Source organism: Zhouia amylolytica, from assembly GCF_900116365.1.
GTDB lineage: Bacteria > Bacteroidota > Bacteroidia > Flavobacteriales > Flavobacteriaceae > Zhouia > Zhouia amylolytica.
On record NZ_FPAG01000009.1, the window covers coordinates 1 to 57,671 of the forward strand.

The following is a 57,671-nucleotide window of genomic DNA, read 5'->3' on the forward strand; positions in this document are numbered from 1 at the left end:
TAGGTAATTCCCGCCTCGAGTACAGATCAATAAAGGTCAGGACGAAAGTCTTGACCTTTTTTGTTTTAGGCGCTTTCGTTAAGCGTACTTATAAGAAAGTGATGAAACAAAAAATAAAGACGCGTAGCGGATTTGACCTTTATTCTCAAAATGACACATCGGGACTCACTGAAAGTAATTCTCGCCTCGAGCATACAAAAAACCCGTAATCATTTTATTTTCAAGGTCTTGTGGGTTTTCTTTTTGGGTTATAGTCAACTATTAGTCAACGCTTTTTAAATACTATACTCAACACGCCCCCACCACAAGACTTGCAAAGCAAGGAGATCACTTTTCTCTAATTACGGAATTCCTCTTTTCGTGAAAATATCATATTTCGTATTATTGCATTAGATAGAATTTCATCCTAATACAACTCCCACATGAGCCTTAACAGTTCAGAATTCAAGATTAACGTAAAATACGATTCAAAAGATATATACAAACTTGTTGTAGACTATGAATTCACACGAGATGGCTACACAAGATACGTTGCTCAAATAGGTCATCATGGAGTAAAAAAATATCGAACTCTTAAAGATTTAGACCTAAATATTCTAAAGGCAAAAGTAGAGGCGCAGGTCGAAATTTGGGATAATCAATATGAGAAAAAATTAGAGAAGGAAAGCAAAGAAATAAACAGAGAAAACGCAGAAGATGAGGATGCAGAAGTAAAAGCAATTCAAAAAGAACTTCAATCCATCCTGTCAAATACCCTCGAAGTTGATGACACGGTTGACTGGGAATACCTAAAAAACTTTACCAAGTTCAACACACCAAAACCTGCAAAGCCCTCGAAACCAAAATTCAAAACAGAACAATTACAAGCACCCCCTCAAGAACCTCAAAAGGGGCAATATGAATATCATTCTAAATTTTGGGAGAAATTACTCCCTGGCTTACTAAAAAAAAGGATGAAACAGTATTCGGATAATTATGTTAAAGACATTAACTCCTGGGAGGAAAAAGTCGAAAGGATAAACAAACGCAACGAAGCCCTAAAAAATGAGTATGAAGTGATATTAAAATCCTATGAAGAAAAGCTTTCTTTATGGAATAAATCCATGGAGCAATACAAAAAAGAGGAGAATGATTTCTTAGAAAAACAAAACGCTCATAATCAAAAAGTTGATAAACTAAAACAGGAATACCAAGATGCAAAGCCCAATGCAATTGAAGAATATTGCGAAATAGTCCTTAATAACTCAGATTACTCTGAATTCGACTTTCCGAAAAACTTTGAATTAGAATACGTAGCCGAGAATTCCACCCTTATAATTGAATATTTACTGCCTGCCATAGAAGACATACCTTCTATCAAAGAAGTCAAGTTTATCGCCGCGAAAAATGAAATAAAAAAAATCCCTTTATCACAATCGGCACTAAATAAATTATACGATTCCGTTGTTTATCAATTGATTTTACGTTCAATTCATGAAATATTCGAGGCAGATGTAATCGATTCAATCAAGGCTGTAGTATTTAATGGATGGGTTAATCATTTAGACAAAAGTACTGGACAGACTTCTAAAACCTGCATAACCTCTGTCCACACGACAAAAGAGGAATTTTTAGCAATTGAATTATCAGCAGTCGATCCTAAACTCTGTTTCAAAGGTCTAAAAGGCGTCGCCAGCACCAAGTTAAATTCAATGACTGCAATAACTCCTATTATTCAAATTGAAAAGAATGATTCGAGATTTACTAATTCCAGAGATATAATTGATTCTTTAGAGGAGGGCAATAATTTAGCTTCAATGGACTGGGAAGACTTTGAGCATTTAATTCGAGAGTTATTTCACAAGGAATTCAGTTATAACGGAGGGGAGGTAAAGGTTACTCAATCAAGCAGAGATGGTGGAGTTGATGCAATTGCATTTGATCCAGATCCGATTCGAGGCGGGAAAATAGTAATTCAAGCAAAAAGATATACCAATGTAGTTGGAGTTAGCGCAGTAAGGGATTTATACGGAACAACTCTTAATGAAGGCGCATCTAAAGGTATTATTGTCACCACATCTGATTATGGCCCTGATGCCTATAATTTTGCAAAAGGAAAGCCCTTAACTTTGTTAAACGGTGGCAACCTCCTTTATCTATTGGAAAAGCACGGATACAAGGCACGAATAAATTTAAAAGAGGCCAAGGAGAATAGGACTAATTAAAATAATAAAATATTAATGATATCCTCACTGTCCTATTTTTTCATACAACCTCAGCAATTCCTCCAATATTTCCTCTTGTGAATCTTCAAGTCCCTCTCCAATTATTTGTTCGCTTTTAATTTTCCCAAAGTCTTTTACGGCAATGAATCCCCAGTTTTTAGGTTTATGGAATAGTATTCCCAGCTTTTTATTTACATAAACATTATCATTTATGGCAACAGCATTTAAAGGGTCAACAGCAAGTCCTGCCAAAGCAAGACTTGATAATTTAAAGAACTGTCTTCTTCCTATTCCCATAGTTTATTCAAATTGCACCCAACAATTATATAAACACCATATGGTACTTATTTTCAACCTATAAATATAAAAGAAAATTTTCTCAACAATTCAGTGGGGAAAATCCCCTTTTTTCAAAGAAAGCCAAAAATAACCCATACTAATTACGGAAATCCTCATTCTAACTTATAACAAAACAAAAGTCCTTAATAGGGCTTATTTATATCTTTTACTTACGCAATTAATAGTTTGTGCAACGACTACTTTTGTTAGCTGTAGCCTTGTATTAATTCTTTCTGGTCATATCGATAACTCTTTCTCCGTCATATTTCCAAAAACCATTTAATCCTCCAAACCATATTTTCCCTTTAGTGTCTCCAATAATAAATACTATTCTTTCATAGGTTTTGTTTTCATTGTCCTTAAAATTTGTAAAAGTATTACCATCAAAGACACAAAGTCCTTGCATTCCTCCAATCCATAATTTCCCTTTCGTGTCTTCATAAATAGCCCTTACATTCCTGGAACACAATCCATCATCAGTGGAATATGTTTGAAACGAAATTCCATTGGTATAAGTAAGCCCACTTTTCCTATTTCCATTAAATCCAAACCAAATGTCGCCTTTACTATCGACTAAACTTGTTCTTACCATATCATCACTAATTCCATCTTTTGGTAAATAATGAGTGAAAGCGTTGCCATCATATTTGCTAATGCCACCATGAGACATAGATACAAACCATAAGTTACCTTGATTATCTTTAGAAATACTCTGAATAATATTATGATATAGGCTATCAGGCATTTTATTCCCTATTTCCGACAAGTGATTCTTAAAAGTTTTTCCATCATAACTATATGCTCCAGCACCATTCGTTCCTAGCCAAAAGATCCCATTTTCATCTTGATTGATAGATTGCACCTCATTTGGATTGACGACAGGAAATGAATTTTTGAGCCAATCTGTCGAAATTTCAGTTTTAGGAATTTTTAAATGTGTAAATTTTGTTCCGTCAAATATTGAAACTCCATTTGCAGTTCCAAACCATAGGTTTCCATTCTCAGCTTGATATATACAAGAGACTTTGTTATGAGAAAGTCCATCTTCTTGTGTGAAATGAATAAAATTTGAACCATCATATTTATAAACTCCGTCATTCGTAGTCCCAAACCAAAGATTATCATCTTTGTCTAAAAATCCACAATAGACATTTCCAATCGGTTTTTCGATTTTTAAATCTGGTTTTGTTTCTGACAAACTATTATTCTGTACTTGCCCGTTGCAGGAAACCAGAGTTATAGATAAAATAATCTGTAAAATCAATTTCATTTTCTTCACATTACTTCATGGTTTGTTTAGGTTACAGCTAACGGTATCGTATAACCGCCAGTCATCAGTTTAAATATACTTTAATTTTCGGTTTAGAACAGGTGCTAGCAAACCTTTAGGTTCAGCGGAGCTAATTCCGAGTGGATTGCATCGCCAGTTCGCTGCGCTCGTGTCGGACGTAGTCGAATTCGACATAATTACTGTTATATAGTCTTATACAAAGTGTTTTTTTATTTTTTTCTTATTCAGAAACCAAATCAAAAGAGCAATAGGTGTAGACCAAAAAAGAGCATTTAAAATTGCACCATAACTAAATACTCCCATTCCATCTTGTTGTCCAATAGATATCGTGATAGCTATCATAAGTCCCCAAATAATTAAAAAAATTAGAGCCGACAATCCACTAACCATTTTATTTGCCCATAACTGATATTTTCTTATAAATATTCCTCCTATTAAATAAGCAATTCCGATTAATAACATTATCAGGCACATTTCTAAGTAGTGAGAAAAAAGAAAAGAAATAGGGTCAGTTTGAATTTCGCTCTTATTTAAGTCATTTCCAATTCCGAGTACTGACCAAGCTAAAGCTCCCATTCCATTGCTAAAAATTATAAATCCTGAAAAGATAGCTACTAAAAGTCCAATTGTTTTAATTGATTTAGGTTTTTGTTCTTGCATTATATTTGGGTTTGAACTTAACTACGCATTATTTTTATATACTGTTACAGCACGTATTTTTTATGATACACCTATCACCTTTATTTCATCAATTACCCACTGCCTATCGACTTTTCGTATAAAAACTATTCCGCTAAAGCCACAAAGTTTACCACAACCAAATCCACTAATTAATGCTCCATAACTTTTAGTTTGGTCAAATTGAATTCTTGAAAATCCAGTTATTCCTGATAGGTAAAAGTCATATTCCCCATCCCAAACATTACTCGAAGCCGGAAATTCAGAACGATATTTTAAATTGAATTTCTTATCATGCTTTAAATCCGATAAGTTAATTTTATAAGGGTTTTTATTGTTAATCGTATCCAATTCTATTGAGTATTCCTTATAGTATTCTATAAACTCTTTTTTTAGGTGTTCATCAATTCTGTATGTACTATCCACAATCGCAATAACCAATTTGGTCGTGTCTTTTTCTAATTCGGCTTTACGTTTTTCATATTCCGCAATCATTTTTGTTTCGTCCCAAACGATTTTGGATGGATCACTTTCATTATAGTTTAGCGGTGGTGGAGGTGGTGGTGGAGACAATCTGATATCGTAATGAACTGAATCAAGCAAAGCAGGAAAAATTTCGTTCGCAACAGATTTTTCAAATTCTAAATCCGTTTGTTTTTTCACACAACTAGCTAAAGTCAAAAACATTGAAATTATTACTAATGTTTGTTTTATTATCATATGTGCTGTAACAATTGTACAAACACCATAAAGTGCTTATTTTAAACCTATAAATATAAAAGAAAATATTCTCAACAATTCAGTGGGAAAATCTCCCTTTATTCAAACAAACATTGTAAAAGGGAAGGCTCTTTACGGAAAACCATAATCATCCGAATATGTTCTATTAAAATACCCCCTTACCACCAACCTCACCCTTGCACCTATTCTCATGTTCAAAATATTCACACTCAATGTTACCACACAATGCACCCGTGAGTATTAGCTTTCCCCCTGTTAATCGGTTAAAGCCTCTTCAATCTGTTTAATCAGGACTTCCCTCTTCATCGGGTAACCTGCTTCAGATAGTTCGAATGTGCCATCTTTTTTGATAATCGCATATGTAGGAAAGCCTTTTCCTTTTATTTCTTCCATAATATTAGCTGTAAGCGCTTTATTAGCTAAAACATGCGTTCCTGTTAAGTTATAATAGGCAATCAATTCTTTCCATTTTTCTTCTTTAGCTGTATCGTAATTAGCTATATACAAATAATCGAGTCCTTTGTCTTTAAAATGACTTTTTATAGCCTCCGAATTTTTTGAAATTTCAGAACGGCAAGGCCCGCACCAGGTTCCCCACATATCTAGCAAAACCGTCTTACCTTTTACCAGTTTCAATATATCATCAAACGTTTGGTAGGAATGGGAATTATCAACGAAAACCATTTTATCGGTAAGGGTACGTGCTCTTTGCTTTTCGATTTTTTGAATGGCAGGTTCAACATATGAAATATACTGACTTTGAGGATACTGCTGTTTAAAACGTGAAAATATTTCCGGTAGATTATCCTCTTTTTCATCTATTGCCCCTTTAAAAAGTGTTCCATATAAAAACTCGGCTGTTTTGCCAGTAAAATGCTTCTCGATGATTTTCTCCCTCAAAAGATTCTCAGGATCCTTACTGACCATTTTAACTGCCTCTTCCTGATTCGCTGTTCCATAATAGTCTTTTAACCGTTCAGGATGTTGCCACAGTCCTTCTTTAAATCTTGTAAGATACGTACCTAGAAAATAACAGTATCGATCAAAAACTAACATTTTGTCATTACTAACCGGGGTACGATTGATAAGCGAATCCTCGATGGCTTGCCAGCTATCCTCATTTCTAGTAAAAGGTTCTCGTATATGATACGGTTGTTGACCTTTAAAAATAATATACTTCTGCATAGGAATATAATCAACATATAGGGCATAGATTTCCTTGAGCTCATCAGAAGGATGGTACTTTGAATTATAGTCCGCCAGGATTTTTTGATTCTTATTACTTATCTCTTTTATAGCACTTAAGACATTGGCTGGCAATGAATCTTTTCTGTAAGCCTTATAGTCTGACCTGTCTTTGAAAAGTTCTTGAATGGCAGGTTGGTTATTTTCACTTCCTATCCCATTCACCAAATAGGTGTCCTCAACATTCTTTGAGTCGAATGAAAAATCAAGATTATCTCCTGGTGACACATAAAAAACATAAGGACGGGTTTCATGATTAATAGCATCAGGAATTAGAGCGGTAACGAAAATCGGTTTGGAAAGTTTAACTGACCAATGCCCCTTCCCATCTGTTAAAGGAACTGATATTCTTCCATTATTTTCGAATAGTCTATTAGCATTAGTGAAATTGTCTTTTAAAATCGAAATGCTAGTGACACTTGAATTTTCTACCTTAAAATTGATGGAGGCTTCCTGTTCTTTTTCTTCTTGAATACATCCGGTTTGCATGAGTCCCAGGAACAAAATCGACAGAATCAAACTTAATTTTCTCATTATTTATATTTTATAAAAAAAGACCCTTACCATAACCGCTAATGGTTATGCGTAAGAATGGTTAGGTGGTTAAGCACCCAATTTAGAAAAATTGCATCTAATAAGCAGAAAATTCTTCAAGTTTTTCTTACGAGCTGGAACCAGGCAAATATTTAAGTACAGTCTTGATTTCGGATTCAACCTTCTGCGATCACATACTTCTCTCGATTACCTGAAGGTTCTTAACATAACTTATTCCCCTTCCATTTTTGTCTTTCAATGATCTTTATGTAATATAAACTTGATGATAAGAACTCTTGGGAAGCCACCCTGTAAAAATGTGATGAAAAAATTAAAGAAGTACAGCGGATTTTTCATACTAATTTTTCACAGACACAAGCTTTACGCTTGTGCCTGTAATCTTATTCAATAGATCTACAATAAATGTATCCTAACAATGTCCGGCACGCGGTAAACATATAACTGACCTATTTCATAACTACGGTCCTTTCAACCATTCGTTATTCTTTGCTCCTTAATAACTGTAGGAGTTGCTCTTTAGAAATATTTCTAGGGTTATTCCCTAACCTTTCAGTATTGACATTATCGGCAATTACATTTTCGCAATCTTTAATATTTAGCTTTTCTAAAGATAATTCTATTCCCATTTCTCTTGCCAGCTGTTTTAAATAGTTTTTCCCTTCTGTAACTGAATGTACCCCTAAAAATTGGCAAAGGTCTTCTAAACTGTTTTTTATATATTCAATCCCTTTGGGGTTATTTGCATCAATTTCTGACACATTATAATTGTACTCAAAGAACTCAGGTAATGTTAGAAATACTGCATGCCCGTGAGGAATGGAATAGTACGTTGTAAAAGCATAGGATACAGCATGAGAAGCTGTAGTTTTTGATATATTAATTGCCTTACCTGCATAATAGGCACCTAATGAAACTTTATGACGAGTATCTTTTGTTGGACTATTCACATTCTTCTTAATATTTGGCAACAAATATGACAAAGCCTTTCTCGCATATTCTTTAGACGCTTCGGTAGCGCCAACACTCCAATACGATTCAATGGCCTGAGACAGCGCGTCTAATGATGTACATGCCGTTAAGTACTTCGGCTGGGTTGATGTAAGCCTGTAATTTAAGCCTACTATATCGGGCAAAATATACTCATGGGCCAAAGAATATTTAACCTCATCGATATATACTACCGCAAAATGAGTGGCTTCACTCCCTGAACCTGATGTAGTTGGAATGGCTAATAGAGGAACTCCTTTTTCCTTGATTTTATTTTGACTAACGAAATCAAGAAGATCTTCAGGGTTGTTTGCCTGAAAAGCATTAATACATTTCCCCATATCTATAACACTTCCTCCTCCAATCGCAATTATTAAATCATAATTGCCTTCTTTAAAAATAGCAACCCCCTTTTTTACATCTTCTATTTTTGGGTTTACTTCAAAATCTGAAAAAATAGTAACCTCAACATCTTCTAATACTGGTTGAAAGAAATCTTCAGCCCCACTCAATGTATATGCGACCGGATCTGTTACCAAAAACACTTTCTTAGCTCCTAACTCATTGGTTATACGCTTAATGTCTTTTACTGATATTTCTTCAATTAATCTTTGATTCATCTTTTAAAACTATTAATTCTTTATACTAACATTCAGGCCTTTTGTCGGTCTTCTAAATTTTCTATCCTGGAACCTTAATAAAACACTCCGGTTATTTATGGCAAACGAGGATTCAGCTTATCTAAAACTCATATCTATCTCCTTACAAACAAAATAATAAATGCCCCCATAAAGCACATTGTAGAAGTTACTGCAAACACAATATTTTCCTGGCCTGTAATATCTGCCATAAATCCTATAAATGGTTCACCCGCACCCGCAAAAGCATAGGCAAATGTATTCATGACCCCAACACCTGTACCAGATCTGTTTACTCCTAATAAATCCGGGCTAAGCGGCCAATAACACGATTGCGGACCATACACCAAAAAACCGGCTAAAAACATTAACAGCAGGCCACCTAACAGGTGATCTCTTGGCACAAAATAGATCATGAGAATTACCAATCCGGCTAATCCTAACGATAAAGCTATAGGCTTGGATCGGTTAGACTTAAAAACCCTATCTGATAACTGTCCGAAAAAGATAGTACCTAAAGCCATCCCTATGGGAAGCGCTAAGGCAATCCAAAGATTAGAGGATTCTTCAATTTCTGTTCCCAGGTAGTAAAGAGGTACCCATACCAAAAGACCATATCTGGCTGTATTTTGAAAACCAATAGAAATACAGGCCAACATGAATTTTTTATTTTTTAATACTTTACCATAACGTTGCAAAGAAGTTTCATCTTTTCTCTTATCCTTAACAGTAACTTGTGTTTCATCTTCCAGTGGCTCAAACCCTAAATCTTCCGGCTTATTACGGACTACATAATAAAAAACTGCGCAACCCAAAAGGAGTAGTAATACTGGTAAACGAAATAACCACCTCCAATTGAAATCATATATATCCAACATAATTATGGACAATAAATAGATCAGTATTGAAGAACTTCCAGCTGCAAATAAATAAAACCCAAAAGCCTTACCTCTTTCTCTACCTCCCCACCAATTGGATACCAGCCTGCTACCCGGAGCCCACCCCAGGGATTGACTGAATCCGTTTAAGGCCCAAAAAAGAACAATCATCCAATAAGCAGTGGCAAAACTCGTCGCCCAATTCATTATCACAGACAATACACCTCCGATAACCATCATACGGCGAGCACCATATTTATCTGCCAGGTTACCATTAATAAACTGGCCAATACCATAAGCCCATAACATCGCTGCTCCAGCCCAACCTATATACTGCTTGGTAACACCAAACTCCCCTTCTATTCCCTGGATGGCCCACCCAAAATTTTGTCGACCTGTATAAAAAAACAGGTAGCAAAACATAACAGCAAAGAGCATTTTCCATTGTGTTCTCCTAAAATCAGAAGCCTGAATATTCAAATCATTCATTTGTTTATCTTTTTACTGAAACTCACATTCACTTCTGTATTGAGCTTCATTTAAATGTCAAGACGTTTAATTATAAACCCCATTGTTTGAAGACATTTCAATTTCAACTAAAGCTTCTTCCGGATTTAATCTTGTGTATAATTCTTTATTTATAAGCAACATAGCCCTCTTACGCTTCCTTAAAGTCTGGAATTATTTTCTGTGCAATCACACAGTTTCTAGTCGTCTTTAAAATTTTCATAAAAGTAAAATAATTTTACTATATGTAAAATTGAAAATGTTATAATAATGTTAATGTCAATCATTAATAATTGCCTTATTGCACGCAAAAATCCAAAATCCTAAAAAAATATCCCTCTAAAATAACCCATTCTTTCACCCCCCTGAACTAACCGTGTTAAATCATCTGAAATTACCGTTTTTTGCATGTTTTAGCCGTCATGTTTAAATTGATTTAAAATGATCTAAATGTTTTACTATGCCTGTTATTTGGTCAAGAAAAGTGCTTAGATAAGGCCCATTTCAGGCATAGCAAAGGTATGGTTGAGGCATAGTTAAAGTATGGATAAAGTATGAACACATCTACTTAGGTTCATTCTTGTATAAAATGTTTCCAGGCCTTTTGATTGCCAAAAGAAATTGCTCATTTAAGCCGAACAACTTCTGCCTTTTATCCCAATCCTGATTAATCCAGTAAAAGAACCGTGAATACCTTCAACAAATAAAAAAGGGCCCCTTCGCAGATACTCCATTCAATTGAGTGGCACCTCTTTTAACAGGACATCGGCTAACCTTTATACCTGCCCTAAATTCCAGAAAAAAAGTTCTTCCTACTCACTCATCCCGAAGCAGATAGGTTCCAAATCAGAAAAACAAATTCAAATTCTATAAATTTTATCATAGATTTGGACTTTTCCATACCGAAAACTATTTAGCTAACATTTTAATAATTTAAATTATATGGGAGTGTTTGTCATTCGCAAACAACCAAACGGGAATTACAATTTCATTTTCACCTCCAGGAAAGGAGATGCTATATTTACAAGCATCAATTGTAAGCAAAAAGATGACTGTAAAGTGATCTTGCAAGCAATTAGAAACAACCTGGAGATATTTACGTTCACCAAAAAAAATCCTGGTAAGCGAAAATTTCTATTCAGAGTTTCCAAAGGTGGTTTCGTACTGGCATCCAGTCGTGTGTACACTACCGAACTCAAACTTGAAAAGGAGGTAAACTATATCCTGACAAAAGCTCCGAAAGCCGAGGTTCTTGATTTCTCAGAAGACGAACAACTTTTCGCAGATTAGGCAACCTCCATATCAACCACCAATAAAACTTCATTTCCGCTATCGGACCATAAATCTCAAGACAATTTCCCTATGTTATTGTTATATAACATACTGTCTTAATTTTAATTTATTTTTAAAACATTATTCCTTGATATACTGCGATGTATAATGTAGTTTTACCGCCCGAATGACGAAAGTGCTGATTAAATATTGTCTGGCTCTCTTTGTGTTGCTTTTGAGTGGGTTTAATCAAACCCATGCAATACAGCAATACCCGGATATTTCACACAGCTCATTGAATGATCATGTGCAGCTCATTTCTTATGGTTTCGATTTTGATGATTCCGCCTTTCTTGTACCGGGAACACCTCATCAACATACCAGTAACCACTTCTTTGAAGAAACCTTTAACGAGGAAGAAACCCACGAGTCAGTTTCTCTTAAAAAGAAAAAGCATACCAGTTTAGCCATCCTGAATAACCACTCCGCTAAACTAACATACTTTCAATTATTTAAAAACAGACTATCATCTAATAAGTCTTTCTTAACTTATTTAACTACCCCAAACCTATATATCAGGTTTCAAGTTTTTAGACTATGATTTTATTTCAGGCATCGGACTTAACCGCTCATGCCTGTTGCTACATTTATATCTCTAAAATCCAGTATTAAACATATTGGGTTAAGGATTCTTTGTGCATTGCACTTCAATTACAATTAAATCAAATAACATTTTAAAACTAAGACTAAGATGAGGAAATCACTCATGTTATTAGCTATTGGTGCAGTTTTGTACCAAACCAGCTGTACATCAAAAAAAGAAGAAACCAAATCAGAAGAAGTCAAATTCGTGGTTTCAAACCCGGTGGTAAAGGATACTATAATTACAGAAAATTATGTAAGTCAGATTCAATCCATTCAACATATCGAACTAAGGGCTCAGGAACGGGGATATGTACAGAAAATTTATATTGACGAAGGACAACATGTGAAAAAAGGTCAACTTTTGTTTCAAATTATGCCTAACCTCTACAAGGCAGAAAAACAAAAGGCACAGGCGGAGGCTAACTTTGCTGAAATAGAATACAAAAACACCCAGATCCTTGCTGACAGTAATGTGGTAGCTGCAAACGAACTGGCCATGGCGAAAGCTGAATACCAAAAGGCTATGGCAAACCTTGCCTTAGCAGACACCCACCTGAAGTTTACGGAAATCAGGGCTCCTTTTGATGGCTTCATCGGCCGGTTCGAAGTACGACTGGGAAGTTATGTTGAAGAAGGAGAACTTCTTACCAGCCTTTCGGACAACAGCAAAATGTGGGTTTATTACAACGTGCCGGAGGCCGAATATTTAGATTATAAAACCAAAAGTACCGCAGACGAAAACACCAAGGTGGAACTCTTAATGGCCAACAACCAGACCTTTGACCATACGGGAGTCGTAGAAACCATTATTGCTGATTTTAATAACGAAACCGGAAACATCCCTTTCCGAGCCTCTTTCCCTAATCCGGAAGGTCTTTTAAGACATGGTGAAACCGGAAATGTGATTATGAAAATCCCTTTTAAAAATGCCCTGATCATTCCGCAAAAGGCAACTTTTGAAGTATTGGATAAAAAATATGTATTCGTAGTTAATGAGCAGGATCAAGTAATTCAAAAAGAGATTCAAATTAAAGCTGAATTACCTCATCTGTTTATCGTTGAAGACGGATTAACAGTGAATGACAAAATCTTACTGGAAGGTATCAGAATGGTAAAAAATGAAGAAAAGATTCACTATGAGCTTGAACAGGCTGACAAGGTACTGGCAAGCCTGGAAATGTACGCAGAGTAATCTAACACAACTAAAATTACATTATAATGTTTAGTAAATTTATTAAAAGACCGGTATTAGCCATTGTAATATCGGTGGTAATTGTTTTTACAGGTTTATTAGCCATAAAACAATTACCCATATCGCAATTTCCCCAAATTGCACCTACTACGGTAAACGTATTTATCGCCTACCCCGGAGCAAGTGCAGATGTATTGGTGAAATCTACTTTAATCCCTATTGAAACTTCAATTAACGGGGTGCAAGACATGAGGTATATCGCATCCGACGCCACCAGTGCGGGTGAAGGAACGCTCCGTATCATATTTGATCCGGGTACTGACCCTAATGACGCGGTTGTAAGGGTAAAAACACGAATTGACCAGGTAATGCCTCTACTTCCCGAATTAGTGCAAAGGGAGGGGGTTATCATCAAACCCGTACAACCCAGTATGTTAATGTATGTAAATCTTTTCAGCGATCATAAAAACAATGACGAAAAGTTTCTGTACAATTATGCTTACACCAAAATTATTCCCGAGATACAACGTATCAAAGGGATTGCCAGCGCTCAAATACTAGGTAGCCGTAAATACGCTATGAGGGTTTGGCTAAAGCCCGATCGAATGAGAGCCTACAATATATCTGCCGAGGAAGTATTGGAAGCTATGGATGAGCAAAGTATTATAGCCAGACCAGGACGTTTGGGAAGAAGCTCGGGTAAAAGAGCACAGTCTTTGGAATACGTTTTGGTATACCAGGGAAGATATAATGAAGCAGAAGATTATAAAAACATCATTCTTAAGGCGAATGAAGAGGGTGAAATACTAAAATTAAAAGATGTCGCTGATGTGGAACTGGGAAGTGAGTTTTTCGACATCTATTCGAATCTCGATGGTAAACCCTCAGCCTCTATTGTCTTAAAGCAAACCTTTGGTAGTAATGGTAATGATGTAATTGCCGCAGTTAAAGACAAATTAAAAGAAATCAAGGAAGATCTTCCTCCCGGAGTTGACTACAAAGTTGGATACGACGTATCAAACTTCTTAGACGCTTCCATCGACCAGGTATTGCACACCCTTAGGGATGCATTTATCCTGGTTGCCATTGTAGTATTTTTATTTTTAGGTGATTGGCGATCTACCATTATTCCAATCATTGCCGTTCCGGTATCATTGATCGGAACCTTCTTTGTAATGCAATTGTTCGGTCTTTCGATTAACCTGATTACTTTATTCGCCCTGGTATTAGCCATAGGTATTGTAGTTGATAACGCCATCGTAGTGGTGGAAGGTGTCCATGTAAAAATGGAAGAAGAGCACCTGTCTCCCTATAAAGCTTCGTATGCCGTTTTAGGTGAAATTGGAGGTGCTGTAGTAGCTATAACTCTGGTTATGGTATCTGTTTTTATCCCTATTTCATTTATGTCCGGACCCGTTGGAGTCTTTTATCGTCAGTTCTCCATTACCATGGCGGGAGCCATTATTATTTCAGCGATCGTAGCCCTCACGCTTACGCCGGTACTATGTGCCATGTTACTAAAAAACACGCATGGCAAGCCTAGAAAAAAATCGCCGGTTAACAGGTTTATCGATTGGTTCAATAATAAATTCGACAAATTAACCGGCCGCTATATTGGCGTATTAAAAATGATTGTAAACCGACGTGTAATTACGTTTGGTATGCTGATCGCCTTTTGTGTGGGTATCTTTTTAACCAACCAGGTATTGCCTGCAGGGTTTATTCCTAATGAAGATCAGGGAATGATCTATGCTATTATTCAAACACCTCCGGGCGCTACCCTGGAACGTACAAACGAAGTCGCAAAGAAACTACAAGCTATTTGCGAAGAAACAGAAGGCGTTGCTTCGGTTTCATCCCTTGCTGGATATGAAATCATGACCGAAGGTAGGGGGTCCAATGCAGGTACCTGTCTGATCAACCTTAAACCCTGGTCTGAACGAAAACATGGCGTTCATGAAATAATGGAAGAACTGGAAGAAGAGACCAAAGACCTAGGGGCTATTATAGAGTATTTCGAGCCGCCTGCCGTTCCGGGATTTGGTTCTTCCGGGGGATTTGCATTGCGCCTGTTAGACAAAACCAACGGCACTGATTTCCATGAGTTTGAAAAAATCAATAATAATTTCATGGATGCCCTCAGAGAACGAGAGGAACTTCGTGGATTATTTACCTTTTTTGCTGCTAATTATCCCCAATATGAATTAAAAATAGACAATAAAGCAGCTATGCAAAAAGGGGTTTCCATAGGGAAAGCCATGGAGAACTTAAATATCTTAATCGGTAGTACCTACGAGCAAGGCTTTATTAAATACGGAAGGTTTTTTAAAGTATATACCCAGGCTGCTCCCGAATATAGAGCGATGCCAAGCGATCTTGAAAAGCTTTACGTAAAAAATGATAAAGATGAAATGGTGCCTTATTCCTCATTCATGAAAATGGAAAAAAAGTTAGGTCCTAATGAGATTACCCGCTACAACCTCTACAACTCGGCAGCAATCCGAGGACTTCCGGCAGCAGGTTTTACCAGTGGTGATGCCATCAAAGCCATTCAGGAAGTTGCAGAAAAAAACCTTCCGAGAGGTTACGATATTGCATGGGAAGGTCTTTCCTATGATGAAGCCTCGAGAGGTAACGAGTCCATTTACATATTTGCCGTAGTATTGATCTTTGTATACCTGGTATTAGCTGCTCAATACGAAAGCTTCCTATTACCAATGGCCGTAATTCTATCTTTACCGGTGGGTGTATTTGGATCCTTTTTATTACTAAAACTTATGGGACTTGCCAATGATGTTTATGCGCAAATTGGGGTTATTATGCTGGTTGGTCTGCTCGGAAAAAATGCCGTGTTAATTGTTGAATTCGCAGTACAAAAACGAAGACAAGGTGCCTCCATTCTCGATGCTGCCATTGAGGGAGCTAAAGTGAGATTCAGACCAATTTTAATGACCTCATTCGCTTTCATTGCAGGATTAATTCCGTTGGTATTGGCTACCGGAGCCGGAGCGATTGGTAACAGAACCATTGGAGGCTCTGCTCTAGGAGGAATGCTTATAGGTACGGTATTAGGAGTTCTTATTATACCAGGACTGTATTTTGTGTTTGCAAAAATGGCTGATGGTAAGAGCCTTATTAAAGACGAAGTTACAGAACCAGTTTCTGAAGAATTTATGAGACTGAGCGAGCGAGAAAGCAAATTAGAAGCAAGGCTTCGTCGTATGAATAAGGTCTTGAAAAAATTAATGAAAAAATCTGATGACAAATAAAATCAACATGTTACACTTAAAAAGAATATCCTTTTTGGGGGTGCTCATTCTGACTGCTTTTTATTCTTGTGTCCCGACGCTGGAAACCGTAGATGAGGATAAAGCCGTACCTGAGCAATATCGAAACGAGCAGCAGGATACTGTGAATACTGCAGCGCTACAGTGGAATGAATATTTCAAGGATGAGCACTTAAAGAACCTGATAGATATAGCGCTTGAAAACAATCAGGAATTAAACATTATACTGCAGGAGGTTAAAATATCTAAAAGCGAGATCAAGGAGAAAAAAGGTGAATACCTCCCATTTATTGACTTCAAAGCCGGAGCGGGAGTTGATAAGGTTGCACGATATACCAGTCGCGGAGCAAGTGAAGCCACAACGGATATAAGGCCAGGTGAAGAAATGCCGGAACCCCTTCCGGATTATTTTGCCGGACTTCATGCTAAGTGGGAACTGGACATTTGGAAAAAGCTTCGCAACGCCAAAAAGGCAGCAGTATTGAGATACCTGGGATCTGTTGAAGGTAAAAACTTTATGGTCACTACACTTATCGCTGAAATTGCCAATTCGTATTATGAATTGTTAGCTCTGGATAATCAACTTGAGATTGTGAATCGCAATGTAGATATTCAAACCAATGCATTAAAAATAGTTAAGCTGCAGAAGAAAGCAGCTAAAGCTACCGAACTGGCAGTTCGTAAGTTTGAAGCGGAAGTACTAAATACCAGAAGTCTACAATATGCCATCCAACAAAAGATTGTTGAAACTGAAAATAAAATTAATTTTTTAGTTGGTCGTTATCCGCAAGCTATAGAAAGAGATGCTTCTGATTTCATGGATATGAAACCACATGGTATTGAATCTGGTATCCCGTCACAGTTATTACAAAACCGTCCTGATATTCGCGAAGCTGAATATGAACTTGCTGCTTCAAAGCTTGATGTTAAGGTTGCCAAAGCGAGGTTCTACCCTTCCTTTGACATTACCGTCGGACTCGGATTTCAGGCATTTGACACGGCTTACTTGTTGGAAACACCTGAATCATTGTTGTATAATCTCGCAGGAGACCTGACAGCTCCTCTTATTAACAGAAATGCTATTAAAGCGGCTTATATGAGTGCAAATGCGAAACAAATTCAGGCAGTGTATAACTATGAACAAACCATATTGAATGCGTATGTTGAAGTAGCCAATCAATTATCAAACATTGATAATTTAAAACAACAATACGATTTAAAAACCAAAGAGGTTGATGCGCTTAATGAGTCAATCAGAATTTCTAATGTTCTATTTAAATCGGCAAGAGCAGATTACATGGAGGTATTACTCACTCAACGTGATGCTCTGGAATCAAAATTTGAGCTGGTAGAGACTAAAATGCAGCAAATCACTGCTATGGTTAATGTCTATCAGGCCCTTGGTGGAGGCTGGAATTAACCTTTTTACCACACAGACAAGACACTGATTATCAATCGGTATGTCAACTCAAAACCCTGTACATGTACAGGGTTTTGTACTTTAATTCTATTTACTAAGTAATGCTATTTTTCATCGAGTAATTATGGAATTAAAAGGTATTCCGCTATTATTAAACATATAATGTTTTAAATTACTCATACTTACCCTCTTAACTAAATAAGCAGTTGGCATGCGTGCTATTATTTTTTTAATTACATGGTGTATTCCGATATTTTGTATCGCTCAAGACCTGAACGAACTCGACAAGAAAAACGGATTTCGAGGAATTGAATTAGGGAGTAAGATTCATAAATATGAATGCATGCAAACAATGACTCCTGAATATGCTACCAAAAATAACCTTTCTCCCGAATGGGATTACTACAACACCCTTTGCAATCACAAACTCATTATTGGGCAAACCATAGCGCATCTCTTATTCAAAACAGCAGACAATAAAATTTCTGAAATCGCTATCATCTCAAAAGCAGATCGAAATATCATAAAATCCTTAAGTGATTTGTATGGGGAGCCTACCTACTTCACCCCTAACCTCGATTTGTATTATTGGCGCAGTGAAAAAATAGAACTCCGGGTCTTTTTTGAAATTAACAAAATGACCATTAATTATAAAAGCTATGCATGGAGTCTTAAACGGGATGAGATTAAAGCTGAAAAAGAGTCCAAAAAGGCCAAAAAACAATTTATACCCTAATTGATATCTATTGGAATTATAAAAAAAAGTAACATACCTATTAGGGTAAACAAATAGTAAACTGTTCCTATAAAGAACCACAAACGCTATCTAACCATGCGATGCTTTTATAGAATAGTTTTTATAACAATTGGATTCATAAATTTTAGTGCCTTTGGGCAAGAGCCTGAGAAGGAAAACGAAGATCCTCTTTCATATTATGAAAAACGCGCCAGAGAGGATGCGGAATATGAGCAATCCCTGGCATCACAACATGTCGAAGACGAAGAACTTTTTTGGAAAGATCAAAAGGCGTACGAAAAGAATCTAAAAAAAAGAGACAAGAAAGCCTACAAAGCGTATATGAAAGGTAAGGAAGCCGCCTATAAGGAACATCAGGATTCTTGTGACTCAAGTTGCCACCATAGCCATTATTACCATCACTATACCAGCTTTTACTATTATGAAGAGCGCAGGCCTTACCGAAGTCCTTACAGAAATGCAAATATTCGACTCAGAATGTCCTCATTAAATGTAGGAGTTGGTTTTTAAAAAATTCATCTCCTCATACACGTAAAATTCCAACCGGAAATAGAGCTTAAAAATGGACGCTGATCCATTATAAAAATACTAATCCCCAACCTCATTAAACGGGTATGTCTTTAATTTAAATAATTAAAGCTATCCGTTTTTTGTTTTTTGATGGTATCATTTGCCCTCCAAATGCACCCGTAACAGGTTACCTATTAACTCAGTCCATCCGGCTTCAAAGTTCGCACTGGCAAAATCAGGATTATGCTGATCAAAAGTTTCTAAACCTTCATGGGTAAGTTTCAAACGAGTCTTCCGGGCCTCTTTAAACAATTCGAAGGTTACCAATGAAGTTCCTACATACCCTTTATATTTCCAGCTGTATTGCAGTTTTTTTTCTGGAACTACTTCTGTGATCTCGCAAAGATGGATATACTTTTCACCGGTTGCTCCTTGCCCGATAAAACTAAATTGAAAACCCTTCTGAAGCTTGAATTTCTCAAGATCAAAATACCATAATTTCATTTGACTTTTATCGCTTATGGCAGCCCAAACTTGAGAAATTGACGCATTATACTCTTGTTCAACACTAAAAATCTTCCTTCCCATAATATAATTTATAGATTAGTTAACGTGTTTTACAAGCTACATAATATTGAGATACTATATTTATTTCTGGTGTATAATTCAAAAAAAAATAGGCCGAAGCCTATTTTTTATTTACCCCAAATCACTATAAAATAAGTAATCAACCAACTTAACTCTTACCATGTGACACTATAAATGTAAGATTTTTTTTATAATTTAAGTTGCTTAATATGTTAAAAAATGATTTATTGACTTAATTTTAACATTCAATACCCTTCTTAACATAGTGATCTATTTCTATGATAACTTATTATTTCAACGCTTTTTTAAGCTGTTCCGTTCCTCCAACTACAGGTAAGGTAAGCTGAGTTCCTTCAAGATCAATTGTAAGTTCAGTTCCCGGTTGAGGCCAAAGTGTATACTCTCTGTCTGATGAAAATATCATTAAACCTAATTGTTGCCCCTTAGGAATTACCTGATCATCTGGTTGCAACTTAAAGGTTACCTCATAAAACTTACCGGGTTTTAATGGGATACTCTTTTTTATTGATTTATAATTTTGAGGGTCGGCCCAACCTCTTGTAATAATATTATCGGTAATTTTTGTATTTCTCCCTTCATTCCAAGGCAAAGAAACTAACCATACCGATAAATTGGCAGCTGGTTTACTACTGGCCATTTTAACAGTAATTTCCGGGATTCCTGAAATATGAATATCTTCCTTCAGAGGTTCTGAAACATAAAGCAATCTATGATCTGAATACTCCGCTTTTGCCAGGGTGCTACCATCAAAAGAGTAATTATCAACCAGGGGTTCCTTTTTACCTGAGCTTTGCTTATCTATACCTAAACCTCCATGTCCTGGTGCACCAGGAGACAAGCTTAAGGTAACAGGAGCAGCATCAGGGTTTGGATATGCCTCATATGGAGTGGGTTTTTGACGATCATCACGCTCCCTTACAATCCAGGCCTCAGGTCCGTTTTCGATACCATTGTCTTTACCATGTAAGTATTTAGTGAACCATTTATTCATCATAGAAAATGGAGGGGGACCACCATGTCCGTTTTGGTGATAGTATATCTTTACAGGCAATCCTTTATCTTTTGCCGCCTTAAAGATTCGATAACTATGTTCTGGCATAACATTCCAATCATTAAAGCCATGCGACATAAATAAGGCCGCTTTAAACGGCTTCATTTCGTTCAAGTAGTCTCTTCCTTCCCAAAACTTATTATAATCGCCTGTAACCCTATCTTGGCCATTCTTCATCTCTGTATCACGAACTGTCTTATTGCCATAGGCGCGCTTAGACTCGTCTCCACTATGAATAAAATCGTATAATACATCGATATCCTCTCCCAGATATCCCCCTGGAGATCTCACTAAACCATTCGATCTGTAGTAATGATAATAAGAAGTATTAGGTGCTACAGGAATAATTGCTTCCAATCCGTCTACTCCTGTTGTAGCAGCAGCAATTGGCAAAGTACCATTATAAGAAGTACCTGTCATACCTACTTTACCGGTAGACCAATAGGCCTCTACTTTTTCATCGCCATAAGGTGTTTTATAGCCATCTGCCCTTCCGTTCAACCAGTCAATTACCGCTTTTGGCGCCAAAGACTCATTATCTCCTCCAACTGTAGGCGACCCTTGAGAAAGGCCAGTTCCTGGTGAAGAAGAATGTACTACAACATAACCTCTGGGTACCCAAAGATCAATCTGTGTACTTGATATAATCGGACGCTCTCCACGTCGCTGAACTTCCGGATGCTCATGAGGTTTAGGCGTTGCACCTAGTTCTTGTTTGACATCCCAAAAATACTTTTTATCGTTCGATGCCACTCCGGCAAAATACGGGCTCGTTATATAAACAACCGGTAACTTTAGCCCTTCGGTTTCCGTTTGAGGAGGTCTTGTTACATCGACATGCATTCTGTCTAATTTACCATCGCCATCGGTATCAAATTCTGTTTCTACCCATAAATCCTCTCTAATCCAGGTTTCCGGGTTATTAAATGCATCAACTACCTGAGCTTCCCCATCCTTAAATACAGGCTGAGCAGTTGCAGTTTTTCCTTTCTGTGCATAACCACTGAATACGGCAACAAATAAAAAAAACCGGACAAAGGTTTTAATATTCCATTTCATCATTTATATAAAAGTTTAAAGTTGATATTATTTTATTTAAGCATTTCAGGGGTCGCAACAGTTCTGAACCCTAAATGTTCCATCCCGGAATCTTCAGTGCTAGCCATTCGGGCACTGTTTCTATAACTTGCGCAATAAGATTCATTACATAAAAAAGATCCTCCTTTGATAACCTTTTCCTTTGCGTATGGATTTCTGGGGTTAAAAGGCTGGTCTGCTCCTTTAGGATTTTTCACTTCCCCTGCAACAATAAGTTCTTTGTAATAATTTACATTATACCAGTCCTGTGTCCACTCCCAAACATTCCCGGCCATATCGTAAAGACCAAAGGCATTTGGTGAGAAGCTTTGCACTGGTGCAAGTCTGTCAAAACCATCCTCTTCCGTGTTTGTTTTTGGAAACTCTCCTTGCCAGGTATTGGCGGCTGATTTTAGTTTTTCATCGTCCTTACCCCAACTAAACTTACTATTTAACTTGCCTCCTTTAGCGGCGTACTCCCATTCCGATTCCGTAGGTAAGCGGCGTCCGGCCCATTTACAATAGGCCAAAGCGTCTTCATAGGCAATATGAACAACGGGGTAATTATCTTTTCCTTCTATAGAACTTCCAGGTCCTCTCGGATGACGCCAATCCGCCCCAACTTTCCATTCCCACCACTGGTAAAAATCGTCGAGATTGGTTACAGTATATGTTGTCCCTTTAAACAATAAAGAGCCCGGTTGTAATATAGAATCATGAGGTTTAGGTGTGCCGGGGGGCACTTGCTTTTTCATCTCCTCCCAATCAATTTTTCTTTCGGCAACGGTTACATAACCAGTGGCCTCCACGAACTTCTTAAACTGAGCATTGGTTACTTCGGTAATATCGATAAAAAAACCATCTACGCTAACCGGATGTGCAGGCTTTTCATGTTGAAGAGCCAGGTTGTCATTATCGTATGCTCCCTGGGTAAATGAACCACCCGGAATCCACACCATTCCTTCAGGCGTTTCAGGCTTCGATTTTTCATTATCAACAGCCTTATTTACAGCGGAATTTTCAACAACATTTTCATCATTATTTGCTTTTTTACCTTTACAAGCTATGAACGTCAAAAGTAAAAATGTAAGAAATACCTTATTCATTATTTTCATTTAAAATGTTATTTAGCGCCAAAATAGTCAAAATGTATCAACTATCGTTACTGATATGATAATTATGTCCTAAATTCTTGACTTGTAAGATTTTTATGGTTATATTCTGCTCTCATTATGTTTAATTAAACACCGGATCAATGAAATTGATAGATGTAAAACGCAGGACAAGATTAGAAAAAAGGTACACCAAAAAAATGGGAAACTTTACCACCCGGGTGACCTATATCAAAAAGCACATTTTGGGGTTTCCGGTTAAAACATTACATAAGTATCGAGAAACCTATTACGGTAAAGTAAAAGACTGCGAAGATTGCATTTTAGCAAAATAAAAAAAGAGCCTCGAAAGGCTCTTTTTTTATTTGATTAGGTTGTGAATATTAGTTGTTATCCACTTCTTCTTTAATTTCTTCGATAGTATCTTCTACCTCATCTGCTGCTTCTTCTACTTTATCACCAACTTCATCAGCTGCTTCTTCAATAGCGTCACCAGCATCTTCGATTGCCTCTTCTACCTTTTCTTTATTTGATTTTTCTTTACAGCTAACGGTTACTACTGAAAGTCCCATTAACAATACTAATCCTAATACAATCTTTTTCATAAAATATTCTTTAAGTTAATTTCATATTTCTACTATATATACGGCCTTTACTAAAAAAAAGTTTATGAAGTAAGAATTAAAGTTGTGCAGAGGCAACTTCTGCGCTTCTATCAATCTTTTTTACAAGTCCCTGAAGCACCTTTCCAGGACCAACTTCTGTAAATAAGCTTGCTCCATCTGCAATCATATTTTGTACACTTTGGGTCCATTTAACCGGTGCGGTTAACTGAGCTATTAAATTTTCCTTTATTTGGTTTGGATCTGTTACCGCAGTAGTCGTGACATTTTGATATATCGGACAATCCGGTTGCTTAAAACTGGTAGCCTCAATTGCAGCGGCTAACTCTTCTCTTGCAGGCTCCATTAGTGGAGAGTGAAATGCACCACCTACGGGTAGCACTAATGCTCTCTTAGCTCCAGCCTCTTTCATTTTTTCACAAGCAATGTTAATCGCTTCCACCGCTCCTGAAATCACCAATTGCCCCGGGCAATTATAGTTAGCAGGAACTACAATTCCATCTACGCTTGCACAAACCTCTTCAACAACCTCATCGGCCAGTCCTAAAACAGCTGCCATGGTACTAGGGCTAAGCTCACAAGCCTTTTGCATTGCTAAAGCTCTTTGCGAAACTAATTTTAAGGCATCCTCAAAACTTAAAGTCCCGTTCGCTACCAATGCAGAAAATTCACCTAAAGAATGCCCTGCTACCATATCAGGCTTAAAAGTTTCTCCTAAGACCTTACTTAAAATTACTGAATGTAAAAAAATGGCCGGTTGAGTAACTTTGGTCTGCTTCAAATCCTCCGCAGTACCTTCGAACATTATATCTGTGATCGAAAACCCTAAGATATCATTGGCTTTATCGAACAATTCCTTTGCAAGTTCTGATTGTTGATACAGATCTTGACCCATTCCAACAAACTGGGCACCCTGACCCGGAAATACATATGCTTTCATAATCTAAAAATTATACATTTAACACCCCTCAAACAACAGGCATGCTTTTATTTTTTTAATTCAATATTAAACGCAAAAATAATATTAATAAATAAAAGAACTATTTGAATAGCTCTAAACTTAACAATTGTAACCATTCAGGCTCTCAACAAAGCATTTTATCAAATTCATAATTACTGGTAGGTAATTTTATTAATTAATTAAAAAAATGTTAAATTGGACATCTGTTAATCAACCAAAATAATTCTTATAAGCAATCACCTACCCTCAATCTTTCCATAAAGGCAGTGGTTCTTTAAGGTTTAAAATTTGTTTTTAATGAAGAATAATCAAGACTTTTTAAACCATGAAAACTTCTATTTAAAGCTTAATAGCGGAGATAAATCTGCCCATGAACTCTTATTCAAACTTTATCAAAACAAACTTATGTGTATTGCAAAATCATACATAAGCAATAAGGAAGATGCGGAGGAAATTGTTCAGGATGTGTTCATAAAAATTTGGAATAACAAGTCTAATATTTCTATAAAAAACAATCTTAATGGATACTTATTTACATGTACCAAAAACCTATGTTTAGATTATTTAAAAAAGAAAAAAAGAAAAATTAACAGGGAAGGAAGAGTTCTTCAACTTGAAGCTGTAGTGAATTACAATGCCTTAGCAGATGAGGGTTATTCTGAATTAATTGAACAAGAATTGAACATACAAATTGAAAAAGCTATTGAGCAACTACCGGAAAGATGTAAATTAATTTTCTCTAAAAGCAGGTTCGAGGGAATGAAGTATCGCGAAATCTCCGATGAATTAAATATATCTATTAAAACCGTTGAACATCAGATAGGAAAAGCCCTAAAGGTAATGCACCTTCATCTCAAGGATTATTTAACTGCAATTGTATTTTTTTTACTATTCAAATAAGGGTGGTTTAACCATATGGCGTCTTTAATAGTAAAGACACCATACAAATGAACCAAAATCAATTAAAAAAATATATTAATAACGACCTCTCGGAAACTGAAAAGGAAGAGGTGTTAAACTGGATTAACAGTGACGTTCGTCATCAAGAGTTATATAATCAACTTAAGACTGAACACACTCTTCATTTATTAAAACAAGAACAACATTCAACTTCAGACTATTCTTTTATCACAAAAAAGAAAAAACGAAAACAGTTTAAGATTTATGCAGCTGCTGTAACCATACTGGTGTTATGCATCGTTTCTATCAAATACTCATCAAGTATACTTGAACAAGGCGTACTCCCTAATTTAGTTTCAGTAACTAACATCAACGGAGCGCATAAAAATGTCACCTTACCAGATGGAACCTCTGTTACTCTAAATTCCAACAGCTCCATAAGCTACCCGGAAAAATTCAATGACTCTGTCAGGTATGTAAACTTATCCGGGGAGGCTTATTTCGATGTTCAGCACAATCCAAACAAACCTTTCATAGTTGATGTGAACGGTATTGATATTCGGGTATTAGGAACGTCCTTCAATGTAAAAGCCTATGACGAAGACCAAAAAGTTGAAACTACTCTGGTAAGCGGTAAAGTAGAAATTTGGGATGATTCTAAAGAAAAAAACCTTACGCTCAGTCCTTCAGAACGAGCCACATTCAATAAAAAGAAACAAAATCTAAGAAAAGAGAAGGTTAATTCTGATGATATTATAGCATGGAAAGAAGGAAAACTAATTTTCAAACAAGTTCCTTTAAAACATGTTATAAAGGATTTAGAAAGAAAATATGGGGTTGATATAACCGTTAAATCCAGAGATCTTAATAACTATAAATACACCGGTACATTTAATAACCTCACTCTGGATGAAACTTTGGACATCCTGGAGATATCACTATCAATTAATTACACTAAAAGCAATAAGAAGATAATCATTAGTAAAAAACCAATCACTGAATGAATTAAAAACAAAAAGAGCGTGCGCCACACACGCTCTTCTATCTAACCATTATTAATAACAGTTAAATTAATTAAACTTCACAAAATTATGAAAAAAAAAGGCTCTATTGGATGTATATCCAAAATACCTATCATTCGTCTTATGAAGATTTATACGATCTTATTATGCATAACAATGGCACGAATATTTGCCTTGGACGGCTATGCCCAGAATATCTCATTGGACTTCACGAATTCGGAACTGGAAAGTATCTTTTCCGACATTGAAAACAAAAGTGACTTTAACTTCATTTACAGTAATAACCTTGTGGATGTTTCAAAGAAAACATCTATTAAGGTTGTCAATGAAAAATTAGCTGATGTTCTAGAAAAGCTCTTCGCAAAAACAAACATCAAATATCGTATAATCGAGAAACATATAGTTTTATATCCGGAGAACTCTGAATCAAAAAACAATGAATTAAATTCAAGCATTGAAAGCAGTATAAATTTGGCCGAAATGCTGGACCGAATTGATCCTGAAAGAATTACCCAAATGATCACAGGTTCGATGCAGAATCAAGTGACAGGAAGGGTTGTTGATGCCTCTGGCATTCCTCTTGCAGGCGTATCCATTATCGTTAAAGGAACTACCAATGGAACTTCTACTGATTTTGATGGAAATTACACCTTAAACGTTGCGGGAACAAATCCTATTCTCGTATTCTCTTACGTGGGTTTTAAGTCAGTAGAACGCCCGGTAAACAATCAAAACGTCATTAATATCTCCATGGTTGAAGACGCTGCTCAACTGGATGAAGTTGTTGTAGTCGGTTATGGCACTCAAAAGAAAATTAACGTTACCGGATCTGTTGCGTCTATCAAGGCTGAGGATGTGGTAAAAACCCCTACTTCTAATGTGAAGGGACTTATTATAGGTCAGGTACCAGGTGTTATAACGAATCAAACTCCGGGATTACCCGGACAAGACAATGTCGATTTAAGCATTCGAGGTTTCGGTAATCCTTTAGTCATCGTAGATGGAGTGGAGTCTTTTTTAGACCGGATCGACCCTAATGATATTGAGAGCATTTCGATTCTAAAGGATGCCTCGGCTGCTATTTATGGTGTGAGAGGTGGTGATGGTGTAATTTTGGTAACCACAAAAAGAGGTAAAGCCGGAAAAACTCAAGTAAATTATCATGGGTATACGGGGGTTCAAAAAGCCGTGAAATTTCCAGAACCTGCATCGGCTGCAGCATATATTCAAGCTAAAAGAAATGGAATTTTCAATGTTCAATACGATCCGCAGGATCCAAACGCTGCTATCAACTATGGTGATTTTACCGAAGAAAGGCTTGAACAATACCAGTCTGGTGAATTAACCAGTTACAACTGGGTTGATGCCCTATTAAAAAATGGGGGTGCACAACTTGCTTCCCACAATATAAGCGCCAGTGGAGGATCGGAAAAAGTAAGGTTCTATACTTCTTTGGGAACGCTTAACCAGGATGGAATTTTTAAAGGAGATTATAGTTATAAAAAGCTAACCATTACCAATAATTTAGATGCAAAACTAACCGAAGATCTCAGCTTAATCCTGAACAGTTCATATATCGATGAGACCAGAGATTATGCTGCCTTTGGTGTTGGAACCATTTGGAATGACCTAAGAACATCACAACCTTTTTATCCTACTGCACTTCCTGATCCGGATAAAGTTCCTTACAGTGGATTTACAGAACGTTCACCCATTGCCAGAACTCAGAAAAGATTTGGAGGGTACAATTTTACTACTTTAGAAACTCTTGCTGCTGCTTTAGAACTTAAATATGAAATTCCTTTTGTAGAAGGACTAACCATTGGTGCAAAAGCCAATGTCCGAAATCGACGTATCTATTTTGAGAATCTGGAAAAAACATATGGTGTTTATCGATATGATCAGGACACAGATGAATATTCTCTTGTATCTACCGTAAATCAGAATCCATCCTTTTCAAAAGGTTTTACAAATAGCGGTTCCGATCCTAGTGTAAGATTATTATCGCGATTCTATGCGGATTACAACAATAATTTGGGAGATCATAATTTTGGAGCCCTGGCCTTTATAGAACAAGAAGATAATGAGATCAACACTTTAAGTGCCACCCGGAGGAATTTATTATCGGATGATGTTCCGACCATTACTGCGGGTGATGACGGCTTAACTACTACAGGAGGGAATGGTCAACCGGTTGAATACTCGCGAATTAGTATCGCTGGTAGATTTAATTATTCCTTCAAAGAAAAATACCTTTTGGAAGCTACCCTTCGAGCTGATGCAAGTTCTAAAGTTTCACCAAATGTTCGATGGGGTTATTTCCCTTCTATTTCCCTTGGCTGGAATATTGCCAAAGAGAACTTTATGAAAAGTTCACCGTTTAATGAGCTAAAACTAAGACTTTCATATAGTGAAACCGGTAAAGATGATAATATAGGTAATACCACATTTGATTATTTAACGGGATATAATGAACTAAATACAGTTTATTATTTAGACGGAAACCCGGTAACCAATATCGTAACAGCAGGATTGGTAAACCCTTATTTAACCTGGGTTAATGTATCATTATATAATGCAGGGTTGGATTTTAGCTTAGATGGCGGAAAATACTATGGGAATTTCGATGTTTTTTACAGGGTTCGGGAAGGACTTGTTGGCCCTGCAATTGAGGATGTTCCTTCTACTTTTGGAGCCGACTTACCATTGGTAAATATTAATTCCCGTAACGATCATGGTTTTGAAATCCTTGCCGGTTATAAAGGAAGTATCGGAGACTTTAAAATTGATTTATCAGGTACTTTCAGTTACGCCAGAGAACGTTATCAGGATATCCAGGAAAATATTGATGCCAGTGACCCCAACCAGGTAAGAATTGACCAATTGAGCGGACGCTATGTAAACAGAACATTCGGATACATCTCAGATGGATTGTTCAATACCCAGCAAGAAGTAGATGAATATCTAGGTGCACACACCATTGAAACCATAAATGGCTCACCAATGGTTGGAGATATCAGATATAAGGATGTAAGTGGTCCGGATGGCTCTCCAGATGGTATTATAAACAGGTTTGATGTTCGTGAAATAGGATATGGCGAAAACCCTGATATTAACTTTAGTTTGAATACAAGATTCTCTTATAAGAACTTTTCTTTATCCATGTTATGGCAAGGTGCTTCACTATTTGATGTTAGAGGCACAGGACTTTACAGAGCTCCTTTCAATAACGAACAGGTTCCCCTGACGTTACATACCAAATATAGCTGGACACAAGATCCTAATAATCCTGGCATTGGTAACAATCCAAATGCCCAATTACCAGCTTTTAACAATGACGGGAGTCGCGTATGGAACGATACGTTTTCTGATTTCTGGTTAAAAGACGGAACCTTTCTTCGTCTAAAAACAGCAACTTTTGCATATCAAATGCCTAAAAGATCTTTAGAAATCTTAGGACTGAACAATTTAGAGTTTTATGTGACCGGGGATAATTTATTTGCCCTAACCAGATTAGGAATGTATGAAGACCTTTTAGACCCTGAGCAAGCCTTTAATAATTCGGGCTACTCCTTACCTCTTCTGAGAACCTATACATTCGGAGTTAGATTAGGTCTGTAAAAGTTATTTTTTGAATTAATAATAAAGAATTCAATCATGAGAAAAATATTTATAATTACAACCATATTAATTACATGCTTTAGTTGTGAAAAACAACTTACCAAGGAAGCACCGTTCATTTCTGAAAATGTAGTTTTCGAGTCTGAAAACTTAACGGAAGCATATATCGCGGATATTTATTCAAGATCGGCTTTTCAAGTAGCCTCTAATGAAAACATGGGACTTATATCAGCGGTAGGAGCTGAACACATCAACTTTGCAAACTGGCAGACCCCTAACAATGCATTTATCAGGTTATACTCTGAAGAAACGGGTCCTGGGCCGCTGGATCGATGGAACTTTTTCAACATAAGAAACATGAATTATTTATTGGAGAATATCGAATCCAGTGAAACCCTTAGTCAAGAATACATTCAAGCTAAAAAAGCAGAAGTGAGATTCCTGAGAGCTTATGATTATTTTGAAATGGTAAAAAGATTTGGCGGTGTTCCCATTGTAACCAAAGTTCAAAATCAAAGTGACCCGGAAGCGGAGCTCTATGTTTCAAGAAACACGGAACAAGAAGTATATGACTTCATTTACAACGAAACGCAGGCCATCCTCGACAATTTTGACAACAGTGCTGTAGGCGCCGATGGAAGAGTGGATAAGTACACGGTTCTTATGTTACAAAGCAGAGCAATGTTATATGCCGCCAGTATTGCTAAAAATGGTGAAGAAGGACCCAATGGCGTTACAGGAATTCCCGGAAACTTAGCCAATTCATATTATCAAAAAAGTTATGATGCTTCAATGGAAGTGATAAACTCCGGTATGTTCAGTTTAATTAATGCGGGAGATGACAAGGTTAGCAATTATGCTTCCATTTTTTTAACTGAAGGGTCAAGTAATCCAGAAACCATTTTCGCCGAAGTTTTTGAACCTGTAATTAAAGGACATAATTTAGATTTATTGGCAACGCCAGCAGGTTTTAATGCCACCTGGAATTCTAACTTCCCTGTTTTATACGACTTTGTGGAACTTTTTGACTTTACGGATGGCAGGTCTGGTAAAATTGACAGATCGTTATTCAATTCGGAAACTGAGTGGGATATCAACGATTTTTTCGGAAACAGAGATCCAAGGTTTAGAGCCTCTGTTTTTTATCCAGAATCTGAATGGCAAGGTGAAAGCGTATGGTTCCATAACAACACCATTTTGTCTGATGGAACCAAAGTGAATAGCACCACGCAAACTATCACCAGGATAGATGGAACAGAAATGCCCCAGGCAAGTGAGCCTAGAAACCGTAGAAACACTGCGCTTTTACTTAGAAAAAGGGTCGATGAGAACAATCCTGATCCCTCCGCCGGACAATCTGGCCAGGACTTCATAGTTTTCAGATATGCAGAAACCTTATTAAACTTTGCTGAAGCTGCTTTTTATTTAGGCAATACGGGTGAAGCACTGGATGCTATAAATCAAATCAGGGAAAGGGCAGGTATGCCTTTAAGAATAGGTATTACAGAAGACAATATTCGTCAAGAAAGACAAGTGGAGCTTTGCTTCGAAAATCACCGCTTTTGGGATTTAATCAGGTGGAGAATTGCAGATCAGTATTTAGATCAGGTAAGAACCAGAGGTCTTGTATATAGTTATAACTTAGATTCAAACAAATATATTATAACCTTAAAAAATGCCGAAACACAGATTCGTTCTTTTGGGCCGGAAAGATACTATTTACCTTTTGCACAAGGTCGATTAGCAGACAATCCAAATTTAGTTCAAAACCCGGGGTATTAATTTATATAGTAAAAAGCCTTCGCGATTGCGAAGGCTTTTTATTTTAATCTTCTTTATACCAGGATGCATACTTTACATAATTATTAGCAATCCGTTCAATTTCTCCTTTAGTTAAATCCGGACTTACATCTTTAACTTTTCTGGCTGGGACACCAGCATAAATACTACCTGACTCTACATGAGTATTTTGAGTTACTACAGCTCCCGCTGCAATGATACTATTACTTTCCACTACACAGTTATCCATAACTACACTTCCCATTCCTATTAGAACATTATCATGAATGGTACAACCGTGTACAATGGCATTATGCCCTATGGATACATTGTTACCTATAGTCGTTGGATGTTTTTGATACGTACAATGAATTACTGCTCCATCCTGTACGTTGACCTTATTACCCATTTTTATAAAATGAACGTCGCCCCGAATTACCGCATTATACCAAACACTACAATCATCGCCCATTACTACATCGCCCACAATAGTGGCATTTTCAGCTACATATGTATTCGTTCCCAGTACTGGTTTTTTGCCGTTTATTTCCTTTATTATCATTGCTCTTAATTTTTAATCTTAATGATTTCCAAATATATATAATTAGGATAGTTTGATTTTGTAGTTTTGCATAAAATTAGATGATTATGAGTAAGGTAACGATAAAGATTCAGCCGACTAACAGGCCGGCTATAGTTAAGTTTGAGGCTAATGTATTTCTAACCAAACATAAAAATTACGAATTCAAAAATATTGACGAGGCAAAGGATTCTCCATTAGCACAGCAACTTTTTTATTTACCCTTTACAAAAACGGTATATGTTTCTGGAAACTTCATTGCTATTGAACGTTATGATATTGTTGAATGGGCTGATGTTCAAAATGAAGTTGCTGAACAAATTGAAGCGTATTTAAATTCAGGGCAGCCAGTTGTTATAGAAGACACAGAAAACAAAAAAGTGCCTGTTTCTATTTATGCAGAGAACACTCCAAATCCGGCGGTAATGAAATTTGTTGCGAATAAAAAGCTGGTGTTATCTCCATTCGAATTTAAGAATATCGATGATGCAAAAGACGCCCCTTTAGCAAGTGCTCTTTTCCATTTCCCATTTGTTAAGGAAGTATTTATTGACGAAAATTATGTTTCCATTAGCAAATATGACATGGCTGATTGGAATGACATCGCTCAGGAATTAAGAGAGTTTATTCGAATGCATATAGAAGAAGGGAAAGAAATTATAACTGAAGCTTATTCAATTCAAAGTCAGAAAGAAAATAAATCAGCATCTGTGGCTTCAGATATTACTGATCTTGATGACACCTCTCAACAAATTGTTGACATATTAGAAGAATACGTGAAACCTGCTGTTGCCAGTGATGGTGGTAATATTGTTTTCAAGTCTTACGATGAACAAAGCAAAACGGTTAGCGTTATCCTTCAAGGTGCTTGTAGTGGCTGTCCATCTTCAACAATCACGCTAAAGAATGGAATTGAAACCATGCTAAAAAATATGATGCAGGATAAGGTCAATGAAGTTGTAGCCATTAACGGATAATGACCACTGCTTTCTTTAGAAAAAATAATAAAAAGGGCTCCGAATCATGGAGCCCTTTTTTATTTATTATTTTTATTTTTTAATCGTTTTATAGTCTTCATTAAACTCATTGAAAAGCTGCAGAAGATTTATACTTGCCGAAATCAGGTCTTTTGTTTCCAGAAGTAATCCGAAATAAAGCTTTGTGTTTTTCGGACTGGTTTCCGTGCTTCTTATTCTATCAATTTGCTTTTGAATTAATTGAGACACATGATCCAGCAGCTCCTTTTTTCCCTCAATAACGTTCTCTATATTATCGAACGATTCATTATTAAAATCTAATTCTATTTGTTCAAACAAAGGTTTTAATTTATTATCGATACTTTTTAAATCCCGAATCTGATTAAATTTCAAATTCTTATGATTGTTATTAACATGAGAAAAACTATTCTTTACGATATAACCAATAGATTGTACCATATCCTGCAGATAATCAAGGACCAGGATGTAAAACTTACTTGAAGCTACCGAGTTATCATCTAAAGATTTTATAAAATAAAATAAATCACCTTTAAGATCGTCTATCTCATTCTCAAGTTTTCGCAAGTTTTTCTTGTTCTTTTTAAGTTTACTTAAATCCTGTAAACCCAGGTTATCAATAACATTACTGTACAGTCTATTAAGTTTAATTATTACTTCAGAGATATTCCCAGAACTTTCTGTTATAATTTCATTTATGGTAATTAAATCCGACCTATCAAATTTTCTGGCAGCTTCCCGTTCTTTGATCTTTCTTTTATACACGGAATAACTTCTGATAAGTACCAAGGTAGCCAACAACAATAAAGCTATTAGAGCCAGAACACCTCCTTTGAACATCACAAATGCGAAAACAGCTGCCGCAATAAATGCAATAATTGCCGTAGCAAACCACCCTCCAATTACATTAAAAACTCCTGCTACTCTATAAACAGCGCTTTCACGCCCCCATGCTTTGTCAGACAATGAAGACCCCATTGCCACCATAAAAGTTACATAGGTAGTAGACAAGGGGAGCTTAAGTGAGGTTCCTATTGCAATTAATATTCCTGCCACTACCAGATTCACAGAAGCCCGGACCATATCAAATGCAGGTTCCTGATCTTCTCCTTTTGCCTTCTTGGATATAGGCTTTTCAAAACGTGAGGCTATGAAACGACTCATTTTTTTGGGTAGTATAAAAATAAGCACCTGATTAAAGTTCACTGCTGCTCTAACCATTAATCTCGATAAAAAGTTGGGCTCGAATCGTTCATTAACATCATCCTGGCTCGATAAATTAATTTCGGTTTCTGTTACTGTTTTGGCCTTTTTAGACAACCAAAGTGTCACGACCATAACAAGTCCTGCTAAAAACAAAAACACCGAAGGCGTTTTTACTTTTCCGGACAATGTTGCCATGGAAAATAATTCAGGATTCATTCCTGAATCTACCCATAATTGAAAAGATTGCCAGGCAGCAATTGGAACTCCTATAAAATTTACAAGATCATTTCCCGCAAAGGCTAAGGCTAAAGCAAAAGTCCCTATTAAAATAATCACCTTCAAAATATTCCATTTCATGACCATGATAAAGAAATATGATATGATCGTCCAAAACAAAAAACCTAAGCTAATTATCTCTAACTGATGCGCATCAATCCATCCCAATGTTTCAGGAGAAATAAAGGATACACCTTTTAAGCCTTTAATCAGAATGAAATAGGTTAATGCGGTTATTGCAACGCCTCCAAATACCCCACCATACAATTGTAAATTCTTATGGTATCTAAAGGAAAAAATTAATCGTGAGATGTACTGAATAAAAGCTCCTACACTAAAGGCTATGACCACTGACAACAAAATTCCGAATATAATTTGAGCTGCTTTACTGGTATTTATATAATTCAACAAATCAGTGACACTACCTCCATCAGCATAAATTTTAAGTAATGATATGGAAACTGCAGCACCTAACAGTTCAAACACAATGGATACGGTAGTAGACGTTGGTAGTCCTAAAGAATTAAACAGATCAAGCAGAAGTATGTCACTTATCATTACAGCCATAAAAATGATCATTATTTCATTGAAATAAAACTGCTCAGGGTTAAAAATGCCCTTTCTTGCCACTTCCATCATACCACTCGAAGAAACCGCCCCAATTATAATCCCTACACTTGCCACGATCATAATTGCCTTTATTGGGGCTGCCTTAGACCCAATTGCCGCATTTAAAAAATTGACGGCATCATTACTGACACCAACTACTAAATCGATTACAGCGAGCACAAAAAGTGCCACCAGCATTATCAAATATATCTGATCCATAAAATTACTTTACCTGTTGCAAAAGTCTATTAACAGCAGGAAAACTACGTTAAGTCAATGTTATCAAAACATCACTTAGAAATGAACTATAGTGCTGAATAATAAACATTTAAACCCTATTCACTTTTCATTTTTTGAAATAAAAACAGTAACTTTAAAGGAAATGGTTTAATCACTAAAAAAACATCAATTATGGCACTTTTAAAGGTTATCGAGATTTTAGCGAACTCTGAAAAAAGTTGGGAAGATGCTACCCAAAAAGCAGTTAAACATGCATCCAAAACGGTTAACAATATTCGATCAGTTTATGTAAATGAACAAAGCGCCACGGTGAATGGCGATTCAATCGATGAATATCGTGTTAATGTAAAAATCACTTTTGAAGTGAAATAACAACATCCTGACAAACGGGTGTTCCTATAACTTCACACCCGTATTTTCTTCTTTCAAAAAGCTTATTTAACACTGTAATAAAGATTTTACATCTTATTTGCATATTTTTGCCTTACTTAAAATGTTAATTAATTCTCTACAGCATGGATATAAATCAACTCACTGAAAAAATTGATTGGAATTTAATAATGAACTATGGTATTAAGCTCATTGGAGCAATTCTGGTATGGATTATTGGATCTTGGCTAATTAAAAAGGTAATGAAGCAAGTCTCCAGGATTATGGATCATAGGGATTATGAAATAAGTTTAAAGAAATTTTTACTGAATCTAATATCCTGGACATTAAAGATCGTTTTAATTCTTGCTCTTTTAGGAACATTAGGAATTGAAACAACTTCATTTGCTGCCATCATTGCAGCCGCCGGTTTAGCTATTGGTATGGCCCTGCAGGGTTCTTTGGCTAATTTTGCAGGTGGTACGCTCATAATGATTTTTAAACCCTTTAAAATTGGTGATTTTATAGAAGCGCAAGGGGTTTCAGGAACTGTAAAAGAAATCGGGATATTCACTACCACTTTAAATACTTTTGGAAATCAACTGGCTATTATCCCCAATGGCAAGCTTTCTAATGAAAATATTATTAATTATAGTGCTGAGGAAACCAGAAGAGACAACCTAACTATCGGAATCGATTATAGTTCTGATATTAAGAAAGCAAAAGAGGTTTTATTAGCCATTGCAGATGATCATCCTAATATTATGAAGGATCCAGCTCCTCAGGTATTTGTGGCGGAACTTGCTGACAGCTCTGTTAATTTCACCTTTAGATTCTGGGCTAAAAATGCAGACTTCTGGGATTGTCATTTTTATGCAATCGAAGAGGTTAAGGCTCGATTTGATAAGGAAGGTATTGAAATCCCTTATCCTCATCAGGTAGAAATACAAAAGAAAGGATAGCTACTCGAAGGGGAAGTTATTTTATAAATAAACAGCGATCTATTTGAAGATAGATCGCTTTTTTTATGGCTATTATCAAAACAAAATAAGCTGAAAATGACTAACTTGTAGGAAAGTAACCTAAAACATCAAACATTATGAAATTAGAAGATTGGTTCGATCAGGGGATTGATTGGAATCTTATGGTTGACTATGGAATTAAAATTGCTGGTGCCATAGTCATTTGGATTATCGGTTCGTGGATCGTTAAAAAAATTGTCAAAGGGGTTGACGCCTTAATGACCAAAAGAGCTTATGAAATTAGTTTACGTAAATTTTTGGTAAACTTACTGAAATGGGTCCTCATAGCCTTATTAGTTATTGTTGTTTTGGGCACCATAGGTGTGGAAACTACATCTTTTGCTGCTATTATAGCTGCAGCGGGTTTAGCCATTGGTTTGGCTTTACAGGGTTCGCTTGGAAATTTCGCCGGCGGGGCTCTTATAATGATTTTTAAACCAATAAAGGTTGGTGACCTTATTGAAGCACAAGGAGAATTAGGAGTAGTCAACGAAATACAAATCTTTACTACCATTCTAACCACGCCGGATAATAAAACGGTAGTTATTCCTAACGGACCATTATCCAATGGTAATATCAAAAATTATTCTAAACTAGGTAAACTCCGCGTTGACCTTACTGTGGGGGTTGCATATGACTCTGATATCAAGCAGACGAAAGACGTTCTGATGGAAGCACTGACATCGAACCCTAAGGTTTTAAAGGAACCAGCTCCTACCATTGCTGTTTCTGAATTAGCGGATAGCTCTATTAACTTTGCCGTAAGGCCATGGGCCACTACTGCTGATTATTGGGATGTCTATTTTGGTTCTCTGGAAGCATGTAAAAAAGCCCTTGATGTGGCAGGTATTGAAATCCCATTCCCTCATCAAGTGGAAATACGAAAAAATGTTTAACGTTTTTTAGGCTTCGTGACTACAAAATCTTTTAAGTAGTAAGGTTCAAAATAAGCTACGTTTTCAAAGTCGTTTATTTTGAACTTTTCTTCTGAAAGTTTTACCATTTCCCTCGCTGAAGGAACATGTTTTGAAGCTATAATATGGACATTGCTACCCTCAACCACGTCTTTACACTTTTCTGCACCCGGACCGAGAAGATATACCTTTCCTTCTTTATATTCTGAAAAGGAGTCTTCGGTAATAATTTCGGCTTTAGTAGCTCTTATTTCTCGATGGTTATTGTCAAATACAGCAGCATACACCTCCATCCTTCTTGCGTCTAACAAGGGGATAATTACTCCCTCATCAATTTCCAACTGATGCGACAAAGCTTCCAGCGTATTTAAAGCAATCAGAGGCTTATCTAAGGAAAAACAGAGCCCTTTGGCTGCGCTTACTCCAATTCTTAGTCCTGTATATGACCCGGGGCCTTTACTTACCGATATTGCATCGATATTATCAAAAGATAAAGAAGCATCTTTCAATGCTTCTTTTATAAATACATGTAACTTTTCTGAATGTGAATACTGGGCATCATCTTTTTCTACTAATGAAATTAGTTCTCCATTTATCCCAATACTAATTGAGCAATTGGTTGATGATGTTTCTATATTTAAAATGGTAGCCATACTTGCAAATAATCTGCAAGTTTATAACTCCTCCACAGGAATTCCAAAATAATATTCTAAAACTTTCAGTTTAAAGATGTAGTCATATTTAGCTCTAATGAGTTCTGCCTGAGCATTATCTAACCTGGCTTGTGCCTGACTAAAATCAAAACTGTTCATTAAACCTACATCAAAACGCTCTTTAGCATATTCATACGCCAACTCCCTTGCTTCTAATGTTTTTGAAGAAGCCTCAAATGTTTTAAAAGCACTTTGAGCATCATTCCAAACCTGATTTATGGTATTCTCTAAATCTAGTTTAGTTTGCTTAAGCATCAGCTCATTCCTTCTAACGTTAACTTCATTTCTTTTCACATTGTTCCTTGCTGCAAAACCATTGAATATTGGAACATTTAAAGAAACACCAAATGACTGTCCATCATTCATCCATAACTGATCTACAAAAGGCAAAGGACCTGCTACACCAAAAACAGGGGTTTGAGTCACTACGGCATCTCCTGTACTCTGGACAGTTCCTATTTGTGTTTGCGTAGTTTGGCCAGTAGCGACAGAACGGTCTTGATGGCTTACACGTGTATCGTACCCATAAAAACCAGTTAAGGTTGGCATCATTGTTCCTTTTGCAATTTTTAAATCCATTTCAGCGATCTCAACATTAGCCATTGAGAGTTTAACATCTCCTCTAAAGGTCAGTGACTTTTGATAAATCTCTTCAGGAGTAATTTCTGTTATCGTAGACTTAGGAATCATATAATCTTCATCGGCTACATCAAAATTTTCATAATCATCCAACAACAATAGTTGCGCCAGTGAAATTTTAGATAGTCTTAATGCATTTTCAGCATTGATAATTCGTTGTTCCTGAGTTGCTGCAGTCGCTTCAATTTCTAATAAATCTCCTTTAGGGAGCACTCCACTTTCAACAAGTTCCTGAGTTCTTTTCAGATCTTGTTCCGTAACGGCATATTGGGCTTTTTGAACCACCAAATTTTCTCTGTTAAATAAGATTTGAAGGTATCCATTAGCCACAGCTAATGATATATCATCTCTCATATCATCCATTTGGTACTGATTTGCTAAAATATTTAATTTTGAACGTCTCAGACGGTTTTGGTTTTGTAAGCCTTTAAAAATATCAACTCCTACACTCACTCTACCTGAGGTAAACTGGGTAGTAGCTGTACGCAATACACCCGTGGTTATATCCTGGTTTAAACCAACATTCCATGAATGCGAAGCGCTTCCATTTACTGATGGCAAGAAGTTCCCTACTGCATCAGACTTATCAATTTCAGCATTTTCAAGATCAAGTTCCGACTGTTGAATAGAGATATTATTTTCAATAGCATACTCGACACATTCCCTAAGGGTCCATTTCTTCACCTGAGCAGAAACCAAATAGGAGCACGACAGTAATAAAAGGGTTATTATTTTGACTTTCATGAAATCTATTTTTTCGAATTAGTTTAGTTGTTTTCAGCTTCCTTCTTTATAGGCTCTGTTTTATTCCAAACCTTAACTTTATCGCTTTCTGACAATCCAGATGTAATCTCTACATTAATACCATCCGAAATACCAACTTCTATATCTTTTCTTTCGAACTGCTGATCGCCAGTTTCAACTTCAACATATGGCTTTTCTGTTTCTTTATCATATTGAAGCAATGCTTCTTTAATGGCTAGTACATCTTCCTTTTTATCTAAAATAATAGAAGCGTTTGCACTATAACCAGCTCTTATAAAAGTACTATCATTAAGTTGTACCTCACCTTCGATTTTAAACTGTACTGCGCCTTGTTCTTCAACACCTTTTGGTGCTACAAATCGTAATGAAGCTTCAAATTCTTTATCCTGAATAGCACCAAAGCTCACTTTTAAAGGCATTCCCAATTCTAATTTTTCTACCTCTGCCTCATCTACCTGGCCTTCAAAAATCATTTGAGTCATATCAGCAATAGTAGCAATGGTGGTACCATCATTAAAATTATTTGCCTCAATAACTTGATCACCTTCTTTCACCGGAATTTCCAGTACAGTTCCTGTAACCGTGGCTCTAATATTGGTATTGGCTGTAGCAGAACCACCAGCAGAACCGCTCTTAATAATCTGATAATCATTTTGAGCATTGGTGAGTTCTTGTTTAGCCTGATTATACCTAAGTTCTATATCCAGGAACTCCTGGTTTGAAATAACTCCTTTATCAAAAAGTGTTTTATTCCTATTGTATTCAGCTTCTGCTGTATTTAAAGAAAACCTGGCGTTACTTACACGTCCGCGGGCACTAACCAAGGCTTGTTCATTTGGAACGACTTTAATGGTCGCTATGAGATCACCTGACTTCACTTTATCCCCTTCCTCAAGTACTATTTTATCTATAATCCCAGATATTTGAGGTTTAATTAGCACCTCGTCTTCAGGAACTACCTTTCCGGTAGCCACTGTTTTTTGCTCTATATCCGTTTTAAAAGGAGTCTCCGTTTCATAAACAATTGCAGACTTGCTATTGCTTTTAATAAAAAAGGCGGCTGCCCATAGTACACCCAAAATTAAAACTCCAATTCCGACGTATTTTAGAATTTTCATATGATTTGATTTACTTAATTGATGTTTAGGTTTGTATTTTATTATTCTTCTCTTAATGCATCTATTGGTTTAATACTAACAGCACGTTGCGCTGGAATAAGCCCGATTAATAACCCGAGCACAACCATGATCAATAATGCCCCTATTACATAAGGAATCGGCACTGTAGGATTGGTATACGGGAAATCTGTCATGTCTTTGGTCAAGGCGTTGATACCTGCCAATAAACCGGCACCTAAGACTATCCCAACAATTCCTGCTAACATGGTTAAGAAAACAGACTCCAGGATTATCTGGCTTCTCACTTCTTTAGGAGTTGCACCCAAAGCTCGCCTAACGCCCAACTCTTTGGTCCGTTCTTTAACGGTTATCAATAATATATTTCCGATTCCAACCACTCCAGCTATGATGGTCGCAATCCCCACAATTAAAGAGAGAAAGGTCATTCCTTTGGCAAAACCCATTATTCTTCCGAACATTTCGCCCAGATTGAAGGACCCAAAAGCTCTTTCATCTTCAGGATCAACTTTATGCACCCTCTTGAGGGTTGTTTTTATATCTTCCTCGACTTTTAACACATCTACATTTCGGTAAGCTGCGATTGAAAACCAATCTACATTCTCACCGGTATTGTACAGTTTTCGATACGTGGTAAAAGGGATATAAATATCGCTATCGCTTTCAAAGCCTCCTCCCGGGACAAATTTATGGACTCCTACGACTTGAAAATAGATATTATCAATCCTAATGTATTCTCCCAGCGGACTTTCGTCTTCTTCAAAGAGTTCCTTCTGGGTTCGTTCTCCTATAACGCAGACCTTCCTTTCGTATGTTATATCATCATCATTAATAAATCTTCCTCCATCATAGATTTTTTTAGTAGCTATTTTAGTAAAAACCGGAAAGTCTCCATAGATATTAAAACTACCTGTCTTCTGACCACGCACAATATTAGAACCGCCACCTCCAAACACTCCTTTAGCATTCCTGGGAGCAATAAACTCAATTTGTGGAACACGCTGTTGTAAAATCTCAGCATCCGATAATTTTAATTGTAAAGGTCTTCCTGTTTTGAAACCAGCATAAGGAATACTTGTTTGCTGCGCCCAAACGAACATACTATTCATGGCAACATTCTCAAATGCTCTTTCAAAACCATTATCCAGTCCTTTTGCTGAACCTGAAAGTGCTATATAAATAAAAATCCCCCAAAGTACTCCCACCATAGTAATAATGGTACGCAATCGGTTCTTTCCTATCGAACTGAAAATTTCTTGCCAGGTATCTCTATCAAAAACAAATCTAAACATATCTATTCGTCTCTTAGTGCAACTATCGGCTTAATTCTAGCGGCACGTTTAGCAGGAATATACCCTGCTATAGCTCCGGCAATAATTAAAATAAAGGTTGCCACGATTGCTGTATTAATATTTATATAAGGATTGGTTATAAAATAATCCTTTAGCGTATTTCCCAGTGAGTTTAATAATACCACACCAATAACCATCCCTATATATCCTGCGATGGTTGTTATGAAAACAGCTTCAAGGAGAATCATTGAAATAACAGCTCTTGGGGTTGCGCCTAATGCTTTTCGAACTCCTATTTCTTTGGTACGCTCTTTAACAATAAACACCATGATATTACTGATTCCAATAATACCTGCTATAATTGTTCCGAATGCCACAAACAAAACTATTAGCTGAAGAACTCCAGCAAATTGTTGATTTTGTTTTAATTGATCTGCTACATTACGAATGAAAATTGCTCTTTGATCTTCAGGGCTTATATTATGTTTTTCTTTCAGAAACTTATTCAAGCTTTTTTCAAAAGCCATAGCGCCGGGATACCCTATCTCTTGTTTAAATCCTAAAATTATTTGATCAACTTTATCTGTATTTTTCTCAATAAGTTGTCTGGTAGTATACGGTATATAAATATATCTTTCTTCATTATCTCCTCCATCGTCCTGAAAAACTCCGATCACCTTAAATGCACGACCGCCAAGGTCTATATATTTTCCGATGGCATTGGCAGTACCGAAAAGATCCTTTTCCACAAGTCGCCCTATAACTGCATAGCGGGTGCGCTCTAAAACATCATTTTCATTAAGATAACGGCCTTTCATCATTATAGTCTTTTCATTATACTGATGAGCAGGACCAACAGCTCTGGTGTTATAATTATTAGACTCGCCTTTATACTTCACCAAAGCACTTCTACTTATTCTTGGAGTTATATACTCCAGAAACATTGGAAAGTTTTTCTTTATATCATCAAGATCATCATTCTTGAATTCTATATTCCTATTAGACTTGAAACCTTTGTAAGGCATTGAAGTTCTACCGGCAAAAACGAAAAATGTATTGGTAGCATCGTCCATAAAAAACTCGTTAAAAGTGTTTTTAAGACCATTACCAAAACCATAAAGAACAACGAAGATTAAAATTCCGAGTGCTACTGTAAAACCAGACAAAAATGTACGAAGTTTATTTTTGCTAATGGTTTCAAAGATTTCTTTCCAAAGATCTCTACTAAACATATTCAGCAGCCATTACCTGATTAACCAATTCATCTTTTTCTATAACCCCATCTTTCAGATGTACAATTCGTTTACACATGTTAGCGATATCTGGTTCATGAGTAACTACTAAAATTGTATTCCCTTCTTGATTGATCTTTTGAATCAGATCCATCACTTCATAAGAAGTTTTACTATCCAAGGCTCCCGTAGGCTCATCTGCCAATAGAACTTTTGGTTCAGCCGCCATTGCTCTGGCAATTGCCACACGTTGTTTTTGTCCTCCTGAGAGTTCATTCGGGTGATGATATGCCCAATCCCTAAGTCCAACTCTTTCGAGATATTTCATAGCTTTATCCTGACGTTCTTTTCTGGGCATTCTTTGATAATACAAAGGCAGAGCTACATTTTCAAGAGCTGTTTTGTAGTTAATTAAGTTAAAAGACTGAAAAATAAATCCAAGGAATTTATTTCGATATTGGGCTGCCTTGGTTTCATTGAGATTTTTAATAGGAACTCCATCAAGCATATATGTGCCGGTGTCCATTGTATCCAGCATTCCCAATATGTTTAAAAGTGTAGATTTACCGGAACCTGAAGAGCCCATGATTGCTACCAGCTCTCCTTCTTTAACTGAAAAATTTATTCCTTTAAGTACATGCAGCACATTAGACCCCATTTTATAGGATTTGTGCAGGTCATTTATTTCAATCATGGTTAGTGTAGTTTTACCTTACAATTTAAGCACTTCTCAACAATTAAATAATAAAATAATGTTAAGAGCCTCAATCTTTTGTTCTACCCATAAGACTACACAACCCTATAAATGTTACATTTAAAGTGAAAAAATATTAAAAAAGCTTGTTACCCTTTTAATTTGCGGTATATGAAATAACCTAAGGCTCCCATCAAAATATAAGGGACTGCCATTAAATAGACAATACCATCGTTGATCGCCTCGGCTACCTCTTGCTTTTCTCCACTTTCCAGAACGGCTCTGCACATAGCACATTGAGCGTCTGCAACGGCAGGAACAAGCAACAAAAACATAATAACCAACACTAACTTCTTCATGGAAAACTCTTTATTACAAATTTAAGCATAATAGGGCGAAATCATTAAATAGACCACCACTCCTGTAATAGCCACATACAACCATATTGGAAAAGCTATTTTTGCGATCTTCTTATGTTTATCAAAAACCCTGGCCAAAGCCCTTACATAGGTTATCAACACCAATGGAATAATTGCTATCGAAAGAACTATATGGCTAATTAAAATAAAGAAATACACATAGCGTATGGCTCCTTCACCACCAAAAGGAGTAGAATCGGAGGTCATGTGATAGGCGACATACATTACCAAAAAACTAACAGATAGTGCAATACATAATTTCATAAGATTTTCATGTAATTTCACTTTACCATTTTTTATGGCAAAAAACGCCATAATCAGAACGCATGCAGTTATCCCATTAATGGTTGCATAAATTGGTGGTAAAAAGGATAAAGGTTCTACATTAAAACCATAATCTTTCAGTTTAACGCCAAATAAAATTGCCACCACCAATGGAATAGCAATTGACAGGATTATAATCCACTTATTATATTTTTTCTCAACAGTCGTTACCTCACTCATGCGCTACTCGTTTAAAAGTTGTTTAATGTCTTCTTTAAGTAATTCTATATCTCCACCATCTCCATTTTCGCCTACTCCATCATAATACACCTTAGGATTGCCAAACTGATCTGTTCTACAAGTGATATTTCCCTCTTTATCAATTAAAGCAAAAAGTCCTGAATGCTCAAAACCACCTTCTACATTGGCATTTTGCCCAGCATAAAGGTTAAAACCTGTATTGGACAAGCCATAAATCATTTCACGATCTCCCGTTAGTAAGTTCCAGTTCGGATGGGTAATACCATATTTCTGAGCATACTCTTTTAACACTTCGGGGGTGTCGTTTTTAGGATTTATGGTAAATGAGGCCACTCCAAAATCATTCTCATTACGGAAGGACTCCTGTAACTTCAGCATATTTGTATTCATGATCGGGCAAATGGTAGGACACGTAGTAAAAAAGAACTCTACAACATACACTTTACCAGCATAATATTTATCAGAAATCGTATCATTGTTCTGATTAATAAATGTGAAAGCAGGGACTTTACCTAATTTGACTAACTCAGCCTTTTTTTGACCAACCTTATGGCGGTCTTCATCAACCACATCATTATCTTTAATTCTGTTTACAATCTCCGGGATAAAGATGATTCCGAATATCAGAATAACCAATCCAACCCATATATATGATTTGTTTTTCACAATCTAAAATTTTATTAATTATCGCTTATCCACTTTTTTTAAATACGAGTCTCTCTTACCTGACTGTTCTTCGTCATTCTTCTTAAGAGCCATCCTGTATTCGGCAAGAACTATTTTAATGTCATCAATCATTTTATTATTGATCTCAGCTACAGAGGTCGTATTATAGCCATAAAGGACCCCTCCTGAAACATCTTCATCATCGGTTCTGCCCCTTAGGTTTAATTTTTTATCAATAATATAAGCATAGGGATTACCTAAATGATCGTCCAGGTCCGTATCTGTTTTTAAACTATTAAAAAACGACGCTATCTGACTGTCTGTTCCGAACACAAAATTCCAATTAGCTGTATCCGTTAAGAAGCTAAGCTCAGCCTTCAGATCTTTGGCATCATGCTCAGCACCTACTGGAAAAACGGCTACCAATTGAAAATCTTCAAAACCATTAAATCGCTTATAAATTTTTTCATTAAGATTTAAAGCATTGTTCTTTTTATTCAGGACATCATTTCCAAAAAAACTAAGAACAGTAATCTTATCCTTTAAGCTAACTGATGATCCATCTAAATTTTCGAATTCATTAATATCATCTACTCGTTCAGACAGTATTGGTAATTTTGCAAAGTTGTTGACTCCAGATGCAAAAAAAAGATAGACAACAATTGGAAGGATAAAAAGTACAGCAAGTACCAGGGACTTTTTCATTTACTATTTGTTTTCGGTACAAAAATAAAAAAGACGGTTTAAAACCGTCTTGAAAGTATTGTTAAAAGTGCATATAGTGTTTAGAAGTTCCAAGTTACGAAACCATCTTTATACACTTCATAAATATAATCTCCTTCAACTAATAGGATAAATACCAAATAAGGTATTAAAATAACTAAAGGCAATACCAAAGACCACTTAAAACCGGCCTTTTCATCACGCAGGTGCATAAAATCCCAAGCGATGTAATATGCTTTTACAATAGTTAATCCAATAAAAATCCAGTTTAACAACTTCATCCCTAACACTTTTGTCAAAGACCATTCTGGCCTAACAATACCAAGTGCTACCTCGACTGCTGTTATAATGGAAAGTAAGATTAAAACTCCCCATATTTTTTGAACGTTACTCTTAAAATTTAACGTTCCTCTAAAAATTGCAAGTTTATGATTATCGTGTGCCATTGTTTTTTTTCTAATTTCAATTATTATACAAGGTAGAAGAATGTAAATACAAACACCCAAACTAAATCTACAAAGTGCCAGTACAACCCAACTTTTTCAACCATTTCATAATGCCCTCTTCTTTCGTAAGTCCCTATTATCACATTAAAGAATATAATAATATTAATTACAATTCCTGAGAACACGTGGAATCCGTGGAATCCGGTGATAAAGAAAAAGAAGTCTGCGAACAATGGATGTCCATATTCGTTACGCGTAAGGTTAGCTCCTTCTACCACTAGTTTTGCATCTTTAAGTGCCTCTAGCGATTCTTCTCTTGAAAGTACTTCTTTTTTGTGACCTGTTTCATCAAAGAAAGCAGTTTTCACTAAAACATTCGGATGACTTTTAACACCCTCAACAACTTCATTTATTGTATAAGATGGAAGCGACCCTTCTGATTGAAACCAAAAAGCATCTTTGCGCTCTAACCTATCTCTTTCTGATGGAATTGTGGTAGCGAACTCTTCTAATGCGATTCTCTTTCCTGTATCGGCATTCACAAACTGAAGGATATTCCCTCCTTTGGTTTCAACTGCGCCATAGTCTCCCTTAATAAAGGTTGCCCATTCCCACGCCTGAGAACCTACGAATATTAAACCACCAATGATGGTAGCAAACATGTACCATGTTACTTTAGTCTTTTTCATTTTATGCCCGGCATCAACGGCAAGCACCATCGTCACTGATGACATAATTAGAATAAAGGTCATAAAGGCCACATAATACATTGGATAATTACCATGAAAGAAAGGAACGTGCGTAAACACTTCATCGGCAATTGGCCAAATTTCAATAAATTTAAATCTTGAGAATCCGTAAGACACTAAAAACCCTGAGAATGTAAGAGCATCTGAGACGATGAAAAACCACATCATCATTTTACCGTAACTTGCTCTTAACGGCTCATTTCCGCCTCCCCAAACTTTTTCTTTAGATTCTGTAGTAACCGTAGCTTCCATATACGTGTTAATCTGGTTATGTTTAAAAATTTGTCAAATTTACGTTTTTTCTTTATCTAAAGAAATAGAAAAACAAAATCAAATATACCCATAAAAAGTCAAGAAAGTGCCAAAACATCGCACCTAACTCTAAACCAAGGGTTTGACCAGGTTTATACTTTTCTTTAAAATGATTATAAATTACCACCAAAAGCACCAACAGGCCTGCGATTACGTGAACTATATGCGAAAAAACTATAGCATATAAAAAAGATGTGGTAATTGTACTTTCGCTTCCTGTAAAATAATAGCCGTTTGCAATTATTTCTGAAAATCCGGCGAACTGCAACAAAACAAAAGCAACACCTAAGGCAAGGGTTACCAATAATAAATTAGTAGTTTTAGATTTATCACCGTTTTGTATAGCCTTTTTTGCCAAATGAAAAGTCAAACTACTTAACAAAATAGCAGCGGTACTTATATAAAAGGAAGTTGGAATCTGGAAATCCGAAATCCAATCGGGTCTGGATTTACTCACCACATAAGCACTTGTTAGCCCTGCAAACATCATTGCCAAACTTACCATTCCAAACCAAAGCATCATTTTTTTGGCTCTACCTTGCTTTTCAACAAAAGTTCCCTGAGTTAAATCCATCTATCTAAGCTAAATATTTATCTATTACGTAAACAACTTGTATCACCGTGATATATAAAACACTTGCAAGCATTAAACTTCTTGCGGCTTTATTATCTTGAACCTGGTATAATTTAAACGCAAAAACCAACATTACCAGACCTAAAAGGAATATAACGATAGCTGATGGTATTGACAAATGTAAATCACCAGTTATTCCGGTTACAGGTATTACAGAAACCACAAGCATCCAAATAGTATACATAATAATTTGTAATGCGGTGGTTTTATCTTTTTTTCCAGTAGGCAACATTTTAAATCCTGCCTTTTTGTAATCTTCATCCAACATCCAACCAATAGCCCAGAAATGAGGAAATTGCCAAAAAAACTGTATCATAAACAGGGTCCCAGGCTCAATTCCAAAATCATTTGTAGCAGCAACCCAACCTAACATAAAGGGAATAGCACCCGGAAAAGCACCTACAAATACGGCTAATGGAGAAATCGTCTTTAGAGGGGTATACATACATGTATACATAAAAATGGATATCGCTCCAAACATAGCCGTTTTAGGATTCACTATATACAAAGCAGTAATACCACATAAGGTAAACAGACTTGCTATAACAAAGGCTACTTGTACTGACATTCTACCTGATGGTATAGGTCTGTTTTTAGTACGCTTCATTAAAGCATCTAAATCCTTTTCTATAATTTGGTTGAATGTGTTTGAAGCCCCCACCATAAAATAACCTCCGAATGCAAGTAAAAGCAACGGCTGTAATTGTATCTGATCTGCACCAAGCAGATATCCCGCTAATGAAGAAAACACAACACTTACCGAAAGACCTACTTTGGTAATTTGCTTAAAATCATCAAATATAAGGGCAAACGACTGTGTTTTTGTTGCAGTACTCAATACAGTTTTCATCAAATCTTTTCTAAATCGGCTGCAAAGATACTGTACAAAAGCTATTTATGCAATCTTTAAACAGCGTTCTAATGTTAAACTCTAAGGTGAAGCCGTTATAAAATGAAAAAAGTCCCGCTATGCGGGACTTTAATTTATTGTACCTTAAAGACAATCGGTTTTAGAAAAATAACAGAAACATCTTTATTTCGTTGCTTCCCGGGAGTCATTTGTGGTATTAATTTAATGACTCTTTCTGCCTCTTCCTCCAACACCTTATGAGGGGCACGAATTTTAATTTCTTCAACCTGCCCCTCCTGATTAATCTTAAATTGAGCATAAATTCTTTGAATCCCTTCAAGACCATATTCCCCTGCAATAGAGGTGTCAAAATTTCGTTGTACAATCTTATTAATTGCATCACTCATACATTCTCTTCGCTCTTTATTACTCTGCAAGGTCTCACACCCAGGGAACACAGGCACTATCTCTACTTTGTCCCATGCCACGACAGGCATTTCTATTTCATCCGGATCTTCATAAACAATATCGTCGGTATTAAGATCCTCCACCGGCTCCTTCTCATTCTTGAACTCTTCATCCTGATCTACGACAGTCTTATCATCAACCACCTTAATATCATCTATGAGCTTTACGGTTTGTTTTTGTGGTTGAATTTTTTCTTTAACCTCCTGTTCAACCTTAAACTCTGTCATTTCATACGTTTGATCTTCTTCGATCACGACGGGTTCAGTGTTTACATAACTGGTGACCGCAAAAGTTGCTTCTATTGCAAAATATGCAACTGCTAAACTAATTACTAAACCGATTTGAAATCTCAAGACTTCATTTTTTGGTAAATTAGCATCATGCTTAGAATACTTTCTTAAACGCGAATCGCTGCCACGAGACTCGTTTAAATTGTTAGTGTTTGTTTCCATAATGTTTTTTGATATAAATGTTAATACACTAAAAACAAGCACAATAAGCATACCAAAAAAGAAAAACCCGAGCAATTGCTCGGGTTTTTACTTATATCGTTGTAAGTATATTCTAATTCAACTTGAAGACAATAGGATAAGCAAATGTTACAGATGTTGGTCTTCCACGTTGCTTACCAGGAATTAACTTAGGAAGTTTATTGATAATTCTCTTCGCCTCATCTTCTAAACTTTTATCTGGTCCACGAGTGTTCATAATCGTAATTGAACCATCCTTGTTAATTCTAAACTGTACATAAACCCTACCTTGGATTCCCATTTCCTGAGCTGCTTCCGGGTAACGGAAGTTTTTTCTTACGTGCTTATCAAGGTTCTCTTTAAAACATTGGAACTGCTGACTCTTAGGCACATTCTTACAATCAGGGAACATTGGTTTATCTTCAATCACTGTAAATGGTACATCCACATCTACAGGTTCTTCAGCTACTTCCACTTCCTCTACCTCAACAATTTCTTCGGCTTGATCTGTTTCTGTAGATTCAATTTCTGTCTCTTCAACCTCCTCTTCATCTTCTACCACTTCAATAATTTCCGGAGCTGCCGGTGGTGGTGGTGGTGGCGGTTGCTTCAACTGTTGCGTAATCGGGATGTCCTCCTCTAAATCTTCTAACATCTCGGTAGACGCTACATCAAATTCTGATTTATCGTACTTCTTCCATTCGATTGCCCTCCAGGTAATGAACATAACCAAGGCCAACCCAATGGCAAAGTATAGCCCGCTATTCCTGGTTAAATCGGCTTTCGGATTTTTCTTAGGTTCCATGCTTTTTCAAATTTATGTTCGCTAATTTAACTATTTATTTAAATTAAAAGCAATTTATTTTTTCTTTTTCATCCGCTCTGCGGAAAAAAATAATTTAACTGCTAAAATTCCTAACAATATACCGCAGCAATTGGCTACAATATCTAAAGGTTCAAAACTTCGGCCATAAGGCATCAGGTATTGAAATACCTCAATAATTATACCATACAGCGCACTTACCACCCCTATTTTAAGCAATAAGTTCCTTTTAATATACGAAACAAGTACTAAATACCACAATACCGTAAATACAAAATAAATACCACCATGGATTACTTTGTCAGATACCTCGATACCTGTACTAGGAAGTTCTTTAAAAGACAATAAGCTGGATACCGTTATTAAAACGGTCCAGCTTATTGCAATTATTATAAAAAGTATACTTCTTCTAAGCACCAATTAGCTCTTTATAAGCTTCACTATCGAGAAGATCTTCTACTTCAGATGCATCAGAAAATTTAATTTTAATCATCCATCCTTCACCATAAGGATCAGCATTAACTTTTTCTGGTTCTCCTTCTAAATCCTCATTGAACTCAATGATTTCTCCAGATAGTGGTAAAAACAAATCAGATACCGTTTTAACTGCTTCAACTGTTCCAAAAACTTCTTCTCTATCTAAAGTTTCATCTACAGTTTCCACCTCTACATAAACGATATCACCTAATTCTTTTTGAGCAAAGTCTGTAATACCTACAGTTGCAACATCACCCTCAATCTTAATCCACTCGTGATCTTTGGTGTATTTTAATTCTGATGGAATATTCATGTGCTGTTTACTATTTATTGTTTTATTAAAAAGTTGCTTGGCAAATGTAAATTATTCTGGCATTTATATCAACAATACTATTTGTTAATTTCCAAAATTATAACGCAATGTTATTCCTGATCGAATGGTTGCCTGTGGATATGCTGTAGACACTTTATACTTTGAAAGGGTATGATCGTAATAAAATAATGCCGTTAAATTTTGTGTAAGCGCATAGTCGGCAGTAAATTTTACAGCCCAGATATTTTGCCCTGCTGTTACCTGATTGGTATTAATATCTAAATTTCTAATAATCGTAATATTATCTCTTAATGATAAATCAGCTTTGATATTAAGGTCACTTTTCAAAGTACTCTTTTTCCCTCCAATATTTGTTACAAACCTTAAATCTTTAATTCTATAACCTAAACCAAGTATATATTCATTACCCGACATCTCAGTCAATAAATTATTATCAAAGCTAAGGGAAAGCGCCCTGTCTTTTCTGAGTTCGGCTAGAACACTAAAAGAATTTTTCATTTCAAAATCAACTTTCACCAATGGATTAAACTGCTCTACTAAAGTGGCATTGGTATAAAGCGTCGGGTTTTTAAAATCACCAGACTGGTCACGTTCATTTGGATTATCGATATCATAATCTAAGTTGGTTCGAAAAGCATTTATACTATAACTAGATCGATAACCATGTCCAATAGAAAAGCGCCTAAACACATCCTTAAACCACCCCAAGCGCATTAAACCAGTGTATTTAAGCGACCAGTTAGGGATTGGGGTGTCTCTAAAGGCATTTAAATTCACACTACTGGCATCCTGGCCCGTATAAGCAGCTATGAAAGCTGGTAATAGCACTGCTTGATTCGTTGGTCCGTAACCATCTGGATATTCCGTGGCATTTGGATTCACTGACACTCCTGCCAATCGTTGAGCAATAACAATCCTGTTATCACTAAACTCATTAAACGTTTCCGAAACGGATTCATCTCTTTTTTGGAAAGCAGTTTTAATCATTATCGAGGATATCGAGAAATCACCATACTGATTACCGAGTAAATTAACATAATCATAAACCCCCGACCCAAGATTATCTACTCTAAAGTTTTCTGTATAGTTTTCCGAATATCTTCGGTTAGCTGACAAATCTATGGTTAGATCTTTAAATGGCTCCAGATTTGCTGTTACATCAAATTCCGTTGCATCCCGCTCCATGTACTGTTGGTTAAAATCCGGGAAGGTTGTAAGCCATCCTCTTCGTGCAGCTTCATAACGAACATCTTTCTGACTACCAAAGGTAAATCCAACGGATGGTTTTAAAGTTCCTATAAATCCGACACTCCTGATATAACCCGGAAGCAGCTTACCTGCATTTTTAGTATAACTTACATTCACCCGTTTCAACATGGTCACGAAATCGGTAAGCACATTCAATCCCTTATTATCTTTTTTATCGGCAACCTGTGGATCACCATTATTCCTGGTAACACCAGCCCTATTTCTTCTCGGATCACTTTTCAACCCTAAATACCTGTAAAACCTGTCCATAGTTAAAGACGAAGTTAGCTTATGTGTGCTTGCGTTCTGAACGGTATTTAATTGTTGCCCTGCAATTTCACGTAAGACATCACCTCCACGCTGCCAATCAAAATCGGCAGTATAGGAATATGTAGCATTCATAAAACTCAAGGTTGGAATTTTATTAAAAGGGAGTTCATAATCAACCTGTAGTTTTTGCGTATGCCTATTGGCCTCCCCAACATCCCAAAAACCACTCCAGAGGTTCATCTCTCTATTAATCGTTTTATTACCATCTTCATCAAGTGTATAATAATTACGAACTATATTATTATTTGCCGCGGTAAAGTTTACACGAACTGATTTGGTTAAATTATAATTAATTGCATATTGCCAGTCAAACAAGAAATTTCTTTGTTGCAACTCCGGCAATCCAATAAACTGTGATTGATCTCCATCAAACACTTCTCTAAAACGCTGCTGATTAAAGCTTCGATTTATATTCGAGTTCAAGGATATATTATTAGGAAGATAATTAAAGTTTAAATCTTTCAGCCACTGCCAATAACTCCCCGTGAATAAAGAGTCATTTTTAGCGAACGGCTCCACGGGTTCTGGCTCAAAGTTATAGCCATAAGTAAATCCTGTCCTGACATTTTGATCTCTCAACTGTTCAACTTCAAAATCTCTATGATTTGTTTCATTATAAGCCATATTGAATGTGAAATTTTCAATATCATACACATGTGGCTTCTGTTCTTCTCCACGATTTTTCCTAACCCCTATAACATTGATTCCACGTCGTTTTGTATAATCCTCAGATTGATTTTGAATAAGCTCTCTATCTACAGTGCTTTCTGCCGCATCCAATCGATCCTGCAACTTAAGATCCTGATACAACGGATCGAATTCAGGTGTTATCAATTCTTCCGATATATTATAGTTTAAAGGTATTTGAACGCCCCACTGCTTCGGCAATAACTGTCCTAAATTCAAATTTGTATTAACACCGTACTTGACAGCCTTCTCTCTACTTCGCTCATTCGGTGTTTCATCTAATGCGCCAAATCCAATATTGTTCACACTTCCGGTTACTGAATAGTTAGCAAAATCGGCCACATTCCCGTCTACGGAACCAACTGCAGCCCAACCGCCCTTGTTATCCAGACCTGCCAATCGCAATTCATCAAACCAGACCTCTCCGCAAACATCCTTGTTGGTTGTTCCGTTTTTCAATCCTATCATTATCGATCTAACATTCCCCAAAGAAGGATTACCTTTTATCCCAAATTTATATCGATTGTTTCCTGTTAATCCTCCCAAATCATATTCATCAACTGATTGAAGATCCTCATTAAAGAAATTCACTTCACTTGAACTCAGGTTGGAATTCTGTAAAACTTCAGCTTTAATTTTAGAAAACGTGCTCAGCAGCACATCAATATTATTCTCCACCGGCCATACCAAGTCTGAAGATAAATTATTAACCTGTCCCGGTACATAATCTGTTGGTGTCAAGGGAACATCAATCTGGTAGTAATTTTGATCATAATCGGTTCCGAACCTAATAAATGCTACAAGATCATCTTGATTCAGGGATTCCTGCCCTTCAATTTCTTCGGCGTGAACAAACATCTTGAGTTTCTCATATTGTCTTAAGTCTACATTGACATTTTTATAAACCCCTTGAGCATCTCTTGGTCCAAGTTCACAAACGGAAAAGGACAAGGATTGTTCATTCACATTAATAACCGTATTGTTGGTATTTAATTGTTCTCTTCTCACTCCAGGAGGCAACACATATGCAATCGGTACTCTTTGATCATTTTCTTGAATATTAACCGTGCTAATTTCAGAAACCACCTGGTCATCTATTCCCTGATCAGGATTCAGCGCTCGGGTATAGGACCTCCAATCACCTCTCACTAAATCCAGTGTTCCAAAACGCATGACTGTGTTTTCAGAAAACCCAGTCATATACATTCTTAAATATGAAATAGATCTGAAATCAGTTATACCTCCAATAGCATTCTCAAAATCACGAACGGGAATCTTGTATTGTATCCATCTTACCTGGTAAGAATCGTTATTCGGTAAGCTTGTGGTATTCACCACTCTAACATCACTAACGTATCTGTCTGTACTTTGAATACCTGGTGAAATCGGGATTCTGTATTCGTAATAACTATCTACTGTATTCATCGTTAAGTCACGATTCACATCTTCAACGTCTGGAAGGGTCGTTGACCCTCTGTTTGTATTGGTTACCTGAATTGGTGAATTTCCCTGAGGGTTATTATAATTCAAATATCGACTTAAAATATCTCCTTCGACATTCAAATAGTATTCATAATTATCCAACGCTGGATCTGCACCTCCATTATTGGTGTACTTTGCAGCTTCTTCACTGTCAGACAAGCCATCAAAACCAACATCTTGTAATCGACGATTCGCTTCCTCTGCATCGAATGCATATACCAGTGACTGAGAGGCAGGGGTTAAACCCCAAACCGTTTCATGAGTTAGCACATTACTATTTACACCGGGTAAACCGTTTTCATATTGTTTTCTACCATCTTTAAGGATATCTTCACTTATACTTCCAAGGTTGAACACCAATTCTCCTCCTTGTCCTGACAACTGACCATCCTGGTAATATGGATCCAGCACCCAAAACTGAATATATTCAACATTTGCCTGTTCAAAATTTGTACTGCTTATCGAACGCATTACTCCTCCCCATTTATCTTGAGGAGCTTCATTACTAAAATCTAAATTATTATTATATGGTCCTTTCTGATTTGGATAATAAGCAAGATCCAAGGTGGTTTGCACCAGGGTTTGCCCTTGCGCAATATCTTGTTGCGGAAATATTTCATCTATATAAATCCTCCTGGTTGAATTCAAGGAAAGGTCATTATCATTAATCGAAGAAGGTCTTTGATTGGTATAAAATATAGGGTCGATTGTATACCATGCCAACTTAGCCCTTCTTTCTCCAGAAGCTAGGTCGTTATTCGGTATTTCCCCTCCATAACCTATTGGAGCACTCGCTAATGACCAACCAAGCGGAGACCTTACATCTATGAATGCCTGAGCGCCTTCAAAATCATCAAGATACACCGTTGTTTCCCCATCGAAATCGGCCATATTTGGAGATCCAGGCATTAAATAGGCAAATTCGCCTCTAACAGAAAGATTTGACGCAACATCCGTATCTATGTTTGGAAGTTTATTTACCCATCTGGTTAAAAAAGGTAGTTCGGTTGAATAATTCCCGTTAAATCCAAAAATTGTATTATTCACAGGTTCAGTTCCATAGTTTGCCTTTTGAGTCAATGGTCGCTCACTAAGGTTTAACATGGTTCCTCCTAACAGGAAGTTATCATTTATTTTGTGCTCTACATTTACTCCGGCAAAACGACGGGTTTGCTGTCCGAAAACAGCATTGTTTTCGACTGACACCTCAATCGGAATATTCGAAGCCTTCAGTCCTTCATCTAAAATCTGGACTGTACCCGCTATATAATTCACGGTATAATCGACTCCTTCCTGAAGTATCCTACCTCCGGCTTTTACTCTTACAGACCCCCGCGGCACATTAAATGCACCCAATGAGATCCCTCGTCCACCTTCGGCTCTATATTTACCTTTTAACTGATACTTATTTTTATCGCTATCCTCTAAGGCAGCTGCCTGTGTAC

The 57,671-nt window shown here is 36.5% G+C and carries 51 protein-coding genes (1 of these 51 running past the window's edge); 18 read left to right on the forward strand and 33 right to left on the reverse strand.

The window, feature by feature from the left end:
* Both BM361_RS17060 and BM361_RS14710 read left to right on the forward strand, forming a co-directional pair.
* A partial coding sequence (locus BM361_RS17060; protein WP_217643782.1) for a hypothetical protein occupies positions 1-209 on the forward strand: 209 nt, incomplete at its 5' end.
* A gap of 213 nt (positions 210-422) precedes the next feature.
* A complete protein-coding gene (locus BM361_RS14710) occupies positions 423-2,204 on the forward strand; it encodes a restriction endonuclease (RefSeq protein WP_083425967.1) in 1,782 nt (593 codons plus the stop codon).
* A gap of 24 nt (positions 2,205-2,228) precedes the next feature.
* Here the strand turns inward: BM361_RS14710 and BM361_RS14715 are convergent, their stop codons facing one another.
* From BM361_RS14715 to BM361_RS14745, 7 genes are all read right to left on the reverse strand, one after another.
* The gene (locus BM361_RS14715; RefSeq protein WP_074979835.1) at positions 2,229-2,501 is read right to left on the reverse strand and encodes a hypothetical protein; all 273 of its coding nucleotides are present in this window, start codon (positions 2,499-2,501) and stop codon (positions 2,229-2,231) included.
* 265 nt (positions 2,502-2,766) lie between these two features.
* Positions 2,767-3,813, reverse strand: coding sequence for a ligand-binding sensor domain-containing protein (locus tag BM361_RS14720; RefSeq protein ID WP_074979837.1), 1,047 nt, complete (start codon positions 3,811-3,813; stop codon positions 2,767-2,769).
* A gap of 213 nt (positions 3,814-4,026) precedes the next feature.
* Entirely contained in the window at positions 4,027-4,494 is a 468-nt protein-coding gene (locus tag BM361_RS14725; protein WP_074979838.1) for a hypothetical protein, read from the reverse strand.
* Positions 4,495-4,554: 60 nt separating this feature from the next.
* Positions 4,555-5,175 carry a hypothetical protein gene (locus BM361_RS14730; protein ID WP_217643784.1) on the reverse strand — a complete coding sequence of 207 codons (621 nt, stop codon included), beginning with the start codon at positions 5,173-5,175 and terminating at the stop codon, positions 4,555-4,557.
* Positions 5,176-5,508: 333 nt separating this feature from the next.
* The gene (locus BM361_RS14735) at positions 5,509-7,032 is read right to left on the reverse strand and encodes a TlpA family protein disulfide reductase (protein WP_074979842.1); all 1,524 of its coding nucleotides are present in this window, start codon (positions 7,030-7,032) and stop codon (positions 5,509-5,511) included.
* Positions 7,033-7,532: 500 nt separating this feature from the next.
* Positions 7,533-8,660: a phosphonoacetaldehyde reductase gene (locus BM361_RS14740; RefSeq protein ID WP_074979843.1), complete on the reverse strand. Its 1,128-nt coding sequence runs from the start codon at positions 8,658-8,660 to the stop codon at positions 7,533-7,535.
* Positions 8,661-8,794: 134 nt separating this feature from the next.
* Positions 8,795-10,045, reverse strand: a complete 1,251-nt coding sequence (locus tag BM361_RS14745) for an MFS transporter (RefSeq protein WP_074979845.1) — start codon at positions 10,043-10,045, stop codon at positions 8,795-8,797.
* A gap of 960 nt (positions 10,046-11,005) precedes the next feature.
* On the opposite strand from BM361_RS14745, the gene BM361_RS14750 reads away from it, so the two are divergent.
* From BM361_RS14750 to BM361_RS14780, 7 genes are all read left to right on the forward strand, one after another.
* Positions 11,006-11,353, forward strand: coding sequence for a DUF1508 domain-containing protein (locus tag BM361_RS14750; protein ID WP_074979847.1), 348 nt, complete (start codon positions 11,006-11,008; stop codon positions 11,351-11,353).
* Positions 11,354-11,522: 169 nt separating this feature from the next.
* Complete coding sequence (locus BM361_RS14755; protein WP_074979848.1) at positions 11,523-11,936, forward strand: hypothetical protein; 414 nt, start codon at positions 11,523-11,525, stop codon at positions 11,934-11,936.
* Between the two features lie 150 nt (positions 11,937-12,086).
* Complete coding sequence (locus tag BM361_RS14760; protein ID WP_038266680.1) at positions 12,087-13,172, forward strand: efflux RND transporter periplasmic adaptor subunit; 1,086 nt, start codon at positions 12,087-12,089, stop codon at positions 13,170-13,172.
* A gap of 26 nt (positions 13,173-13,198) precedes the next feature.
* The gene (locus BM361_RS14765) at positions 13,199-16,441 is read left to right on the forward strand and encodes an efflux RND transporter permease subunit (protein WP_074979850.1); all 3,243 of its coding nucleotides are present in this window, start codon (positions 13,199-13,201) and stop codon (positions 16,439-16,441) included.
* Between the two features lie 7 nt (positions 16,442-16,448).
* Positions 16,449-17,879 carry a TolC family protein gene (locus tag BM361_RS14770; protein ID WP_074980017.1) on the forward strand — a complete coding sequence of 477 codons (1,431 nt, stop codon included), beginning with the start codon at positions 16,449-16,451 and terminating at the stop codon, positions 17,877-17,879.
* A 211-nt stretch (positions 17,880-18,090) separates the two neighbouring features.
* Entirely contained in the window at positions 18,091-18,615 is a 525-nt protein-coding gene (locus BM361_RS14775) for a hypothetical protein (RefSeq protein WP_038266686.1), read from the forward strand.
* A 96-nt stretch (positions 18,616-18,711) separates the two neighbouring features.
* Positions 18,712-19,146 (forward strand): hypothetical protein, encoded by a 435-nt coding sequence (locus BM361_RS14780; RefSeq protein ID WP_074979851.1) that lies wholly within the window; start codon positions 18,712-18,714, stop codon positions 19,144-19,146.
* Between the two features lie 156 nt (positions 19,147-19,302).
* Here the strand turns inward: BM361_RS14780 and BM361_RS14785 are convergent, their stop codons facing one another.
* From BM361_RS14785 to BM361_RS14795, 3 genes are all read right to left on the reverse strand, one after another.
* Positions 19,303-19,734 (reverse strand): SRPBCC family protein, encoded by a 432-nt coding sequence (locus BM361_RS14785; RefSeq protein WP_074979853.1) that lies wholly within the window; start codon positions 19,732-19,734, stop codon positions 19,303-19,305.
* A gap of 289 nt (positions 19,735-20,023) precedes the next feature.
* On the reverse strand, positions 20,024-21,868 hold the full coding sequence (locus tag BM361_RS14790) for a Xaa-Pro dipeptidyl-peptidase (RefSeq protein WP_394364647.1): 1,845 nt from the start codon (positions 21,866-21,868) through the stop codon (positions 20,024-20,026).
* Between the two features lie 29 nt (positions 21,869-21,897).
* Positions 21,898-22,998 (reverse strand): formylglycine-generating enzyme family protein, encoded by a 1,101-nt coding sequence (locus tag BM361_RS14795; RefSeq protein ID WP_038266696.1) that lies wholly within the window; start codon positions 22,996-22,998, stop codon positions 21,898-21,900.
* Positions 22,999-23,138: 140 nt separating this feature from the next.
* On the opposite strand from BM361_RS14795, the gene BM361_RS14800 reads away from it, so the two are divergent.
* Positions 23,139-23,330 carry a hypothetical protein gene (locus BM361_RS14800; protein WP_038266698.1) on the forward strand — a complete coding sequence of 64 codons (192 nt, stop codon included), beginning with the start codon at positions 23,139-23,141 and terminating at the stop codon, positions 23,328-23,330.
* A 48-nt stretch (positions 23,331-23,378) separates the two neighbouring features.
* On the opposite strand, the gene BM361_RS14805 is transcribed toward BM361_RS14800, so the two are convergent.
* Together BM361_RS14805 and fabD are read right to left on the reverse strand one after the other, a co-directional pair.
* Complete coding sequence (locus tag BM361_RS14805) at positions 23,379-23,600, reverse strand: YtxH domain-containing protein (protein WP_038266701.1); 222 nt, start codon at positions 23,598-23,600, stop codon at positions 23,379-23,381.
* Between the two features lie 76 nt (positions 23,601-23,676).
* Positions 23,677-24,558: an ACP S-malonyltransferase gene (gene fabD, locus BM361_RS14810; protein ID WP_038266704.1), complete on the reverse strand. Its 882-nt coding sequence runs from the start codon at positions 24,556-24,558 to the stop codon at positions 23,677-23,679.
* Positions 24,559-24,876: 318 nt separating this feature from the next.
* Here fabD and BM361_RS14815 point away from each other — a divergent pair, with 318 nt between their 5' ends.
* From BM361_RS14815 to BM361_RS14830, 4 genes are all read left to right on the forward strand, one after another.
* The gene (locus BM361_RS14815; protein WP_074979854.1) at positions 24,877-25,479 is read left to right on the forward strand and encodes an RNA polymerase sigma-70 factor; all 603 of its coding nucleotides are present in this window, start codon (positions 24,877-24,879) and stop codon (positions 25,477-25,479) included.
* 47 nt (positions 25,480-25,526) lie between these two features.
* Positions 25,527-26,483: a FecR family protein gene (locus tag BM361_RS14820; RefSeq protein WP_074979856.1), complete on the forward strand. Its 957-nt coding sequence runs from the start codon at positions 25,527-25,529 to the stop codon at positions 26,481-26,483.
* Between the two features lie 174 nt (positions 26,484-26,657).
* On the forward strand, positions 26,658-30,122 hold the full coding sequence (locus BM361_RS14825) for a TonB-dependent receptor (RefSeq protein ID WP_074979858.1): 3,465 nt from the start codon (positions 26,658-26,660) through the stop codon (positions 30,120-30,122).
* A gap of 36 nt (positions 30,123-30,158) precedes the next feature.
* Positions 30,159-31,904 carry a RagB/SusD family nutrient uptake outer membrane protein gene (locus tag BM361_RS14830; RefSeq protein WP_074979859.1) on the forward strand — a complete coding sequence of 582 codons (1,746 nt, stop codon included), beginning with the start codon at positions 30,159-30,161 and terminating at the stop codon, positions 31,902-31,904.
* Between the two features lie 43 nt (positions 31,905-31,947).
* Here the strand turns inward: BM361_RS14830 and BM361_RS14835 are convergent, their stop codons facing one another.
* On the reverse strand, positions 31,948-32,463 hold the full coding sequence (locus BM361_RS14835) for a gamma carbonic anhydrase family protein (protein WP_074979861.1): 516 nt from the start codon (positions 32,461-32,463) through the stop codon (positions 31,948-31,950).
* Between the two features lie 86 nt (positions 32,464-32,549).
* Between BM361_RS14835 and BM361_RS14840 the strand changes: the two genes are divergently transcribed.
* The gene (locus BM361_RS14840) at positions 32,550-33,458 is read left to right on the forward strand and encodes a NifU family protein (protein ID WP_074980020.1); all 909 of its coding nucleotides are present in this window, start codon (positions 32,550-32,552) and stop codon (positions 33,456-33,458) included.
* A gap of 72 nt (positions 33,459-33,530) precedes the next feature.
* Here the strand turns inward: BM361_RS14840 and BM361_RS14845 are convergent, their stop codons facing one another.
* Positions 33,531-35,786: an inorganic phosphate transporter gene (locus BM361_RS14845; RefSeq protein ID WP_074979873.1), complete on the reverse strand. Its 2,256-nt coding sequence runs from the start codon at positions 35,784-35,786 to the stop codon at positions 33,531-33,533.
* A 192-nt stretch (positions 35,787-35,978) separates the two neighbouring features.
* On the opposite strand from BM361_RS14845, the gene BM361_RS14850 reads away from it, so the two are divergent.
* The 3 genes from BM361_RS14850 (at position 35,979) to BM361_RS14860 (ending at position 38,094) form a co-directional block, all read left to right on the forward strand.
* Entirely contained in the window at positions 35,979-36,179 is a 201-nt protein-coding gene (locus BM361_RS14850; RefSeq protein WP_038266719.1) for a dodecin family protein, read from the forward strand.
* 143 nt (positions 36,180-36,322) lie between these two features.
* A complete protein-coding gene (locus BM361_RS14855) occupies positions 36,323-37,138 on the forward strand; it encodes a mechanosensitive ion channel family protein (RefSeq protein ID WP_074979875.1) in 816 nt (271 codons plus the stop codon).
* A 137-nt stretch (positions 37,139-37,275) separates the two neighbouring features.
* Positions 37,276-38,094 (forward strand): mechanosensitive ion channel family protein, encoded by an 819-nt coding sequence (locus tag BM361_RS14860; protein ID WP_074979877.1) that lies wholly within the window; start codon positions 37,276-37,278, stop codon positions 38,092-38,094.
* Here BM361_RS14860 and tsaB read toward each other — a convergent pair.
* The 19 genes from tsaB to sov all read right to left on the reverse strand — a co-directional run.
* A complete protein-coding gene (gene tsaB, locus BM361_RS14865) occupies positions 38,091-38,765 on the reverse strand; it encodes a tRNA (adenosine(37)-N6)-threonylcarbamoyltransferase complex dimerization subunit type 1 TsaB (RefSeq protein WP_074979878.1) in 675 nt (224 codons plus the stop codon). The two genes, BM361_RS14860 and tsaB, sit on opposite strands and share 4 nt — an antisense overlap.
* Before the next feature lie 21 nt (positions 38,766-38,786).
* Positions 38,787-40,208, reverse strand: a complete 1,422-nt coding sequence (locus BM361_RS14870; protein ID WP_074979880.1) for a TolC family protein — start codon at positions 40,206-40,208, stop codon at positions 38,787-38,789.
* Between the two features lie 23 nt (positions 40,209-40,231).
* A complete protein-coding gene (locus tag BM361_RS14875) occupies positions 40,232-41,347 on the reverse strand; it encodes an efflux RND transporter periplasmic adaptor subunit (RefSeq protein WP_038266733.1) in 1,116 nt (371 codons plus the stop codon).
* Positions 41,348-41,388: 41 nt separating this feature from the next.
* Positions 41,389-42,657, reverse strand: coding sequence for an ABC transporter permease (locus tag BM361_RS14880; RefSeq protein ID WP_038266736.1), 1,269 nt, complete (start codon positions 42,655-42,657; stop codon positions 41,389-41,391).
* A gap of 2 nt (positions 42,658-42,659) precedes the next feature.
* Complete coding sequence (locus BM361_RS14885; protein WP_038266739.1) at positions 42,660-43,889, reverse strand: ABC transporter permease; 1,230 nt, start codon at positions 43,887-43,889, stop codon at positions 42,660-42,662.
* A complete protein-coding gene (locus BM361_RS14890; protein WP_074979882.1) occupies positions 43,882-44,583 on the reverse strand; it encodes an ABC transporter ATP-binding protein in 702 nt (233 codons plus the stop codon). The genes BM361_RS14885 and BM361_RS14890 overlap by 8 nt, the downstream gene beginning before the upstream one ends.
* A gap of 149 nt (positions 44,584-44,732) precedes the next feature.
* The gene (locus BM361_RS14895) at positions 44,733-44,942 is read right to left on the reverse strand and encodes a hypothetical protein (RefSeq protein WP_038266745.1); all 210 of its coding nucleotides are present in this window, start codon (positions 44,940-44,942) and stop codon (positions 44,733-44,735) included.
* Between the two features lie 21 nt (positions 44,943-44,963).
* Complete coding sequence (locus tag BM361_RS14900) at positions 44,964-45,506, reverse strand: DUF420 domain-containing protein (RefSeq protein WP_074979884.1); 543 nt, start codon at positions 45,504-45,506, stop codon at positions 44,964-44,966.
* 3 nt (positions 45,507-45,509) lie between these two features.
* Positions 45,510-46,193, reverse strand: a complete 684-nt coding sequence (locus BM361_RS14905) for an SCO family protein (RefSeq protein WP_074979886.1) — start codon at positions 46,191-46,193, stop codon at positions 45,510-45,512.
* 18 nt (positions 46,194-46,211) lie between these two features.
* Positions 46,212-46,898, reverse strand: coding sequence for a hypothetical protein (locus tag BM361_RS14910; protein WP_074979887.1), 687 nt, complete (start codon positions 46,896-46,898; stop codon positions 46,212-46,214).
* An 80-nt stretch (positions 46,899-46,978) separates the two neighbouring features.
* On the reverse strand, positions 46,979-47,362 hold the full coding sequence (locus BM361_RS14915; protein WP_038266754.1) for a cytochrome C oxidase subunit IV family protein: 384 nt from the start codon (positions 47,360-47,362) through the stop codon (positions 46,979-46,981).
* Positions 47,363-47,385: 23 nt separating this feature from the next.
* The gene (locus BM361_RS14920; RefSeq protein WP_038266757.1) at positions 47,386-48,363 is read right to left on the reverse strand and encodes a cytochrome c oxidase subunit 3; all 978 of its coding nucleotides are present in this window, start codon (positions 48,361-48,363) and stop codon (positions 47,386-47,388) included.
* Between the two features lie 52 nt (positions 48,364-48,415).
* Positions 48,416-48,997 (reverse strand): cytochrome c oxidase subunit 3, encoded by a 582-nt coding sequence (locus tag BM361_RS14925; RefSeq protein ID WP_074979889.1) that lies wholly within the window; start codon positions 48,995-48,997, stop codon positions 48,416-48,418.
* A gap of 4 nt (positions 48,998-49,001) precedes the next feature.
* Positions 49,002-49,907, reverse strand: coding sequence for a heme o synthase (gene cyoE, locus BM361_RS14930; protein WP_074979891.1), 906 nt, complete (start codon positions 49,905-49,907; stop codon positions 49,002-49,004).
* A gap of 134 nt (positions 49,908-50,041) precedes the next feature.
* Entirely contained in the window at positions 50,042-50,827 is a 786-nt protein-coding gene (locus BM361_RS14935) for an energy transducer TonB (RefSeq protein ID WP_175496593.1), read from the reverse strand.
* 112 nt (positions 50,828-50,939) lie between these two features.
* Positions 50,940-51,650, reverse strand: coding sequence for an energy transducer TonB (locus BM361_RS14940; protein ID WP_038266770.1), 711 nt, complete (start codon positions 51,648-51,650; stop codon positions 50,940-50,942).
* 54 nt (positions 51,651-51,704) lie between these two features.
* Complete coding sequence (locus BM361_RS14945; protein ID WP_161808358.1) at positions 51,705-52,085, reverse strand: VanZ family protein; 381 nt, start codon at positions 52,083-52,085, stop codon at positions 51,705-51,707.
* A complete protein-coding gene (gene gcvH / locus BM361_RS14950) occupies positions 52,078-52,458 on the reverse strand; it encodes a glycine cleavage system protein GcvH (protein ID WP_038266775.1) in 381 nt (126 codons plus the stop codon). The genes BM361_RS14945 and gcvH overlap by 8 nt, the downstream gene beginning before the upstream one ends.
* 84 nt (positions 52,459-52,542) lie before the next feature.
* Positions 52,543-57,671: the 3' portion of a T9SS outer membrane translocon Sov/SprA gene (sov, locus tag BM361_RS14955; protein WP_074979894.1), read on the reverse strand. Its footprint extends 1,939 nt past the window's final position; only the last 5,129 of its 7,068 coding nucleotides appear in the window; the start codon falls outside the window, past its right edge; its stop codon occupies positions 52,543-52,545.

Coding starts and splice junctions, on each gene's coding strand:
- BM361_RS14795 (WP_038266696.1), bottom strand. CDS start 22,998: ATGAAAATAATGAATAAGGTATTTCTTACATTTTTACTTTTGACGTTC.
- BM361_RS14890 (WP_074979882.1), bottom strand. CDS start 44,583: ATGATTGAAATAAATGACCTGCACAAATCCTATAAAATGGGGTCTAAT.
- BM361_RS14815 (WP_074979854.1), top strand. CDS start 24,877: ATGAAGAATAATCAAGACTTTTTAAACCATGAAAACTTCTATTTAAAG.
- BM361_RS14875 (WP_038266733.1), bottom strand. CDS start 41,347: ATGAAAATTCTAAAATACGTCGGAATTGGAGTTTTAATTTTGGGTGTA.
- BM361_RS14725 (WP_074979838.1), bottom strand. CDS start 4,494: ATGCAAGAACAAAAACCTAAATCAATTAAAACAATTGGACTTTTAGTA.
- BM361_RS14805 (WP_038266701.1), bottom strand. CDS start 23,600: ATGAAAAAGATTGTATTAGGATTAGTATTGTTAATGGGACTTTCAGTA.
- BM361_RS14825 (WP_074979858.1), top strand. CDS start 26,658: ATGGCACGAATATTTGCCTTGGACGGCTATGCCCAGAATATCTCATTG.
- BM361_RS14740 (WP_074979843.1), bottom strand. CDS start 8,660: ATGAATCAAAGATTAATTGAAGAAATATCAGTAAAAGACATTAAGCGT.
- BM361_RS14785 (WP_074979853.1), bottom strand. CDS start 19,734: ATGGGAAGGAAGATTTTTAGTGTTGAACAAGAGTATAATGCGTCAATT.
- BM361_RS14850 (WP_038266719.1), top strand. CDS start 35,979: ATGGCACTTTTAAAGGTTATCGAGATTTTAGCGAACTCTGAAAAAAGT.
- BM361_RS14830 (WP_074979859.1), top strand. CDS start 30,159: ATGAGAAAAATATTTATAATTACAACCATATTAATTACATGCTTTAGT.
- fabD (WP_038266704.1), bottom strand. CDS start 24,558: ATGAAAGCATATGTATTTCCGGGTCAGGGTGCCCAGTTTGTTGGAATG.
- BM361_RS14855 (WP_074979875.1), top strand. CDS start 36,323: ATGGATATAAATCAACTCACTGAAAAAATTGATTGGAATTTAATAATG.
- BM361_RS14935 (WP_175496593.1), bottom strand. CDS start 50,827: ATGGAAACAAACACTAACAATTTAAACGAGTCTCGTGGCAGCGATTCG.
- BM361_RS14750 (WP_074979847.1), top strand. CDS start 11,006: ATGGGAGTGTTTGTCATTCGCAAACAACCAAACGGGAATTACAATTTC.
- BM361_RS14870 (WP_074979880.1), bottom strand. CDS start 40,208: ATGAAAGTCAAAATAATAACCCTTTTATTACTGTCGTGCTCCTATTTG.
- BM361_RS14755 (WP_074979848.1), top strand. CDS start 11,523: ATGACGAAAGTGCTGATTAAATATTGTCTGGCTCTCTTTGTGTTGCTT.
- BM361_RS14770 (WP_074980017.1), top strand. CDS start 16,449: ATGTTACACTTAAAAAGAATATCCTTTTTGGGGGTGCTCATTCTGACT.
- BM361_RS14860 (WP_074979877.1), top strand. CDS start 37,276: ATGAAATTAGAAGATTGGTTCGATCAGGGGATTGATTGGAATCTTATG.
- BM361_RS14940 (WP_038266770.1), bottom strand. CDS start 51,650: ATGGAACCTAAGAAAAATCCGAAAGCCGATTTAACCAGGAATAGCGGG.
- BM361_RS14835 (WP_074979861.1), bottom strand. CDS start 32,463: ATGATAATAAAGGAAATAAACGGCAAAAAACCAGTACTGGGAACGAAT.
- BM361_RS14900 (WP_074979884.1), bottom strand. CDS start 45,506: ATGAGTGAGGTAACGACTGTTGAGAAAAAATATAATAAGTGGATTATA.
- BM361_RS14775 (WP_038266686.1), top strand. CDS start 18,091: ATGCGTGCTATTATTTTTTTAATTACATGGTGTATTCCGATATTTTGT.
- BM361_RS14800 (WP_038266698.1), top strand. CDS start 23,139: ATGAAATTGATAGATGTAAAACGCAGGACAAGATTAGAAAAAAGGTAC.
- BM361_RS14760 (WP_038266680.1), top strand. CDS start 12,087: ATGAGGAAATCACTCATGTTATTAGCTATTGGTGCAGTTTTGTACCAA.
- BM361_RS14885 (WP_038266739.1), bottom strand. CDS start 43,889: ATGTTTAGTAGAGATCTTTGGAAAGAAATCTTTGAAACCATTAGCAAA.
- BM361_RS14790 (WP_394364647.1), bottom strand. CDS start 21,868: ATGATGAAATGGAATATTAAAACCTTTGTCCGGTTTTTTTTATTTGTT.
- BM361_RS14745 (WP_074979845.1), bottom strand. CDS start 10,045: ATGAATGATTTGAATATTCAGGCTTCTGATTTTAGGAGAACACAATGG.
- BM361_RS14910 (WP_074979887.1), bottom strand. CDS start 46,898: ATGAAAAAGTCCCTGGTACTTGCTGTACTTTTTATCCTTCCAATTGTT.
- BM361_RS14895 (WP_038266745.1), bottom strand. CDS start 44,942: ATGAAGAAGTTAGTGTTGGTTATTATGTTTTTGTTGCTTGTTCCTGCC.
- BM361_RS14840 (WP_074980020.1), top strand. CDS start 32,550: ATGAGTAAGGTAACGATAAAGATTCAGCCGACTAACAGGCCGGCTATA.
- BM361_RS14915 (WP_038266754.1), bottom strand. CDS start 47,362: ATGGCACACGATAATCATAAACTTGCAATTTTTAGAGGAACGTTAAAT.
- gcvH (WP_038266775.1), bottom strand. CDS start 52,458: ATGAATATTCCATCAGAATTAAAATACACCAAAGATCACGAGTGGATT.
- BM361_RS14715 (WP_074979835.1), bottom strand. CDS start 2,501: ATGGGAATAGGAAGAAGACAGTTCTTTAAATTATCAAGTCTTGCTTTG.
- BM361_RS14925 (WP_074979889.1), bottom strand. CDS start 48,997: ATGGATTTAACTCAGGGAACTTTTGTTGAAAAGCAAGGTAGAGCCAAA.
- BM361_RS14780 (WP_074979851.1), top strand. CDS start 18,712: ATGCGATGCTTTTATAGAATAGTTTTTATAACAATTGGATTCATAAAT.
- BM361_RS14710 (WP_083425967.1), top strand. CDS start 423: ATGAGCCTTAACAGTTCAGAATTCAAGATTAACGTAAAATACGATTCA.
- BM361_RS14720 (WP_074979837.1), bottom strand. CDS start 3,813: ATGAAATTGATTTTACAGATTATTTTATCTATAACTCTGGTTTCCTGC.
- cyoE (WP_074979891.1), bottom strand. CDS start 49,907: ATGAAAACTGTATTGAGTACTGCAACAAAAACACAGTCGTTTGCCCTT.
- BM361_RS14735 (WP_074979842.1), bottom strand. CDS start 7,032: ATGAGAAAATTAAGTTTGATTCTGTCGATTTTGTTCCTGGGACTCATG.
- BM361_RS14820 (WP_074979856.1), top strand. CDS start 25,527: ATGAACCAAAATCAATTAAAAAAATATATTAATAACGACCTCTCGGAA.
- BM361_RS14845 (WP_074979873.1), bottom strand. CDS start 35,786: ATGGATCAGATATATTTGATAATGCTGGTGGCACTTTTTGTGCTCGCT.
- tsaB (WP_074979878.1), bottom strand. CDS start 38,765: ATGGCTACCATTTTAAATATAGAAACATCATCAACCAATTGCTCAATT.
- BM361_RS14880 (WP_038266736.1), bottom strand. CDS start 42,657: ATGTTTAGATTTGTTTTTGATAGAGATACCTGGCAAGAAATTTTCAGT.
- BM361_RS14765 (WP_074979850.1), top strand. CDS start 13,199: ATGTTTAGTAAATTTATTAAAAGACCGGTATTAGCCATTGTAATATCG.
- BM361_RS14920 (WP_038266757.1), bottom strand. CDS start 48,363: ATGGAAGCTACGGTTACTACAGAATCTAAAGAAAAAGTTTGGGGAGGC.